A 56,653-nucleotide genomic window follows, 5' to 3' on the forward strand; every position below is an offset into this window, starting at 1 on the left:
AACCCGTCGCCGTCGCAGGCATCAGCAAAGACGACATGCGCACACAGGTCGGGGCCTGATCCTCCTCCCCGGCCGGGGTTTTCCCCGGCCTCGGGCGTGCCCCCTTTGTTACTTCCTTCGCAAAGGGGGCACGTTCTTCGGCAACGCTGCTTGTCATCAGATTCTGCGGACAAACGGTTTCGGTCGGTAGGGTCAGAGATTTGGTCTCGGCGGTGTACCACCGCTTTGGGCGCGTGAGTTACATCACGCCGAATTTCTCAAAGGCTTCGACAGTGCTCATGCCCTCTTTGATGGCAATGGCCACCTTGTTTTCGGTTGCCACTTTTTCCAGCGCCTTTTCGACCGCTTCCTGTTCCACTTCGGCAGGAATGACCAGAACGCCTTCGTCATCTGCAAAGATCAAATCGCCAGGGGCCACCACGGTTGCACCGATCTGCATCTTGACGCGATAGTCCAGAACTTTGCCGCGTACGCCCTGGTCTTGGGCAAAGCTGCCCCTTGAAAACACCGGAAATCCGCGCTCGAGTCTCAGCGTGCGGCCCGGCTCGGGATAGACAGCACGCTCGTGTCCCCACCCGAACCGCTGCGTGGCCAAAACGGCTGATCTCAGCCGAGTCCTATCTCTTTTAGCAGGGCGGCCCCATGTTCGTTGAGCAGGGGTGCCGCTTGCAAATCCGCCACCCGCGTTCCGCCAAACCGAACGGGCGATTGCATCATGCGCAGGTCCGTGCCGGACGACGTTTGAACCTGCTGGATCATGTCGGTGAAGCCGTCCGACGCCAGCGTTTCGGGCCAGTCCAGCACCCGCGCGCACCAGACGCCCTGTGGACCAAGATCCTGTTCCCATGCTTTTGCGCTGCGGGTGCGAAAGGCGCGTTGCAAGCGGGTGAATATCTCTTCTTTCCGTTGGAACAGATGGCCCGGATCGTCCTGATCCCCGCACAGATCGGGCAGGTCCATCAGCTTTGCCAAGGTTTCAATCGGTGTCATCGCCAGCGCCAGATGCCCTTCTGCGGTTTCATAGACACCGTAGGGCGCAGCCAGATAGCCATGGGCAGAGCCTTGCTTTAACCGTTGCGGCGGCCGTTCACCGTTGTTCAGATAGGTGGTGAGAAATTCAAATTGCAGGTCGAGCAGGGAGTCTAGAAGGCTGGTTTCGACCAATGCGCCTTCGCCAGTACGCGACCTATGAAACAAGGCCCCCAGCAGGCCTTGCGCCAGATTGGCTCCGGCGCTGATATCTGCAATGGGCAGGCCAACGGGAACAGGCCCTTGTTCGGCATTCCCGTTGAGCCACATGATCCCCGACCGGGCCTGCGCCAGCAGATCCTGACCCGGTAGATCGGCCCACTCTCCGCTGGGGCCATAGCCTGACACCGAGCCATAAATGATATCGGGCTTGATCTGTTGGACATCGCAATAACCAAGTCCCAAACGCTCCATGACACCGGGGCGGAAATTCTGAATAACGATGTCAGCGCGCCCGATCAGCCGCCGGGCCGCCTCAAGCCCTTGGGGCGATTTCAGGTCCAGCGCGATGCTTTCTTTCCCACGGTTGATGGAATGAAACAGGGTCGAGTCGTCTTCGATCCGGGTATCCGACAAGTAGATCTGTCGGCACAGATCGCCCTTGTCGGGGTTTTCAACCTTGATGACTCGCGCACCCATGTCGAGCAGTTTCAGCGAGGCATAGGGCCCGGCGAGAAACTGGCTGAAGTCGACAACCGTTATCCCTTTGAGCGGCGCGATCATGGATCAGCTTGTTTCAAATTCCAGCGCACCCAGCACGTCCTGTGAATCTGCCCCCAATTCGGGCGCACCTGCGGGGTTTTTCAGGGCTTTGCCATCAATCCTGATCGGACAGCGCGTTGTCTGTGCCTCTTGCCCCGACGCGGTGCGAATGGTCTGCACCGGATCAAGGGCCTTGAACCCGTCACTGGCGACAAAGCCGGGCCAGTCCAGAACCTCGGCGCACCAGATGCCAGCGGGTTCCAACAGGCCGACCCAATGCTGGGCGGGCTTTTGTTCGATGATCCCAGCAATCACCGCCTTGATCTCATTCAAACGCAAAAAGGCCTGATCCTGGCCGAACTCTGACAGCTCGGGCGCGTCAAGCAGATCGGCCACTTTCGCCAGAGGGGCCATCGCCAGCGCCATATATCCGTCTGACGTGCGATAAATACCGTAAGGAGCAGGCTGATAGGGGTTGGCGTTGCCGAATGCGTGGCGTTGCGGCTGGCGTTGGTCGTCGTTGAGGAAGCAGGTGAACTGTTCAAAGGTCATGTCGATGGCCGCCGACAACAAGTCCACCTCCACAAGCCCGCCTTTGCCGGTCGCGCCTCGGCGCACCAGACAAGCCAGAATACCCTGAACCAGATTGCCAGCGGTTGCCACATCCAGCATGGCAAAGCCGGTCGGAACGGGACCATCCTGGGCATTGCCGTTCAGCCAGGCGATGCCCGACAGCGATTGCACCAGAAGGTCTTGTCCGGGCTTGGCCACCCAGGGGCCGTCGGTCCCGTAGCCGGACACAGCCCCATAGACCATGCGCGGGTTCAGTGCCTTGACGGTGTCATAGCCCAGACCGATACGTTCCATCACGCCCGGGCGGAAATTGTGGATCATCACATCGCATTCAGTAATCAGCGCGCGGATCTTTTCCAGATCCGTGGACTGTTTCAGATCAGCGGTTACGCTTTTCTTGCCGCGATTGAAGGTATGAAACACAAGACTGTCATTGCCGACCTTCTGATCGTTCACCACCATTGACCGGCACAGATCACCGCCTTGAGGTCTTTCGATCTTGATGACCTCGGCCCCCAGATCGGCCAAGCGCAACGCGGCAACGGGACCTGCCAGAAACTGCGCAAAATCAAGCACGCGGAGCCCGTTCAGGGGGCGCATCTGCGGCGCTTCGGTCATGGGTATTCCTTTCAATTAAACAGTCAAAGCCGCCTCGAAGGGGCTGGAGCTTATCTGAAAGCCTAAGGACTTTGACAGCTCGGCCGCTGTGACACGGATTGTGGAAAGCGTCTCTGCTGCGGACGCGGTTTCCTTGGTCTGGGCAATGAAACCCGAAGTGATTGCAGCGGTGACACCCCGGCTGTCGAACACCGGTACACAGAGGTTACGAACGCCGCTGACCATCTTGCTTGGTGTATCCTCGAACCCGTCCATGCGAATACGCGCCAGGCGCTCTTTCGTTTTCTTCTGCGCTTTGGCGGGCAACCGGGCGATATAGCGCTTTTGAACATCATCTGCCGAAAAGGCCAGGATCACATGGCCTGAACTGGTCTGCTCGACCGGAAACAAGGCGCCGGTTCTGACAGCATAGCCTGCAGGCAGCGGACTTTGGACCGAAGCCAGAACAAGAATGTTCTCACGGTTCAGCACACCCAAATGGCACGATTGCATGCTGCGCGCGGAAATACGTTCCAGCATTGGCAGTGCGGCCTGGATCAGGCGTTCCGTTGGATCGTGGCGGTGGGACAGCTCAAACAGTTGGAGCGTCAGTGCATACCGGTTGGTTTCCTCGTCTTGCCGCAGATATCCACGATCAGCGAGATAGACCACGACACGGTAGATTTCGCCCATCGTACGTCCAAGCGCATCCACGATCTCATTCATCGTCAGCCCTGACGGGGAGTCGGCCAGAAGCTCCAGCACATCCAGTGCCTTTTCGACGGCCGGAACCATCGATTTTTCTTTCTTTGATGCAGTGGCTGCGATGTTGCCCGATTTTGTCATCCGCTTTCCCCTTTGTCTGAGGCGAGGAGTCTAGCCTGCTCGGCCTTTGCGAAACAGAGGGACATCAATTCATTTTCGTTGCGCAAGCCTTGTTCCGTGGTCAAATCCATTGCCCCGCGCACGGCGGCTTTGACAGCCTGAGTTGCAACGGTTGAGTGGGCGGCAATGTCCTGCGCAATCGCGCGTGCCTGGGTCAGTTCTTCTCCGGGCTCCACCAGGTACTCGACCATGCCGATCCTGTTGGCGTCTTCCGCCGAGAACCGTTGACCTGTCAGCAGGATCTTCATTGCCTGGCCATAACCACACATTCGGGTCAGATGTTGGGCTGCGCCGCCTGCTCCGTTCCAGCCCAGTTGTACTTCGGGGGCCGAAAACTGCGCTGAACGCGCAACCACGCGCAGATCACAGGCCAGAGCGATTTCAAGCCCACCGCCCAAGGCCCAGCCCTTGACTGCGGCAATGGCAGGTTTGCGCAGAGCAAGGATGGGCGGGATATAGTCGAGCCGGTTACGCCAGGCCCAGAAATCCTCATACCCTTCCAATGCCTTGATATCTGAACCGGCGCAAAACGCCTTTTCGCCAGCGCCGCGGAAAATCACCACATGCACGTCTTTGGCCTCATTCGCCTTGGTGCAGCAATCGGCCAATTGCCGGTACATTTCGGGGGTCAGCGCGTTGTGTTTCTCGGGGCGGTCCAGGACGATTTCGGCAGTGTTTTCTCGAAATTCGATTCGAACGCATCCGTTTTCGGTCTCGCTCATGGAGTCTCACTCAATTCTCTAACTCTTGGGCAAGAGCCTAGCACAACCTATTTCAAATACAAAAGTAATTTTTATACTTGCAATAACCTGCCAACTTGCGCCATGCTGTTTGCGTCAAAAGGGGCGTGGTGGATGAAGCTGAAGGGAATGACCTGGGATCACCCAAGAGGGTTCGAGCCGGTTGTGGCGGCCTCAAAGGCTTATGCCGCGCAGCAGGGTATCGAGCTGTCTTGGGGCAAGCGTTCGCTTCAGGCATTTGCGGATGCACCGATCGCGGGTCTGGCTGACACCCATGATTTCATCGTGCTTGACCACCCTCATGTTGGACAAATTGCCGAAACCGGGGCTTTGCTACCGTTGCCGGAACCCGAAGATGCAGATGCGTCTTTAGGGGGATCTGCGGAAAGCTATTTGTGGAATGGGCAATGCTGGGCTTATGCAATCGACGCGGCATGTCAGATGGCCGCGTGCCGACCGGATCTGGATGCGCCCCAGCCCGTCTATTGGGAAGACTTTCTCAGGTCTGAAGCGTCGCAGTACCGCGCGATCACCCCGCTTTTGCCTGTCGATGCGTTTGACATGTTCATGACCCTGGTCGCCGGGCGCGGGGGCGAGGTCATGCCGATCAGCCCTGATGAATTTGTTTCAGAAACCAATGGTCTCTATGCGCTTGGGATCCTGCGCGCGCTTTACAAACTGGGCCCGTCCGCGCAGACCGAAATGAACCCGATCAAGGTGCTTGAGACCCTCAGCACAACCGATGAATTCGCCGGTTCGCCCTGCCTGTTTGGTTATGTGAACTATGCGCGGCCGGGCTTCAGAGACCATAAGATTTCATATTTTGATCTACCGCTGTGCGAGGGTTACTCCCTACCTCGCGCAATCCTTGGGGGTGCTGGTATTGGAGTGTCCGCCAAGACCCAGCATCCCAACGAGGCGATTGCATTCGCGCAATGGATTACATCCGGCGCGGTGCAATCGGGTGTCTATCTTGACAACAACGGCCAGCCCGCGAACCGCCATACATGGCTGGCGCAGGCTGAAAACCCCTATCTTGCAGGGTTCTTCAAAGGCGCATTTCACACCATCGACAACGCCTGGACACGCCCGCGCGATATCTGGTTCCTGGGTTTCGTCGATGACGTCTGCGAGATCATGTCCGACTTTTTCCGCAAGGATATCCCGGCTGAGGATTTCCTGACGCAGATCAACTCTCTTTACCGTCACAATCTTCAGAAGGCTTGAATAATGTCTGTTGCTGTCATCACCGGAGGGAACAAGGGCCTGGGCCTGAGCCAATCGCGCCGTTTCCTGGAGGCGGGATACCAAGTCTATGTCGTCGCCCGCAGCCGGGCCGAGTTTGATTCTCTGGGTGACGGGGCGCATTTCATTCAATGTGACATCGCCAGCGACCGGTCGGCGGATTGGCTGGCCACGCTGCATTCCGAGGTCGGGCCCATTGCGGCGCTGGTCAACAACGCAGGGGTGCATCTGAAAAAGCCGATCTGGGATGTTGCGCCGGATGAACTGGACACGGTGCTGGATATCAACGTGCGGGCGATGTTTGCGATCTGCGGGCGTTATGTCGCGCTGCATCGCGAGGTTGGCGGCGCGATTGTCAACGTGGCGTCGATGGGCGGCATCATGGCTTTACCTTCGGCTGCGGCCTATGTGACCGCAAAGACCGCGGTGGTTGGATTGACGCGCTCGGTTGCGGTGGATGCAGCACCTTACGGCATTCGCTGCAATGCGGTCAGCCCTGGCTTTATCGACACCGACATGACCCGCGCGGTTCTGGCTCGTGATCCCGCGCGGCGCGACAAGATCGAAGGGCGCATTCCGACACATCGGTTTGGTCTGCCCGAGGATGTTGCGAACTCCATCTTCTACCTGGCGTCTGACCAGGCCGCTTATGTGAACGGCGTCAACCTGCCGGTCGACGGCGGATATGCAATCGGATTCTGAGAAAAGAGCATGACACTGATCGAAACGAAACTGACTGCCGCACGTGCCATCTCTTCTCAGGATCAGACGGTGGCATCTGAGATTCCCGATGGCCATGCGCGGTTGCGCCTTGCTGTGGGAAGCCTGTGCGGAACCGACATGCATTACTTCGCCGATTTCGCCAATGCCGGGTTCCAGCTGCGCAACTCAGTGACTTTGGGTCACGAGGCCTGCGCCTGGGTGACCGACCCCAATGGCTCGGACCTGAAGGCTGGTCAGTTGGTCGCACTGAACCCGATCATGAATTGCGGCGTTTGTGAGGCCTGCAAGCGCGGTGAGGTCAACCTGTGTACAGCCAAGAAGTTCCCAGGTTCCGCCACCACGGTCCCGCATCTTGACGGGTTTTTCCGAGAGGTGATTGATCATCCCGTGCGGTGCTGTCGTCCGGTTGCCGATCACGTCGACCCGCGCCATTTGACGTTTGCCGAACCTCTGGCCTGTGCGTTGCATTCGCTGAACAAAGGCGGGGTTTCCGCTGGTCAAAAAGTACTTGTGACGGGGTGCGGCCCAATGGGCCTTTTGGCGATTGCCGGTGCAGCGGCGCGCGGCGCCGAGGTGACGGCGCTGGATCTTCGGCCAAAGGCGGTTGTTGTGGCGCTGCGCGCGGGGGCTAAGACAGGTTTGGTTGTGGGCGAGTTCGATCCCGCGGACCTGACCAAGCAGTTCGACGTTGTGATTGAGGCCAGCGGCGCGCTGCCCGCTTTCAACACCGCGCTGGATGCGGCCCGGCAGAAGGGGCGGGTCTCGATCCTAAGCAATGTCCAGCTGCGCGCGGCCGAAGTGACGTTGAACCTGATCATGTTGAAAGAGCTCGAAGTGGTTGGCTCGTTTCAGTTCAACTCGGAATTCGAGCAGGCAGTGCAGTTGATCGAAGCCGGGTCGATTGATTTCGACGTGCTGACGGCGGGTTCTTTTCCATTGGAAGAGACGGCTAAGGCTTTGGAGCTGATGACCAGCGGTAAGGCCTACGGAAAGATCATCATCCTCGGTCAAGTGAACAAAGATCCCGGCGGGGCGACACAAACGCACCGGCCATGATGCTGGGGGAGCGGTGTGAGGACAAGGTCATAGGAATTTGTGAGGGCGGTTTCAGGAGTTGGTTAAGATTTAGTACGACGATAAAGTGGATCTTGAAAGCTATCTTGACAAAATGGGCAAGTTTCGGTCCTCTTTGAATAGTTTGGTCGTACCAAACATGAGAATGTAGAGTTGAGGGCATCAAGTGCCTGAACTGAGCGCACCCGCCCGGAGGAGGTCCGGGAGGAGGCAGCGTAAGGGGGAATAATATGGCAGAAACATTTGACCATATCGTCGTAGGAGGTGGATCGGCCGGATGTGTAGCCACGTCGCGCCTGGTTGAAAACGGCGCAAAAGTGCTGCTTCTCGAAGGGGGCCACCATCATCGCCACCCTCTGTTGGACATGCCGCCGGGTGTGTTCAAGCTGCTGAAAAACGACTCGAAGTTTTTCAAGAACCATATGTCGGTCCCGCAGCCGCATCTGAACGGGCGACAGTCGAAAATTCCGCAGGGCAATGTGCTGGGTGGTGGCTCGACCGTGAATGGTCAGGCCTATGTGCGCGGTCGGCCGAGTGATTACATCGAATGGAATGAGATACTGCGGGGCAATAACGACGCGGTAAGCTGGGATTGGGAAGACGTCCTGCCGCATTTCAAGCGGCTGGAAGGCAACAAGAAGTTTAACGACGATCTACACGGTTGTGACGGCAAGCTGGTGGTCTCGGACCCGGGCTATATCGACGACATGGCCCGTTGGTTTGTGCAGGCCATTCAGGCACAGGGCGAGCCGTTCAACCCCGATTTCAACGGGAAAACCCAACGTGGGGTTGGGTATTTCCAGTTCACCTATAATCAGGGTCAGCGGATCTCGGCGGCCTATGCCTTTATTGATCCGCTGAAGAACGACCCAAATCTCGACATCCGGTTGGAATCCCAGGTTCAACGTATTCTGATCGAAGGCAAGCGTGCGGTTGGTGTTGTCTACAAAGACAAATCCGGTGTCGAACACGAGGTCAGAACTGACGGCGAGGTTTTGTTGACCGCCGGTGCCCTTGTGACACCGAAGCTGCTGATGCTTTCTGGTCTGGGGCCAGCCGCGCATCTTCAAACCCACGGGATCGCGGTTGAAGAGGATCTGCCCGGTGTGGGCCAGAACCTCAAGGATCACCCGGATGTCTCGGTCGTCGCGCGCGCCAATGGGCCTTATGGCTATTGGGGTCAGGATCGTGGTTGGAACATGATCCGCAACGGGCTTGAATTCAAACTGTTCGGGCGCGGCAGGATCACCACTACCGGCTTGGAAGCGGCGTGTTTCCTGAACCCGACCGACCCCGAGGCGCCGCCGACCCATGAGGCCTATTGCATCCCGGTGATGTATCTGAACGACGAGCAGTTGAAAGACATCAAAGAGGATTACGGCGTTTCCATTCAGATGGTTCTGCTCAAGCCGCATTCGACCGGGGATGTTCAACTGGCCTCGGCTAATCCGGCGGATATGCCGCTGGTCAATCCGAACTTCCTGCAGGATCAGCGGGATATGGACGAAATGATCAAGGGGTTGCGGTATTTCCGGCAGACGATGGAGACCGAGCCCTTGGCCAGCAAGATCGACAAGGTTGTTGCGCCTTTGGATATGTCCGACAGCGGTCTGGCCGAGCATTGCAGGAAGGTCGTCAAAACCAACTTCCACCCGGCAGGCACAGCAAAGATGGGCGCCGATGGCGACAAGATGGCTGTACTTGATGCGCGGATGCGGGTTCGGGGCATTCAGGGTCTGCGGGTCTGTGACATGTCAGCTGTGCCCGAGATCCCTGCAGGCAACACAAACGCACCGGCCATGATGCTGGGCGACCGGTGTGCAGACATGGTTCTGGGGGTTTTGTGATGACGGTTTTGGGAGTCAACCAAAATTTTTTGTACGACAATAAGGTAAGCCTAGAAAGTCTTCTTGACAATACAAGTAAATTTGGGTCCTCTCAGAATAAGTTTGGTCGTACCAAAAAGTGCAAATGGAGGATTGGGGGGATCAAATGCCTGACCTAGGACGGCTTCTGCGAGAAAAGAACATCATCTTTGTGACTCTGGCTTTGTGCTTGTTGTTCTTTCTGATCAGCCCGCGCTTTATGAGCGTAGAAAACATGTCGGCGATCTCGCGCCAGATTGTCCCCATCGGCCTGATCGCTTTGGGTCAGTTCTTTGTCGTTGTTTCAGGCAATATTGATCTTTCGATGGGCATGGGCTCGGTCCTTTTTGCGATTCTTTTGGGCGTTTGTTTTGGCCTGACGGGTGGTGTCGCCGTCGGCATCGTGGCCGTTATCGTGGCGTCGTTGGCGCTTGGCTTTTTGAATGGCGTCTTGGTGGCAAAGCTCAAACTTCCGGCTTTTATCGTCACGCTCTCAATGCTGTTCATGGCACAGGGGCTTTCGGGTCTGATCATCCCTCGCGGGCAGCAGATCTTTTTGATGGGTGGGTTCTTTCGCTTTGTCGGATCCGAGAAATTCATGGGCTTTTACTGGTCCTTCCTGTTTCTCGTCGTGCTCTTTGTGCTGGCCTACATCGTCTATAATCACACGCGTTGGGGGTCCTACGTTGTCGCCATCGGCAACAGCGAAGAGAACGCCAAGCTGGCCGGTATCAATGTCGACCGGGTCAAGATCGGGATCTTCATGTTCTCGGGTCTGTGCAGTGGCTTTGCCGGAATCATGTTGTCGACCCGCATGGGGTTTGTGCAGCCCGGCTTGGACGGAAACGGGCTGCTGCTGGACGGTATCGCGGCCATTATCATCGGTGGAACATTGATCCTGGGCGGGCGCGGCACCATCGGTGGTGCGTTCTGGGGGCTCTTGTTCATCGGTGTCATCAACAACGCATTGAATTTGCTGAATGTCGAAGACGTTTGGCACCAGGTCTTCAAAGGCGCGGTCATTCTGGCAGCGCTGGGTGCGAACTGGGTGCTGTGGCAATCCCGCCAGGCCGAGGCGCACTGAAGAAGGAAGGCAAACTGTAAATCAGAAACCAACAGTCCGGGTCAACCGGATCACTAATCGGATTAATACGGAGGAAATAATCCAATGAAATTATCCAAAACCTTGGCGGCAACCACCGCCCTTGTTTCAGCCTTTGCCGCAAGTGCAGCATTGGCAGATGACACCCTGGACATTGTGTTCATCAATGATGGCCATGTCGCTCCTTACCACGTGGCGTGGCTGTCGGGCTTTGAAGACGCGATTGCAGCCTATGACGAGGCGTTCGACGATGTGAAGGTCACCGGGCGCTGGCTGTCTGCCGAAGGTTCGCTGGAAAAGATGATCCAGCAGGCTGAGGTTACGATCAACGAAAAGCCTGACATCATGTTCGTGAACGCGATCAACGTGGATGCGTTCGAGCCCTTGGTGGCCAAGGCTCAGGCCGAGGGTATCACCTGGATTGCCGTTCACTCGCCGATGGACAGCGCTGACTACAGCTTCACACTGGGTGATGTGGTCAACGGAACCAATCAAGGCATGGCCATGTGCGCCCTGTCGGGTGGTGAGCCCTATAAGGTCGGCATCATGCTGGGTCAGGCCGGTAACCCGTCGGGTGAAGCGCGCCGTGAAGGGATCCTGAAAGGTATCTCGACTTGTGACAATGTCGAAGTTGTGGCCGAACAGCCCGCCGACTGGGACACTGTCAAGGCACAATCCATTGCCGAAAACTGGCTGACCCAGTTCCCTGACCTGGACGCGATTTCCGGTGTGACCGATGGTTATATGTATCCGTCGATCGCAATCGCAGCGAACAGCGGTCGCGACGATCTGCACTTCTATGGCTATGATGGCGACATTCCGATCATGCAGCAGATGGAAGGCGGAAACGTCAAAGCTGACATTCTGCTGTCGGGTACGCGTGAAGGCTGGAACTTTGTGCAGATGGCTTATCGCATTCACAAAGGCGAGACGCCGGACAAAGTCTATGACTTCTTCACGCCGCTGGTTCTGAGCGAAGAGAACCACAAGATCGCGCTGGAGAACGGCTTCCCCGAAGATGTTCAGGTTTACTATGTCGACCAGGCGCTGGAAGTCGCGCAGAACGGGTACCTGGAATTTGGTCCTGACAGCGTGAAGTAAACGCTGCTTGCGTCGGCATCCTACAGGGTGCCGACGTGTCTCCGATTGGGAAATAAAAAAGATGACAAGTACAGCTATGGCTTCATCGGCACAAAACACCAAAAAGCTCGATGGTTTGACCCTTCGGTATCTGGTCCTGATCGGTTTGATCGTTATTGCTTCGGTCGGGTTCAGTTTCGCCAACGAGAACTTCTATTCCCTGACCAATATCGGCATCCTTCTGCGATCAATCGCGGTGCTCTTTCTGCTGTCAATGGGGATGACCTTTGTCATGTTGACCGGAGGCATTGATCTGAGCGTCGGATCGAACGTGGCCTTTTCCGGTGGTGTCGGGGTCATTGCACTGACGACAACCGGAAGCGCGTTCATTGGCTTTGCCGCTGCCATCTTTGCTGGCATGGCCATCGGAGCTGTAAACGGCTTTTTCATCGGGCGGTTGAAGCTGTCGGCCTTTATGGTGACGCTTGCCACCTTTGCGTTGGCCCGTGGCTTGGCTTTGGTGATTTACGATGCAGATTCGATCAATGTATCGAACCAGACTTTCTTGTGGCTGGGCGGTGTGAGCTGGGGCAACATGCCTGTGGTGATCCCGTTTGTCGCGCTGGTGTTCATCGCGCTGTCGATTGTGCTCTACAAAACCACCTTTGGCCGCGACGTCTATGCGGCGGGATCGAATTTTGCCACGGCCTTTGTGCTGGGACGTCGGCCTGAAAAAACACTTGTGTGGGTCTATGTTCTGTCCGGTGCGTTAGCTGGGCTGTCGGCCATCATCACGGTTGGGCGCGTCTCATCAGGGCAGCCCTGGGCCGGTCTCTATCTGGAATTTGACGCAATCACTGCGGTGATCCTTGGGGGCACGTCGCTGTTTGGCGGGCGAGGGATGCTGCTGGGAACAATCCTTGGTGTGCTGCTTTATGGCATCATCATCAACGGCCTCGTTCTGACCGGAACCAACCCGTACCTGCAAAGCCTGATCAAGGGCATGATCTTGTTGGGCGTCGTTCTGCTGGATACCTATACGCAGCGGGGGAAAACCGCATGAGCAACCGCATCGATATGAAGGGCATTGGCAAAAGCTTTTTTGCCACCCGCGCGCTGGACAATGTCGATTTTTCCTGTGTGTCCGGTGAGGTTCACGCTCTTGTCGGCCTGAATGGTGCGGGCAAGTCGACCTTGATGAAAGTGCTGGGCGGCGTCTATCAAAAAGACGAAGGAGTTATCGAACATAACGGCAAGCCCATCGAGATCACCGCGCCTGCCGATGCGGCCAAGGCCGGGATTTCCATGATCCACCAAGAGCTGTCTTTGATCAACGAGTTGACGGTGGCCGGGAATATTTTTCTGGGGCGCGAGCTGAAGCGAGGCGGAACCCCGTTCCTGGACAAGCGCGAGATGGCGCGTCAGGTCAAAATGCAGCTGGATCGTTTTGGATTGTCATTGGATCCCAACAAACCTGTGCGCGAGTTGAACTCGGGCGAGAAACAGATTGTCGAGATCATTCGGGCGCTGATGTCCGACAGTTGGCTGATTGTCATGGACGAACCCACTTCGGCCCTATCCGAAGAAGACAAGGATCGTCTGTTCGAATTCATCGCCCGGATGAAGGCCGAAGGCATCGCGATCATCTATATCTCGCATCACATGCCCGAGATCTTTTCAATCGCCGAGCAGGTCACCGTTATGCGGGACGGTGTAATCGTGCTGTCCGAGCGCACCTCGGACACAACCGAAGACGCCGTTATCCAGTCGATGACCGGCGAAGAGCTTGAGCATTTCGTCAAACCGCACAAAGAGATCGAGGGTGACCCTCTCTTGTCGGTGCAGGACCTGTGCAAAGCGGGCACCTATGATCAGGTGTCGCTTGAGGTTCGCCCCGGTGAGATCGTTGTAATGACCGGCCTGCGCGGCTGCGGTGCGCCTGAACTGGCCAAGGCCATTTTTGGCCTCGACGGCGACTATCAAGGCACGGTTCACTACAAAGGCCGCCCTCTCAAACCTGGCCGCGGGCCCTCGGTTTCAGTGCGCGACGGGATGGGGCTTGTTACCGAAAACCGGGACAAGAACGGTATTTTGCCGCCTCTGTCCGTCCGAGATAACATCGCCTTGCCGTTCCTTGAAAAGTCCGTGCGCGCCGGGCTGATCGACGGGGGCTATATCGACAAGGTGGTCGACAAAGCCATCCGGGATACATCGACCAAAACCTCGTCACCGGATCAGGAAATCCGGTTTCTGTCGGGCGGCAACAAGCAGAAAATCTGTTTCTCGCGCTGGCTGGACGAAGACCTTGAACTGTTGATCCTGCTTGAGCCCACGCGGGGCATCGATGTCCATGCCAAGGCCGATATTTATCGGATCATCGAAGACCTGGCCGAACGTGGCGTGGGGATCTTGATCCTATCCTATGAGATTGACGAAGTCATCATGTTGGCTGACCGGGTTTTGACCTTGTACCAAGGGCAAAGCGTTTCGGAATACGTGTACCCGAATTTCGAGAAAGATCAGATGCTTGCAGACATGGCAGGCGCGGGTCAGCCGCATTAATCGATTAAAGGAGAGAACACCTGTGTTCTACAAATGCTTCATTGACAATGAGTGGGTCGAAGCCAGCAACGGTGCCAGGATGGAGGTGCGCAATCCGGCAACCGGAGAGGTTTGGGCCGAAGTTCCCGCCTGTACCCAGGCCGAGGTCGACCGGGCGATAGAAAGCTCGGCGCGGGCACAGAAGGATTGGGCGCTGTTGCCACCTATTGAACGCGCCGGTTACATCTACAAGATCGCTGAAGGGATCGAGCGCGAACGCGCGCTGCTGGAGGAATTGCTGGTCAAAGAGCAGGGCAAAACCCTTGCAGAAGCGGCCGGTGAGGTAACTGATACCATCCGCTATATGACCTATTCCGCCGAGGCGGCGCGGCGTCTGCGCGGGGATATCTTCCCGTCTGATAGTCCGCGTGAACAGCTGTTCATCTACAAGGTGCCCTTTGGTGTGACGCTGGGCCTGTGTGCCTATAACTATCCACTTGCCCTGATTGGTCGCAAAGCCGGGCCTGCGCTGGTGACGGGCAACACGATGATCCTTAAACCGCATGAGGCGACGCCCGTTACCGCGTCAGTGTTCTGCCGCATTGTCGAAGAGGCCGGTCTGCCCCCAGGCGTCATCAACATGGTGACGGGCACGGGTGCCGAAGTTGGCGCGCCGCTGGTCGAAAGCCCGACCGTTCGCCTGATCACCCTGACCGGTTCGATCCGCGCGGGTCAGGCGGTGGCGCAGGCCTCGGCCAAGAATATCACCGCCCTGTCGCTGGAGTTGGGGGGCAGCGCGCCCTTTATCGTTCTGAAAGATGCCGATCTTGATGCCGCCGCCGAAGCCTGCGCGATTGCGCGATTTGCCAATGCCGGGCAGGTCTGCATCTGCTCGGAATCGGTGCTGGTCGAAGAGGCGGTAGCCGACGCGTTCACGGAGAAATTGCTGGCGCATGTGGCCAAGATCAAGGTCGGTGACCCGATGACCAACGGCGGCATGGGGCCGATCACGACCCCCGGCGCGTTGGAGCGGGTCGAACGGATCGTGGCGGATTCGGTGGCCGGTGGGGCTGCGATTGCAACCGGAGGGAAACGGCCCGAAGGTACTGAATATGCGGCAGGCAACTGGTACGAACCTACCGTCTTGGTCAACGCATCCGCCGACACAGCCGCAGTGCGCGAAGAGATCTTTGGCCCGGTCTTGCCTGTCGTTCGGGTGGCTGACTATGAAGAGGCGCTGTCGATTGCGAATGACCGCCCGGATGGGCTGTCCGCCTATCTGTGGACGCAAAACCCTTCGGTCTATATGGACGCCATCCAGCGTCTTGAAACCGGAACCATCTTTCTGAATTCCGGCATCATTGGATATATTCAAGGCTACCACAATGGCCACAAGCTGAGCGGTGTGGGCGGTGAAGACGGTGTCTACGGCATCGAAGGCTATCTGCAAAAGCGGACAGTGTATCAGAAATTCTGATCACATATTGCGGCGGGCACAGTTGAAAAAACACTGTGCCCGTCAACCTGTCAGGCCTCAGGAATGATCGCACCGGGATACTGGATCACCTGACTTGCCAGGTTGTGACCGGCCTTTGCGGCCTCAAGGTCGCTTTGACCTTGAATGATGGCGGCGATGTAGCCTGCGTTGAAACTGTCACCGGCGGCAGTGCTATCGACAACTTTGTCGACATGGGGCAACCCGCTGGGCGTATCCCCCGAGGCAAGGTCCAGCGGTCCTTCAGCGCCGCGTTTCAAGGTTCCCCGTGTCACGCCATTGGCGGTCAGGCGCTGCAAAACCTCATTTGGACCAGCGTCACCGAACATGGCCATTTCATCATCAACCGAGGGCAGCGCGATATCTGCCCGAGCCCACATGGCGGTATTGACCCGCTGAGCGACCTGGGTGCTTTCCCACAGGCGCGGGCGGTAGTTGCTGTCATAGACAACCGTGCCACCCGCTGCACGAAACCTGTCGATCCAAGCGATGATCTGATCGCGGATATGCTGGGGCAGAATGGCCATCGAAATGCCTGTCAGCAGAACAAGATCGAACTGGTTCAGGCTTTCCAATGTGAGCTCGCAAGGGGTCTGGAACAGGCTGCGAGCCGCTGAAGCGGACCGCCAATAATAGAAACTACGCTCACCCGCGTCGTCGGTTTCAATTGCGTAAAGGCCCGGCATCTGATCTGCGCGTCGCTCGACGCAATCGGTATTCAGCCCATGAGAGTGCATGGCCGCCAGAATACGGTCGGAATAGGGATCTGTGCCCAGAGCGGTGACATAAGAGACGGTGGCCTCGGTCCCGCGAAACTGCCGTGCAAGATAGACAGCGGTGTTGAACGTATCTCCTGCGATGCCAAGTGCCGCTTGGCCGTCCTTGCCGGCAATCAGCTCGATCATCACTTCTCCGATGCAGGCGATGCGACGGAGCGAGCGTTTCGGGTGGGTCATCTATAGATCCTTGAATGTCGAAGAAACCTGCGTCCAGGCGCCTTCAAGATGCGCGGACATTGCGGCCTCGGCGGCGTCTGGGTCGCGCATTAGAATGCCGTCCAAAATCGCCGTGTGCGCACGGAAATTGTTCCGGTTGCGATCAGGCAGGCGCGGCATCTGGGACCATTGCGGTTCGAGCCAGGCCACAAAAGCTTTGTGGATTGCCGGAAGAACAGGGTTGCGGGGGATTTCGTAGAGAACGCGGTGAAACGCCATGTCCGTCGCATAAAAGACCTGACTGTCTTCGATAGCCGCGCCATTTGCTTCCACGGCGGCCTTCAAGCTTGCCAAATCTTCTTTGTTTGCGATTTCCGCGGCCTGCCGTGCCAGGGACACTTCGATCATGGCGCGGCAGTCGAACAGGTTTTTGACTCCGTTTGGTTCGGTCAAAAGATGCGTCACGATCCCGCTCACTGCGTCGACGGCGGTGTCAAAACTGGGCTTGCGCACGACAGGACGATGGCGCGGTCTGGCCTCGATCAACCCGCGTGAGGACAAGACCCGAACCGCTTCGCGCACCACAGTTCGCGATATGCCGAACTCTTCCATAAGGTTGCGCTCGGGCGGCAGCGGATCACCATCTGCCAGATGGCCTGAATACACACGCTTTTCGATTTCCCGCACGACCTGATCGGCTGCCCTGCCTGATACGTCTTGTTCGGTCATCCTTGTTCCTTTAAGTAGGGCAAAGTCATCAAAGACTTGCGCCACATAGGCCCTGACTAGGCCGAATGAGATCAGTGCTTTTGTACGATAAAAAAATATATCTGCGCAATAAACTTGACAGAAAATTCGATAATTGATTAGTTTTTCTTGTATTTGGTCGTACCAAAAGAGAATTCTATGAACATCCCACTCACCGACCGTCAGATCGCCCGGGCGCAGGTAAAACTGTTCGAAGTACCGCTGGCCGAGGTCTTGACCGATGCCAAGCATGGCGATCACACGCATTTTGAACTTGTGTGTGTGACCATAACTTTGAATGACGGCTCAGAAGGGACCGGCTACACCTATACCGGCGGCAAAGGCGGACGCGCGATCGCGGCGATGATCGAACATGATCTTGTTCCCTTCCTGATCGGGAAGGACGCGACCGAGGTTGAAGCCCTGTATGAGGCGATGCAGTGGCATGTGCATTATGTTGCGCGCGGCGGCGTGGCCTCGTTTGCGATTTCGGCGGTTGATATCGCGCTTTGGGATCTGCGTGGCAAGCGCACGGGTCTGGCGTTGTGGCAAATGGCGGGCGGCCAGTCCGACCGGTGTCGTGCCTATGCGGGCGGGATCGATCTGAACTTTCCTTTGCCAAAGCTGCTGGACAGTATTCAATCGTACCTTGATCGTGGATTCAACGGAGTGAAAATCAAAGTGGGTCAGCCCACGCTGGCCGAAGATGTCGAACGAGTCAAAGCGGTCCGAGAGCTGATTGGTCCTGATGTCACCTTCATGGTGGATGCGAATTACTCGATGAGCGTTGATGAAGCCATCGCCGCCGCCAAAGCGTTCAAGCCGTTTGACATCACCTGGTTTGAAGAGCCGATCATCCCCGATGACTATAAAGGTTTTGGTCGCATAGCCGATGCGACGGGCATACCGCTGGCCATGGGTGAAAACCTGCATACCATTCACGAATTCGAGTATGCGTTCGAGGATGCCAAGTTGAGCTTTGTTCAACCCGACGCGTCAAATTGCGGGGGTATCACGGGTTGGTTGCAAGTTGCCAAGCTAAGCCAAACCCATGACATCCCCGTCTGTTCGCACGGTATGCAAGAACTGCATGTCAGTCTGGTCTCGGCGCAACCGAATCCGGGCTGGATCGAAGTCCATTCATTTCCGATTGATGAATACACCCATCGCCCGCTGGTGGTTGAGGATCACCTGGCCATTGCGCCTTCGGCTCCTGGGGTTGGCGTGAGTTTTGATTGGGACAAACTACAAGCTGCACATGAGGGCATGAACAGATGACTGCTGAACCTATCCGCTCTGCGTTTTATCGCGGTGACAAAACCTTCGCCGTCGAGCAGGCGACACCGGCAGAGCCGGGTCCGAACGAGGTTCGGATCCGCGTCGCCTATTGCGGCATTTGCGGGACCGATATGCATGTGTTCCACGGCAATATGGATGCCCGCGTCGGCAAGAATCGGGTTATCGGCCATGAGATGTCCGGGGTCGTCGAATCGGTTGGCGCAGAAGTTGATGCGTCCCTGCTGGGCCAGAAGGTTGTTGTGCGTCCGCTGGATCATTGTGGCGAATGCCCGGCCTGCAAGGCGGGTCACGAGCATATCTGTCACAACCTGAAATTCCTGGGCCTTGATACTGATGGCGCGATGCAAGAGCTGTGGGTGGTGCCCGCTCACACGATCCATAAACTGCCCGCTGATTTGCGTCTGGACTATGCGGCGCTGATCGAGCCGGTGGCCGTCGCCTGCCACGATGTGCGCCTGTCCGGCCTTGCGGCGGGCGAGGATGTGGTTGTGATTGGGGGCGGGCCGATTGGCATACTTGTGGCCATGACCGCGCGGGACGCGGGCGGGCGTGTTGTGATCTCGGAAGTAAACCCCAACCGCTTGGCGATTGCGCAGAAGCTGGGTTTTGACACGGTCAACCCGGTCGAGGTTGATCTGGCCGAGGACATCAATGCCCGAACCGGTGGCAAAGGCGCTGATGTCGTTTTCGAAGTGTCGGGCACGCAGCCGGGCGTTGACGCGATGACAGCGGTGGCGGCGACACGCGGGCGGATCGTCATGGTGGCGATACATGCGCAGAAGCCGCAGATCGACATGTTCCAGTTTTTCTGGCGAGAGCTCAAACTGATCGGCGCGCGGGTCTATGAGCCCGAAGACTATGAGAAAGCCATCTCGATCATCGCTTCGGGCGGGGTGGATGCAGAAACTGTCATCACTGATGTCGCACCTTTGAGTGAGATCCAGACCGCTTTTGAATCCCTTGATAGCAGCCCTACAGCCATGAAAAGCCTCATCAAAGTCGGAGAGATCGAATGAGCATACTGAACGCCTTTGAACTCACCGGCAAAACAGCCCTGGTCACCGGCTGCAAACGCGGCATCGGGCGGGGCATTGCCGAGGCGCTGGCCGAGGCTGGTGCTGACATCATTGGTGTCTCGGCCAGTCTTTCGCCCGACAGCGAGGTCGAACAGGCCGTACGCGCCCTTGGGCGAAAATTCACCAGCTATCAATGCGATTTTTCTGATCGCGCTGCGGTGCTTGCCTTTGCCGCGCAGGTGCAGGCCGATGGGCATCAACCCGATATTCTGGTCAACAACGCTGGCACGATCAAGCGAAAGCCTGCTGCGGAACACCCTGACGAGTGGTGGGACGAGGTGATCGAGGTCAACCTGTCAGCGCAATTCGTTCTGTCACGCGAGATTGGCAAGGGCATGGTCGCGCGCGGATCGGGCAAGATCATTTTCACCGCGTCGCTGCTGACCTTCCAGGGTGGGATCACGGTTCCTGGATATGCCGCCTCGAAAGGTGGGGTGGGCCAGCTGACCAAGGCTCTGGCAAATGAATGGGCGCCCAAAGGCGTGAACGTTAACGCCATAGCGCCGGGTTATATCGCGACGGATAACACGCAGGCCCTGCAAGACGATCCCGATCGCGCGCGGTCCATTCTGGATCGCATTCCACAAGGGCGTTGGGGAACTCCGCGTGATTTTGGCGGACCAGCGGTTTTCCTGGCGTCTTCTGCCTCGGACTATGTGAACGGGGAGATTCTCGTGGTGGATGGTGGTTGGATGGGGCGTTGATCGCCCAAAGCCGCCCATAACGTCTGCGCGCCCTATTTGACCGATCCCGTCAGCAATCATGACGGGATCAGATTACCGGCATGTTTAGTGAGGCACCGGATGTCTCAACTATTTCTGTGTCCCATTTCTCTGAAACAACGCGGTTTCAATGCCAGGGAATGACCCTGGCTTGTCCGTCAACTCTGCGTTTCGAGATAATTCAAAAATCATGATCGACTCGTCTTGACAGGCGGAGAACAAATTGAAATGTTCACGTGAACAATGCGCTGAGATGCGAGCTGGGGGCTACATGCCAAATGAATTGATTTCAGATGTCAACGCGCGGCGCGTTTGGGATAGCCGTGGCAATCCAACCGTCGAAGTTGTTGTAACAACCCAATCCGGTCGGGTCGGGCGTGCCATCGCTCCGGCGGGTGCTTCACGCGGTGCGCGTGAGGCGATCGACATGCGCGACGGCGGTTCTGCCTTGAACGGTATGGACGTGAAGCGCGCGGTCAAAAACGTGGAAACGCGGATAGCACCGGCCATCATTGGCAAAAATGTGCTGAATCAGGCTGAGGTCGATCAGGCGATCCTGGATCTGGACCCAAGCAAGCTCAAAAGTGAACTGGGCGGCAATGCAACAGTGGCAACTTCGCTGGCGGTCTTGCATGCAGCAGCTGCAGCAAAAGGCGTTCCCCTGTGGCGCCACTGCGCCGACCTGTCCGGAAATGAACCCAGCTTGCCTCTGCCCGAAATTCAGATCTTTGGTGGTGGGGCCCATGCCGGTCGTCGCGTCGATATTCAGGATTTCATGGTCATGGTTCCCGGAGCCGATACGTTTGATGAGGTGATGGAAGTGACCTCGGAAGTGTATCGCGCCGCGGGTGCGATCATGAAGCAGAAGGGGCGCCTGGCAGGTGTTGCGGATGAAGGCGGCTGGTGGCCTGTCTTTGACCACAACGAAGAAGCGCTGGAAACGCTGGTGCGCGCGATTGAGCTGGCTGGTGAAAAGCCCGGTGAACGTGTTGTCATCTCGCTGGACATTGCCGCGTCAGAGTTTGGGTCAAACGGGCGGTACCGCCTGGCATTGGAAGATCGAGAGCTTGGGCGCGATGAGATGATCGGCCTGTTGGGTCGCTGGTTGAATGACTACCCCATTTTGTCGATCGAAGACCCGCTTGCCGAGGATGATCCCGAAGGGATGCGTGCCTTTACGCAGGAATTTGGCAGCCGGGTTCAGATCATCGGTGATGACTATCTGGTGACAAATGCCGCGCTGCTACAAGAGGCGGTGCGTGACGGGGCCTGCAATGCGGTTCTGATCAAAGTGAATCAGGCGGGCACCGTGACCGAATCCATGGATTGTCTGGCGGCTGCGAAAGCCGCCGGGTACGGCACCATCGTTTCGGCCAGATCTGGCGAAACCGAAGATGTCTCGATCAGCCATATGTCCGTCGGATTTGGGGCGGGCCAGCTGAAGGTCGGGTCCATCACCCGGTCAGAGCGGATGGCCAAATGGAATGAATGCCTGCGCATCGCAGATGAGATGGGACAGGGGGCCTTTGTAAAGGGTGCACCGCTGGCCTCGACCGTCTGGGCACAAAAAGTCGGAGAAGAAGCCTGATATGAAACTTTCGCGCTATGGTGACCGTTATGGTCGCAAAATCCCCTGCATAATTGACGACGAAGGCGTTCCACGGGATGCATCTTCCATCGTCGAGGATTTTGGGCCTCGCACATTGTCGCCTGAACTGCTGGATCAACTGGCCGCCACGGATCCGAAATCACTGCCGATCGCCGATGTGGAAGGCAAGCGCCTGGCGCCACCCGTCGCGCAGCCGTTCAATATCTGGTGTGTTGGTCTGAACTATTCCGATCACGCGGCTGAAGCAGGCTTGCCCGTGCCGGAAGAGCCCATTTTGTTTAACAAATCCACGGTAACCTATTGCGGCCCAAACGATCAGATCCTGAAATCCCCGCAGATGACCAAGCTGGATTGGGAAGTCGAGCTTGGGATCATCATCGGCAAACCAGCGCTGAACATCACCAAAGATCAGGCGATGGATCACATTGCCGGGTTTGTTCTGGTCAACGACATCTCGGAACGCGCCTGGCAGATGGAACGGTCCGGCCAATGGGTCAAAGGAAAAAGCTTTCCCAATTTTTGCCCGACCGGTCCGTTTCTGGCTACCAAGGACGAGGTCTCGGACGTTCAGAATCTGAATATGTGGCTGGATGTGAACGGGAAGCGGATGCAGACCGGTTCGACCTCGACGATGATTTTCGATGTAACGACGATTGTCAGTTACATGTCCGAGTTCACGCGGCTTGAGGCCGGAGACCTGATTTGCACCGGCACCCCGCCGGGTGTGGGTGCGGGGATGAAGCCTCAGGTCTGGTTGAACGAAGGTGATGTCGTGCGGCTCGGCATCGACGAATTGGGCGAGCAATCCCAGACCGTTACAGCTTTTGGGGGCGTGTGATGAACAGCTATGATTTTTCCGGCAAAGTGGCCGCAATCACCGGTGGTGCAAACGGGATTGGCGCTGCTGTGGCCGACCGGCTTTTGCAATCGGGGGCACGTGTTGCGATTTGGGATCTGGATATCTCCGAGCCCGAAGACCGCCTGAAGGCTTATGCAAAGGACCAACTGCTTGCGGTGCAGACCGATGTAAGTGATCTGGCCAGTGTTGAGGCCGCTTTGGCGACCACCGAGGCCAGTTTTGGCAAGGTCGATGTCTTGGTCAACAGCGCCGGGATAGCGGGGCCAACGTCAACTTTGGCCGAATACCCTGCCGATGCCTGGCGCGCGGTGCAGGTGGTCAACGTCGACGGCACCTTCAACACTTGCCGGGCAGTTAGCAAGGGCATGATGGCCCGCAATTATGGGCGGATCGTCAACATCGCCTCGGTCGCCGGGAAAGAGGGCAATCCGAACGCATCGGCCTATTCAGCGTCAAAGGCGGCTGTGATTGCCTTGACCAAATCGCTTGGCAAAGAGCTGGCGGGTCACGACATCGCCGTCAACTGCGTCACGCCTGCGGCGGCAAAGACACGGATTTTCGATCAGGTCTCGGATGACTTTGTGCAATTCATGCTGTCCAAGATCCCGCGCGGTCGTTTTGTGACCGTCGATGAGATCGCCAACATGGTGGTCTGGATGGCGTCCGAGGAGAACTCATTCACCACAGGTGCGGTGTTTGATCTGTCCGGTGGGCGGGCAACCTATTGACGGGCTCCGTCCCCATATCACCTCGTTTGACGGGCATGACGGTCTGCGTCACCGCCGCAGGGCAGGGTATAGGGCGCGCGATTGCTGAACGCATGATTGCCGAAGGGGCCGAGGTTCACGCATCGGACCTTGACGTCGATCTGTTGCAAGGGCTTGAGGCCGCGTCACTAACGGCGGTGGATGCCACCGACCCAAAGCAGGTTGACCACTGGATTGGCGCCTTCGAGAGGATAGATGTGCTGGTCCATGCGGTGGGGTATGTGCATCACGGCACAATCGAGGAATGTTCGATTGATGATTGGCGCCGGACGCAGTCGATCTGCCTGGATAGCGCCTTTTATGCGATCAAATCGGCAGTTCCGAAAATGCGGGTCGGGGGTGGCAGCATTGTTCTGATCGCGTCGATTGCGTCATCCATCAAAGGCTATCCGAACCGTGCTGCATATGGGGCGGCAAAGGGCGGCGTCATTGGTTTGATGAAAGCCTGCGCTGCCGACTACCTGAAGGACGGAATCCGGGTGAACGCAATTTGCCCCGGTGTCGTGGATACACCGTCGTTGCGTCAGCGGATCGCCGATCTCGCTGACGAGGCAGGTGGGTTGGATCAGGCCGAAAAGCTGTTTCTGGATCGCCAACCTGCCGGAAGATTTGCCGCGCCCGAAGAAATCGCGGGAACCTGCGCCTGGCTAGCCTCAACAGATGGTGCGTTTGTGACGGGTCAGGCCGTACAGGTCGACGGGGGCATAACGATCTAAAACCAAGACTGGACAACTACATAATCTCAGAGGAGGAGAGAAAATGACGAAGTTTGGGAAACTATTGCTGGGAACAACCCTGGCGGCCACAACTACCTATGCGACGAGTGTAGTGGCCGAACCCAAGACCAACATGATGCACCAGTGGGCCCAAGGGTCCGAGGCTGCCGCGATTGCCAAGCTGGGTGAGATGTTTGAAGCTCAGGGCGGAACATGGAACCAGACAGCGATTTCGGGGCATACCTCGAACACTCTGGCCAAGTTGCGGTCGGATGTCGTTGCGGGCAATGCGCCTGCTGCGGTGCAGTTGAAAGGCCCGGAAATCGCCGAGTGGAACGCGACAGGCGCGACTGCAAATCTGGATGCCGTTGCTGCGGCCGAAGGGTGGGATGACGTTGTCGCGCCCGAACTTGTTTCGGTGATGAAGCCCACCGGCAACTGGGTTGCGGCCCCGATGAACATCCACCGCGTCAACTGGCTGTACAGCTCGCCGAAAATTCTGAACGAGCTTGGCCTTGACATGCCGAAAACCTGGGATGAGTTCAATTCTGCCTGCGACAAGATCATCGAGGCCGGATATGTCTGCATCGCCCATGGCGCGGCGGATTGGTCGGATACGACCACCTTTGACAGCGTTGTCTATGGCATGGATATCGACCTCTATCGCAAAGCCTTCCAGGAGGCGGATGTCGAAGCCATGCGCAGTCAGGGCATGATCGACGCCTTTGCACAGCTGCGCAAAATGGTCGGTTACATGGATGACGGCATCAATGGCCGCTCGTGGGAGCAGTCGATGACGATGACCATGACCGGTGAAGCCGCGTTCTTCCTGATGGGAGACTGGACGGTGGCCTCGGCCAATCTTGCCGGGTTCAAGGAAGGTGTCGACTATTTCTGCGACCAAACCCCTGTGAATTGGGGCGGAGACGGGTTTATCCTGAACGCGGACTCGGTGGTGTTCTTCAACCAGAAAGACGAGGATTATGTTGAGGGCCAAAAGCTGTTGGCCAGCATCATTATGTCGCCCGAGTTCCAGGTGACGTTCAACGTTGCCAAAGGGTCGATCCCGTCGCGTACCGATGTTGATCTGTCCGAAGGCGGCTTCACTCAGTGTCAGCAGAAGGGTCTGGAAGACCTGAAAGCTTCGGTCGAACAAGGCACACTGGTCCGTTCGATGGCCCACAACATGACCGTGCTGCAGAAATACCGCGGCGCCATGATGGAGGTGATCACTGAATTCGTCGCTGACGATTCGATCACGCCCGAAGAAGCGGCCAACCAATTGGCTGACGCTGTCGAGCTGCAAAGCTAAGCAGCGCAGCCTGATCCGTGCCGGCACCCTTCCAAGCCGGCACGGATCGATCACGCATGTGACCTCAAGGAACCGGAATGGCTAGATCCTCAAAACCGGCCGCACAGGGCCTGTTTCAGCGACTATCCGGGTGGACACCGCAATTGGTGCTTGTCCCGACTTTGCTGGCGGCTTTTGTCTATGTCGTTGTCTTCTCGCTTTGGACGCTGTGGATATCGATCTCGCAATCCACATTGCTGCCGAACATGGCCTATGGTGGCTTTGGCGAATATGCCGCGTTGTGGCAAAGCAAACGCTGGATCGTCGCCTATCAGAACCTGTTCCTATTCGGGACGCTTTATGTTCTGGGTTCGCTTATTGTCGGAACGCTGTTGGCGGTGCTGATCGATCAGCGCGTCAAGTTCGAGTCGGTCTGGCGCACCATTTTCCTTTATCCGCTGGCGATTTCGTTCATCGTAACCGGAACAGTCTGGCGCTGGATCTTCCACCCGCAAACCGGGGTAGAGCGCGCTTTGAACGATCTTGGATGGATCAGCGCTCAGTTTGATTGGATCACCGACCGCGATATGGCGCTGTATGTCGTCGTCTTTACCGGCATTTGGCACGCGTCAGGCTTTGCCATGGCGCTTGTGCTTGCGGGGCTGCGTTCGGTCGATAGCGACCTGATCAAAGCGGCGCAGATCGATGGAGCCTCAATGGCGCGCACCTATCGGCGCGTGGTCCTGCCAACGATCTGGCCGATCTTTGTCGCTGTCACTGTTGTTCTGCTGCAATTCGCCATCAAAACCTACGACCTTGTGGTGGCCCTGACCCAAGGGGGGCCGGGCGTGGCCACGACGGTTCCAGCAATCGTGGTCTATGACCTGATGTTCCAGCGCGGACAGATCGCACAGGGTGCCGCCGCTGCGGTGATGATCCTGGTCGCGTTGGCACTGGTCTTGGTGCCCTACCTGATCTGGTCGATCTGGAGAGACAAGCAGGGGAAAAGAACACATGGCTGAAGTATCGCACCAGGCGTATGACCCTCTTGCCACTGGCAGCAAGACGCAACAGGCGCGGTCGCGGGGGATCGTCTATGTCCTGTTGACCTTCTTTGCACTGCTCTACCTGTCGCCGCTGCTGATTATCTTCATGAACACTTTCCGTCCGTTGGATGAGATCGTGCGCGAGGGCTTCATCTCGGTCCCTGACTCACTGTCGCTGAAATACTGGGGTGAGGCCTGGGGGTCGTTCTGTATCGGCGGAACGTGTGAAGGCGTGTCGCGCTATTTCTCGAACACATTGCTGATGACAATCCCGGCCACGATCTTTTCGACCGCTTTGGGGTTGGTCAACGGATACGCGCTGTCGAAATGGCGGTTCAAAGGCGATGCCTGGGTTTTTGGGCTGATCACTTTGGGTGTGTTCCTGCCCGCTCAGATGACCTTGCTGCCCTGGGCTTTTGTGCTGGGTCAGATTGGTCTGTCCAATACGATCATGGGGTTGGTTCTGGTGCATACCGTGCAGGGCACCAGCTTTACCACACTGTTCTGCCGGAACTATTTCGTGGCTGTCCCCGATGATCTGATCAAAGCCGCGCGGATCGATGGGGCCGGGTTCTGGCGCATCTTCCGCCGTATCATGCTACCCCTCTCGCCACCGATCGTTATCGTCTGTGTGATCTGGCAGTTCACCGGGATCTGGAACGAGTTCCTGTTCGGCACCGTGTTCACCTCGGGTGAAAACCAGCCGATTACCGCCGCGATCGTTGCCTTCTCGGGCTCGGGCACGGGCGAACGTCACTATAATGTCGAGGCTGCATCGGTCATCTTTGCCGCTTTGCCACCATTGTTCATCTATGTCCTTGGTGGAAAATACTTTGTTCGGGGTCTGACCTCGGGCGCCGTGAAATAGAAAGGTCGGGCCATGTCTTCCTTGCTGATCAGAAATCTTCGCAAAAGCTATGGTGCTGTAGAAGTTCTGAAGAATATCAATCTCGAGGCTGAATCAGGCGAGTTCGTCGCGCTTGTGGGGCCCTCGGGCTGCGGGAAATCCACTCTGCTGTCTATCATCGCGGGACTGGAAAGCGTCACCTCCGGTGAGGTGCTGATCGAAGACCGGGTGGTGAATGACGAAGCGCCAAAGGATCGGGACATCGCCATGGTGTTCCAATCCTATGCGCTCTACCCGACCATGACGGTCCGGCAGAATATGACCTTTGGGATGGAGTGTCGGAATATCGACAAAGCCACCCAGGACAAGACGGTGCAGCGTGTCGCGGCGCTGTTGCAGATTGAACCTCTGCTTAATCGCAAACCCGCGCAGCTTTCGGGAGGTCAACGGCAACGGGTGGCGATGGGCCGTGCGCTGGTGCGCGATCCCAAGCTGTTCCTGTTTGATGAGCCGTTGTCCAATCTGGATGCCAAGCTGCGGGTCGAGATGCGAAGCGAGATCAAGAAACTGCATCAAAGTGTCGGGCGCACGACGGTATATGTCACCCATGACCAGATTGAGGCGATGACCCTGGCAACGCGCATTGCCGTGATGCATCAAGGGGTGCTTCAGCAATATGACACGCCCAAAGCGATCTATGAGACCCCGGCAAACATGTTTGTTGCGGGCTTCATGGGCTCACCCAATATGAACTTTTTGTCCGCCAAGATCGCGTCGACTGCGGATGGGCTCGGGGTCGTGGTCAATGGGGGTGATGGCACGGTACTTCCGGTACCCGCAGATCGTTATCAATCGTTGGAAAACGGCCAGGATGTGGTCTTTGGGGTGCGCCCCGAGCATTTCAGCCCGGCTCATGAACAACGGGCCGAGCGAAAAGGGCGCACAATAGTGTCCGTTCCGGTCACCGTCGACATGGACGAACCCACGGGATCCGAGACGATTCTCATGTCCAGAATCGCCGGGCAAGACGCTATACTTGTCTGCGAACCCGATGAAGCGCCAACGCCGGGAGAGACGATGGATTTTGCCATCGACATGAGCAAGATCAGTTTGTTCGATACAAAATCAGAGCTTCGCCTGTGACAACCGCAGATCTCTCGAGCGAAGACTTCAGCGGCAAACACGTCATCGTCACCGGTGGCGCAACCGGTATCGGGGCCAGTATCGTCACGGCGTTTGCTCGGCGAAAGGCCCAGGTCTCATTTCTGGACAATAATGTCTTGGCAGGTGAAAGACTGGCACAAAGCCTGGGCGATGACGTCCATTTTGCGGACGTTGACCTGAGTGATGTCGACCGTGCGCGCGATGCTATTGATCACCTATGTGAAACCGCAGGTCGCATAGACGTGTTGGTAAACAACGCAGCCAATGACACGCGCCATGCCACGCAGGATGTAACCCCGGAAAGCTGGCGCAACACTCTGGCGATCAATCTGGATCACAAGTTTTTCTGCAGCCAAACTGTGCTGCCAAAGATGCAGATGCAAGGTCACGGCGTGATCCTGAATTTCGGATCCATCGCCTGGCGTGTGGGCCTGGCCGATGCGGTTGGCTATGTCACCGCAAAAGCCGCAATAGAAGGTCTGACACGCGCTTTGGCGCAAGAGGGAGGCCCTTTTGGTGTGCGCGTAAACTGTTTGCTGCCGGGTTTTGTCAGAACCGAAAGGCAGGTGGAAAAGTGGCTGACACCTGAATCTTCCAAGCTGATCTTAGAACAGCAATGTCTGAAGCGCTTTATCGAGCCCGAAGAGATCGCGGACGTGGCCGTGTTTTTGTGTTCCGACGCCGCGCGCGCGATTACCAAACAGACCATTGTCGTGGATGCCGGTTGGTCTTAGAGAAAACTGTCCCGCAGCCGTGTAAGCAACTGGCTGATCCGATCTTCGGGAGATTCTATCAACCCAACAGCCACGGCGCGAACATGGCATCTGTTGTCGTCTGACAGGTATTCTACCGGCGACTTTCCTTCGATCCGCGCCAGCATCAACGCAGGCAGTAACCTTGTGATCCGACGCTCAATCTCTGATGGGTCGCCAAAGTCCAACGAGGGTACATAGGCCCCCCAGAAGCTTTCGATATTGGTCAAAAGCGTCTCGCGCGAGTCGGGTAGATGAAACGCCTTGAGCGCCAGATGGTTCAGGCAGAAAGCCGGATCAAAGCTTGAATCACCCATTGTCGCGCATTCAGCATCCAGAAAGATCGGATCAGATGCGCGGAACATAATGTTCTTGGGGCTGACATCGCCATGAACCAAGACCTGGTCGGCCTGATACAGCATCTCTGCTAGATCGTTTAAAGGCGCCTCTAGATCGGGATGCCGCCCCGCCGTAAAGGTCAGGTAAGGCTCGATCCGCAGCGCGCGGAAGTCGTCCCGATTGTTGAATGCGCTTCGGTCGAAATCGGGCATGGCAGAGGCCGCTTGCAGCATCCCCAAGAAACGTCCGACCTGAGCCGCCTCACCTTTGTCTGGCACCGAGGCAAGCAGGGCGGCTTTCCAAAGATAGACATCGGGGCCGTCGACGAATTCCATCGCAAAGCCGTGCTGCGTCTGCGACCGCCCGAACAGTTTGACGGCACCTTGCGGATAGGTCTCAGCGGCGAATTGCAGCCACGCATATTCGGCGGCGTTGCGGTGCAAAGGCGCGGTCCAGTCTTCGACGACCTTTAGTTTTTCGAGTGCAAATTTGGCGCAAAGCGTTTGTCCGTTCAGTTCAAACCGCGCGATATCAGAGGCGACCCCACCTGTCAGGGGAACCACATTGGTGACATCTTCGGGCTGACCAAGTTGCAAGTCTTGGACCAGGTTTTTGCATCTGTCATCAATGGTAAGCGTCACTTTGGTAGATTCCTGAGTTGTTCACGTGAACATTTCCGGTTATTACTGGAAAGTCAAGCTGGTCTTGTGATCTAAATCCGAACAACCCGGTCAGGAGAGTTCATGCCCAAGCGCGTTACGATCAAGTCAATTGCCGATGATCTCGGGATTTCTCATATGACCGTTTCACGCGCTTTGTCAGATAACCCAAACGTCCAGAAGGACACACGCGAAGCGGTCCAAAAGCGGGCGCAGGAATTGGGTTATGTCCGCAGTGCGGCTGCACGGGCGATCCGTGGTGACAACAGCCCCATCGTCGGCCTGTTGGTGCCAAATATCACCAATGACTTCTACGCGCGTTTTGCAAATACATTCGCCGAAGCCTGCGAAGACCATGGGCTTCAGTTGATCATTCATCTGACCAAAGACGACTACGCCGCCGAAAACGAAGCAATGCTGCGCCTGCGCGAGATACAGGCGCAGGCCGTGGTCACCGTTCCGGCACCAAAGACGGACATGTCTCTATTGGACGCGGGCAGCGGTTTGAAGAACATTCAACTGATCCGTCAGCGGACCGATGGCGACCCTGTTTCATCCGTTCTGGTCGATGATTCCGAGGCAATTATACACGCAGTCCAACATCTTCACGCTCTTGGCCACAGACATATTGCTTATCTAGGTGCCCCTGAAGCCCTGTCATCCGGGCGCCAAAGGCTGGCCGCTTTCCAGCAAGGGTTGAATTCTGTCCACCTCAGCGCCGAGAGCGCTGTGACATTGCTGGATGCCCCTTCACAACAGATGGGCAACAACTCGGCGCACCGGTTGTTGCAGGGCTCCGACGCGACAGCGATTGTGTGCGGCGGTTTCGAGATTTCGATTGGGGCGCTAAAGGCTCTTATCGAAACGAACACGCTGAACAGGGAAATGGCATTTGTCGGCTACGGAGATCCCGATTTCTATTCCTGGATCGACGGCGGCATCACTACAATACAGGTGCCCGTCGATGAGTTGGCAAGTTCGGCGTTGAAGATCATCACAGATGAAACTGATAAAAGCGGTATTGAACACCATAGCTTTGCAGCAAAGCTGGTTGTGAGAAACAGCAAGCAGATAGGATGACCCGCAGCAATCAGGTGATCACAGCGGGCCCTTTTTTACTTTTGAAAGCTTAAAAGCGCGCTTACTCCGCCGCTTCAAGGTCGGTTGCGGGGGCGGAACCCTTTGACGGAACCTGACCGTTTTCAGCCGTTGCCTGGCCCATTCCGATCACCGGACGCCGGGGGTTTTTGTTGTGCATCAGCGCCAGCGCATCTGGGCGGGCATAATGGCCGGCCGGGTCGGCTGCTGTCTTGGAATGCGAGATCAGGCCAAGGTCGATATCGGCGATGACCAGGCCTTCGGCATCATGTGCCAGGTTTTCGCCGAATTCAGCACCGTTGGGGCCAAATATGCGCGAATACCCGCCTCCAACTTCGACAAATTTCTCATGCATCTCGTTCTTGACCAACAGATCATAGATCGGCTGATCAATCACGGAACAAGAAGCCAGAACAAAACACTGACCTTCCACCGCATAGATCTGGTTGACGTTCACGCTGACTTCGGGGCTGAAGGCCTTGGACAATTTGGCGTAGAGGCTAAAGGCCGGCCAGGCCGCGCAGTGGATTTCCTCGTTCTGACTGAACATCGCGTATTTGCTGAGCGGCTGCAGGTTTTCCCAGCAACACAGCGCGCCCACATTGCCCAGCTCGGTCTGGTTCACGAACATGTCGCTGCCGTCGCCTTCGCCAAAGACCGAGCGTTCCACATGTGTCGGCTTTAGCTTGCGCCGACGCGAGATAACCTCACCTTCGGGGCCATAGTGCCATTGCGCCATATAAAGGCTGCCGCCCTCGCGTTCTGAGACGCCGACGACAACATGGATGTTGTTGCGCCGCGCTGCCGCGCGCAGTTTGAGATCCTGTTCGCTGCCGGCAACGATTGCGTTCTGGAAGTAGGGCGCTGCGAACTGCATATTGATCGCTGGTGGGTTGAACCAAATCCACCAAGGGTAACCAGGCAACCAGGTTTCGGGGAAGTTGATCAGCTCAACCCCCGCCTTGCCAGCTTCATCGATCAGACCAATGGCCTTTTCCACACCTGCGTCGAGGTCAAGTAAAACAGGCGCGGCCTGTACCGAAGCAACTTTTACAATTTTTCCAAGAGGTCCATGTCCGGACATGATAGTCTCCCTGTTCTTTTTTCTGACAGTGAGGCTGGCAGGAATCTTGAGGTTCTTCTTAGCTGCATGGGCCAAAAAACTTGTGAATTTGGGACAATGTTGGCCCGAAATTACAAGTTCTTTGCAATTATTACGTTTTGAAACTATCTTCGTTTTATCCAAACGCGGGGGCGGGATGCCGTCAGAGACGCATATCTACAGTACGGAAAGCATCCGGCCGGATCAGCGTTTTGATTTCTGGCGCGATGTTATCTGTGATGCCTATTTGCCGATCACTTGCACGACCCCAAACCGTTCAGAGTTTCATGGCCAGATCAGTTTGACGCGGTTGCCGCGTCTGAACCTGTCGCGGGTGTCGGGCAGCCCGCAGCATGTTAGGCGGAGCAGATCCGAGATTGGACGTGATCGTGGCGCCTATTTCATGATCAGCCTGCAGCTGTCCGGAACTGGGGCGGTGGTGCAAGCTGGGCGCGAGGCGGTTTTGGCAGCGGGCGATTTTGCGGCCTATTCGACCATTGAACCTTATGAAATCCGCTGTGAAACACCGGTTGATCAGCTGATCCTGCAAGTTCCGCGTTCTGCCATGCTCGCCCGGTTGCCACAGGCAGATCTGCTGACTGCGCGACGTATTCAGTCCACCGACGGGTTGGGCGGTATGCTGTCGTCGCAAATACGCCAAAGCGCCGATCTTGTGGCCGAACAATCGGAGCTCGTGCAACAGCACATGCGGGATTTGATGATAGATTACGTGGCCACTGGCCTGTCATCCCTGGCACCGTCGTCTCTCGAACTCAGTCGGCCCGAGCATCTATTGCTGAACCGCGCTAAGGCCTTTGTGAAGGCAAATTTGCGCGACCACGATCTGAGCCGGGATAGCCTAGCCCGTGCCATGGGCATGTCGGCTCGCAACCTGTCGCGCGTGTTTGCCCGCGAGGGTCAGTCGATCGCCGGTTTCATCCGGGCGGCGCGGCTCGAGGCCATTGCACTGGACCTGGCTGATCCAAGACTTCTCCGCATGTCGGTCACGGAAATCGCACTCAGATGGGGCATGTCCAACGCGCAGCATTTGTCCCGTCTGTTCAAGGAAACCTACGGGGTGTCGCCACGCGCCTACCGGGTTGAACAGCAGAAGATGCAGTGAGTCACAGATCGATTTCGATTACCCCGTCAGCCTCGGCTGCGCGGCTCTGACACAGAATGATCGACCCCTCTCGCTGCGCTTTGGACAGCACGAAATCGCGATGCTCGACCTCGCCTGACACCAGGCCGCATTTGCAGACACCGCAGATACCGTCGCTGCATTTCACGTCGATGGGGATGCCGGCCTCAACCAGAACATCGGTGGCTGTCTTGTCGGCTGGTATGTGGAATTCTTTGCCACTGCGGGCCAGCTTGAGCGTAAAGTCGTGATTGACGTAATCGGGCGCTTCGGGGACCGAGAAATATTCCAGATGCCGCGCCTCTTCCGGGAAGCCCGCGCGTTCAGCTGCCTCCAGCACGCTGGTCATATAGCGGTCAGCCCCGCAGGTATAGACATGCCAGCCGGGCTGGTACCCGGCCATGATCCGATCCAGATCGGCCCGCGTGCCTTCATCACTGACATGCAGCTTGACCCGGTCGCGCCATTCAAAGCCTTCGATATCCTCAAGCAGACCCATGGTCTCACGAGAGCGGCCTGAGTAATGCAGCTCGAAATCACCACCTTTGGCATAAAGCTCATGCGCCATCGCGATCATCGGGGTGATGCCGATCCCGCCCCCCATCAGGATCGATTTGGTGGCCGTAGGTTCCAGCGGGAAATGGTTGATCGGGTGTGAGATAAAGACCCGGCGACCCTCGGTGAAGATGCGGTGCATCAGCTTCGAGCCCCCGCGCCCCTCATCCTCGCGCAGCACCGCGATCTGGTATTTCGTCCGGTCAGCAGGATCACCCGACATCGAATACTGGCGCAGGAATTCGGGCGCGACCACGATGTCCAGATGCGCACCGGCCTGCCATTCGGGCAGCACTCCGCCATCGACCGGGGTGAATTCGTATTTCATCACCCCATCTGCCGTGGCCTCGGCCTTGGTGATGATCGCTGGGATCACCGGGCTTTCACCATCGGCGGTGTATTTGTGAATGACACTGTCATCCCCCTGGGCGCGGCGGTCCTTGTATTCCTGAACCGAGACCATGGCCTTATAGGCCTCGATTCCCGCCTCGCGGTCCATGTTGAACGGATAGGGGTGGGGATGCGGTGCCAGAGGTGCGGGATAAACCGCAAGCGTCTGATCTTCGAATTTCAGATCCAGATCTTTTTGCAGTGCGCGTTGGTTGGTGGGCTCTTTGGTGGGGCGGTAACCGCCATCCTCCTGAATCTCCAGATCCCACCACCATTTCTTGACGGGATTAAGCGTACCGTTGTCGACATAGTCATCCAGCTTGGCCAGCGCCGGTGCCAGTTTTGGCACATTCATTGCCGCCCAGCGGAAGGGGCGTTCCTTGAAGATGCCCTCAAGGTTCCACGGGCAGGTCTTCATGCAACGCCCGCACATGGCGCCACCTGGCGTGGTGACGCGATAGGTGGCGCATTTCTGGCTGTCGGATTTCCAGATCTCATAGCCGTTGAACATGGTCTTGGGCCCGGCCGTGATCGCGCCCGAGGGGCATTCGCGCGCGCATTTGTTGCAGCTTTCGCAGAAGGTTTGCAGCCCAAAATCAATCGGCTTGTCATGGGCCATTGGCAGCGTCGTGGTCACCGTGCCTGATTTCAGCCGGGGGCCCAGATAGGGGTTCAGGATAACCTCACCAATACGGCTGACCTCACCCAGCCCGGACAGCAGTAACAGTGGCGGCTGCAACACCTCGCCATCCATCACCGTATGGGCCTTGGCCTCATATCCCAGGTTGCGGATCTGCTTGGCAATGACACCACCAAGTAGCGAAAACCGCAGATAGGCGCGCATGGATTGAGCCACCGCGATCCAGTCATCGCCGGAGGAGCCTTCCATCGTCTCATAGCCCTGATCGATGATCATGTTGATCGATTGATCATGGGGCGGGTTCAGCACCTCGCCGCGCGCGTCATGGCTGTACCAGGCCCAATCGGGACAGCGTGAAATGCCAACCGCGTCGATGCCCAGCCAATAGCTGGTCGCCTTGACCAGATCCGCAGCCTCTTGCGGATCGAGCGTGACCTTTTCCGGCGCAGGTTCCCCGTCTTGCAACAGAACAAACGCTCCCAGGGCTCGGCGTTGCGCCATTGAAGGCGCGGCTTTGCGCACATAAAGCCCGCCGGTGGCAGCCTCTTGCACCTTTTTGCCCATATCGCCGAACTGCGCGCGGGCGAACATGTCGGCACGTTTGGGCACGCGGGCTACGTTTTCTTCGTCGATATAGGTGGTGGGTTCGTCGACCCGTTTGAGATTTTCAAACGGGTGCGCTCCGTCGACAAAACGCCGTTTGGCAAAAGGAACAGCGTTCATCGCGTTTTTCGCCGATGCAGTGCCAAATTTCCAGGCGGTGCCAAAGGCGGATGCGGGCTGTTCCGAGCGCGGGGCCAGCGGGGCGTCAGGCGCAAATTCGAACGTGGTGGTGACGGCTGCAAGGCCAAAGCGTGTTCCTACGTAAGGGTGCATAAGAACGCCATCTTCGACTGTTGCCAGACCGGCCATAACCGCCAGCTTGTTCAGATCGACGTCCGAGCTGGACACCGTATGGCCACGCGCGTCAAAGCCCAGAAGACGCAGGTAATTGGCCAGCACAACGGCGGTTTCAGCCGCCAAAAGCCCCGCCCGATGGGCCTGCGCATCCTTGATCCAGCCAGTGCCGACCTCATCCTGGTCAGGGTCGCGCGGGTTTTCATAGAGAAACACCAGACAGTGGGTGTGGCCGTCGATACTGGTCGGCGGAGCCTCCATCGACTCTTTCAGATCGGCCATGATCATGTCGATGCCTGCGGCCAGAGTTTTGGTCTGGCGCGTTTTCAGGTCATGGGCCAGCCGCGCGACATCTGGATTCTGATGGGGGTGTTTCAGGATCGCCTCGGAGGGCAAAAGGCAAGTGCCGACCACAGCGGCATCCGCGAAATAGCCAAAGGATTTCAAATGATCCGCGCGCTCTTGCAGATCACTTGGGGTCTCGGCCACCGCCTTGTTGATCAGCCCGTCGCGGATCGCGTCCAGCATCGCCTGATGTTCGCGCATCGCGTTCACGATCGACCTTGGATCAGACGGACGCGCATAAGATAGATGCTGCGCCTCCGGTACAGACCCCAGATCCGGGGCGCCGGTGGCCCGCGCCAGCAACTCGGTCGGGTAAGGACCCATGTGAACCGGGCGGTGTTTGTCTGAGAAAAAGCGCAAAGTCATTGGCTATGGGCCTTAGTTGAACATTGTATTGGGCAGCATCAGCGCGATATCGGGCACTGCCAGGATTACGACAATTGCCATAAGCATTGCGAACCAAAACGGCCAGATGCCACGGAAAATTGTTGCCATCGGAACGTCGCGGGCAATTCCCTTTACGATAAAGACATTCACCCCGACTGGCGGTGAGATCAGACCCATCTCAAGCGCGATAACAGCCAGAACGCCAAACAGGATCATATCCACACCCAGCGGCTCAAGGATAGGTTGAACCACCGGAATTGACAGCACCAGCATGGCAAACCCCTCCAGGAACATGCCCAGGATGATGAACATGACCAGAAAGGCAATCACGACCTGAAGCCCGGTGAAGCCCTGCGCCTCGACCCAGGAGGACAGGACAAAGGTGATGGACGTGAAACCGACAAAGGTCTTGAAGATGAAGGCCCCGAACAGGATCAGGTAGACCGATCCTGTTGCCCGCAGGGTCGAGCTGAAGACCTCGTTCATCGCTTGCAAGGTGCATTTCCCGCGCAGGGCCGTGACAACAAGGGTCAGCGCAGCGCCGATCCCTGCGGCTTCGACTGCTGAGAACGCTCCGCCATAGATGCCGCCAACGGTCAGCAGGATGATCCCGACCATGACACTGGCGCGTCCAAGCGAGACCCATTTTTCCCGGCGGTCCACATCTTCGGAAAGTGACGGCGCTTTCGACGGGTCCATACGGACGACGATCCAGATGGCGATGATGAAAAACAGGGTCAGCATCAGCCCGGGCAAGACACCGGCCATGAACAACCGACCAATGCTTTCTTCGGTCAGGATTGCATAGACGACAAAACCGGCAGAGGGCGGGATGAGAATCCCCAAAGTACCGCCTGCAGCGATCGAACCGGTGGCCAGCCCGTCATGATAGCCAAACCGGCGCATTTCAGGCAGGGACACGCGGCCCATGGACATGGCAGAGGCCAGGCTTGAGCCAGAGAGTGCCGAAAACCCCGCGCAGCCGACCACCGCAGCCGATGCCAGCCCGCCACGGAACCTGCCCAACCAATTGTGGGCGGCGGTATAGAGATCCCGGCTGAGGCCAGAGACCCCTGCCAGATTGCCCATCAGCACAAAGAGCGGGATGATCGTGAGGGGATAGCTGGTGGCCTCGCTGAAAATCTCGCGCGCCAGCGAGGGCAGGGCGGCTTGGGGGCGGATCAGCCAGATGCCCGCTGTGCCCACCACCATCATGGCGATGCCCACCGGGGTTCTGATGTAGAGCAAAAGCAGAAGGGTGATGAACCCAAGTGCGGCAATCGTCGTCAGGTCCATTATTCTGCAACCTCATTTGGGTCTTCACCGGCCCAATGGACCAGCCCGCTTGCGATCTGAACCAGCAGCGTCAGAGCAAAGAACCCCAATGCGATGGCCAGCGCGTAATAGAACGGAGCGTGCGGGATCGTCAGGTTGCCCGTGACATTGCCGCAGGCCAGTCCGCAGTTTCCCTTTTTTATCAGCGCGCTGGCCGCCAGGATCAGGATGACAACTCCGACCCCGCGCGCGATCAGATCGGTCCAACGCCGAACCTTGCGGCCGAAATGCTTAGGCATGATGTTGACGGTGATATGGCTGTTCTGGGTGGCCCCAAAGGCGACTGCCGCAGCAGCCACAATCGCCGCCGTCATGGATGACAGATCCTGAAGCCCAAAGATCGGATCAACCAAAATGTAGCGCCAGATGACCCCAACAACAGTCAGGGTCATCAAAAGCAGCACTCCGACCGAGCCGATCAGGACAAACACATAAGAAAGCCGGTCCAGCCAACGCTGGGCCGAAGTGTGAAAGCTATGTAATCGGCCCTGCATCGGATCAGTCCTGGACCATCAATGTCATGATGTCGCCCACGGTCTTGTCCCCGGCAGGCTGAGCCAACAGCTCGGGCAGAACCGCGTCGATCACGGCTTGCATCTTGGCGCGTTCTTCATCGCCGATGTCGATGATCTCAAGACCCGACTCTTCAGCAAGCGCCATACCCTTGTCGGAGATTTTGGCATAGGTTGCACCGGCCTGGGCCGAAAGCTCTGAGGTCGCGACCTTTTCTACCGCGGCCTTTTCCGAGTCGCTCAACCCGTCGAAAACTGCCGCAGACATGGCCACCGCAAATGAAGATGCGCCACCCGGGATGTCGGTGGTGACGTAATTTCCTGCTTCGTGCAGCTTGAACGAGCCGATCCCCGCTGGGTCGATCATGACGCCGTCAACCACTCCGTTGGCCAGCGCCTGGTTGATCTCGCTGACCGGCAACGCAACCGGAGAAGCGCCGAGAGCTTCCAGAAACGGCGTGCTGGTCGGGTCGACCACCCGAATGGTCATCCCTTTCAGGTCATCAACCGTGCGAACGGGCTTGTCCCGTGTTATCAGCACCGGTGGTGAGTTGGCCCACAATCCGATAATTTTGGCGTTGTATTCCGTTTCAAGCTCGGGGCGGGCCTTGTTGATTGCCGTGGTGCAGCTGATCGCGTCCACACAGATACCGGGCAACCCGATCACGGCGGTCTTGGGGAACAGCTTGTTGGTAAAACTGGGCAGCAAGAACGCCATATCGGCGGTTCCGTCCAGCAACAAGGAATACTGCTTTGGCGGGCTCTGGTTCAGCGCGCCACCGGGAAATTGTCTGACCGTCAGTTCCCCATTGCTCACCTCTTCCAGCATTTCGCCCATGGGCGTGAAATAGCCTGCGTTCATCGGGTGTTTTGGCCCCATGAAATAGGCAAGAGACAGTTCACTTGCGGCAGCCGTTACAGGAACCAATGCTGCAAATGCCATCGCCAATAGTGGATGCTTCATGATCTTCTCCCAGCTGTAAATTGCTGATAGTCATAGTTACCAACGTAAACTATTAAATCAAGAAAATATTTGCACTAAGCTTTTTGGGCCCGTATCATGGGTGTGTTTCTGGGCGACAATGAAATTGAAAAATGGCGAAAGACTATAAATTACAAGAACGTCTGGGGTTTCGGCTTAGTCGGCTATCGAAGATGATGCAGACAAGGCTCGAGTTCAGTTTGCGAGAGCATGGGGTCACCAGGCTTGAATGGTGTATCCTGTCCGGCGTTGCGTTGGAGGGGTATGATTCACCTTCAGAACTGGCCGATCACATTGGCATAACGCGGCCGGCTGTCTCGCGTCTTCTCAAGGGGCTTACCGAGCGTCGTTTGATCGAACGCGCTTTGATAAATTCGGACGGACGGTCCCGGAAGCTCACAGTCACCAAACAAGGAATGGACAGCGTTACGAAGTGTTTGCCGCTTGTCGAAAGCACGCAGGATCATTTCACCAAAAAGCTTACGGCCGCGCAGCAGTCTGCACTGAGTGAGACGTTGGATTTGATGCTGTCCGGTGAGGATACGTCTTTTGAAGACTTGTAGGGTTGGGGTTTAGATCCTTGGGTGCGTCGGGTGGCTGACTTTTCGAAACAAGAGCTACCGCCATTTTATATTTCTACCGATTGAAATAAAATATTGACTCAAAAAGCGCCGCCTGTATTTTTGTATCGAACGTTATACAAATAGCGACCGGAAGATCTGGTGGTTTTGGACTGCCTGGGTCGCGTCAAAACGATGGCCGTCTCGAGGAATAGAACGGTCCAATCAGTAAGGAAGCCCGGCATGTCACCTGATTCACCGCAAGCAAAAGAAGTGCGCAAAACTATCGAGCAGCTAATCGAAGGTGCCAGCTCCAACGATTCCTCGGTCCTTGATCGCATTTATCACGACGACATGGATATTTTCATGCTGGCGCCCGGAGGTGAAGTTCAACGCGCGAACAAAGATCAGTTCAAGGCGCAAGTGATCGCAAAAACGAATGAAGCGGCGAAACCTCAGACCTGGGCAAAATACCATGTAGTCGAGGCCGACGAAGAGCGCGGGCATGTCGTGATCAGCCGAAAGGTAAATCTGACGGACGAAACACAGATCATCACGCTGTCGATTGATCTGGTGCTGGAAGACGGACGTTGGCAGATCATCCGCGAGGTCATTTCGCTGTCCTGACGGCGAATTGGGAAACCGTTCTGCATTCCACTGATTGCACATCCAGACGGGGCAGGGGCGACATGAAAGACTGGTCGCTGTGCCCGAAATCAACACGACTTGAAAGGAATTCACCATGAATCATGCGTCGCTCAACCGTCGCCAGACTCTGGCCGGGCTCACGGCTTCGGCAGCCATGCTTGCTGCTGGTCGGGTACAAGCGTTTTCCGATGTGGCGATCGGCAACGCGACGCTGACTGCGTTGTCGGATGGCTCGCTGACGGTCCCTCCTGTGCTTTTTACAGGACTGGCCGAGGCTGATGCGGTTGCATTGGGTGAGACCGTTCAGCTTGCGGCCAATACCTATGCCTATCGGAGTGGAGACCGCGTGTTCTTGTTCGATGCGGGTTCGGGAAGCGATCACTATATCTCGCAGCAATTCCCGACCGTTGGACAATTACCCGCTGATCTCAAGGCAGCGGGAATTGCAGCCGACGAGGTCACGGATATTGTAATCAGCCACATGCATATCGACCATATCGGAGGGTTGGTCGCAGGCGGAACTCCTGTCTTTTCTAATGCCTCGGTCCACTTGTCCGAGGTGGATTGGAACTTCTGGAACAACGAAGACCTGCCCACCTCAGTGCCTGATCAGATAAAACCGATGGTCAACGCCGCACAACTGGTCAGTTCGATCGTGAAAGAGAATGTTGTGACCCACAAGGCCGAGGCCGATCTGGGCGAAGGCGTTGTTCTTTTGCCGACGCCAGGCCACACCCCGGGACACAGTGCTGTTATGCTGACCTCGGGGTCGGAACAGATCATGTTGATCGGTGACGCGATTGTGTCGGACAAGGTGCATTTCGCAAATCCCGACGTAGGCTGGGCGCTTGAGTTTGACAAGGCTGTCGCCGCTCAGACCCGCAAATCCATACTGGATCAGGCTGCCACGGATAAGATCAGAATAGCGGGAAGCCATCTGTCGACACCCGGTATCGGCTTTGTCGAAAAGGACGCAAGTGCCTACAGTTTTGTTCCGACCAGCTAAGGCTATCAAAGAAACACCCAGAACATGGGTGTTTCTTTCCTCTCCGGCGGAAGTCGTTCCGTAATAACGAACAGTCCTTAGAGGAGGGGCCATGTTTCGGAGGCGATCCAACTGCCCACAATAAGCTTCAGGGAGAACCAACGATGACGTCAGACCAAACAGGATTTGACCTTGCCGAAAGCGTAATGACCTTGGCCAAGGCGCGCCATCTGCGCGACACGCTGGGTGCGCGGGCGCTGTACGACAAGGTTCTAAAGACGGCACGTGCGGCTGAGGGTAACGCGGTGATTGCCACCTCGGATGCAGCAGCATTGCAGGCCCAAGGGCCGCTGGCGGGGATCCCGTTTGGGGTCAAAGACAATATCGACTGTCTGCCGTTTCCGACAACCGGTGGCTCGCCCGGTTTGTTGGAAAACCTTCCTGAGGCCGATGCGCCCCCGGTCGCGCGGCTGAAAGCAGCAGGAGCTTATGTTCCCTTCAAGCTGAACCTGCACGAGCTGGCCTTTGGCATCACGTCGAACAATGCGCATTTCGGCGCGGTCTCGACGCCGTTTGATCCCATGCGCGTGGCGGGCGGGTCCTCGGGGGGCAGTGCGGCTGCGGTGGCGCGGGGGCTGATCCCCTTTGCGCTTGGGACCGATACCGGTGGATCAACCCGTATTCCGGCTGCGTTCTGTGGTGTGGTCGGCTTCCGGCCCAGCGTCGGGCGATATCCTGACGGCGGTGTCCTGACGCTCAGCACCACGCGGGATACCGTTGGCCCGATTGCGTCCTGTGTGGCTGACCTGCAGGAAGTCGATGGCCTGATCGTCCCGGATGATAGTGACACACCGGGCATCGACCGTCCTTTACGGATCGGGCTGATCTACCGGCACGCAGGGCTGTCGAACGCAGTAGACGCGCGGTTCGAACAGGCGGTCACCGCGCTTGAAGATGCCGGGCTGGCCGAGTTTGTCGCCCTAAGCGACGCCTTGTTCGACGGGCTTGAACAACAGATGGGGCAAGCCATTGTGGTAAACGAAGCCCATCGGGTCTGGACTGATTTCTGTCAGAACCGGTTGGGTAAATCCCTGACCGAATTTGCGGAAACGATTGGCAGCCCCGACGTGCGCGGCGTGTTTTCCGCGCTTCCCGATCTGTTAGAGCCCACGGCCGAGCCCTTTGCAGCGGCGCATGCTGGTGGGGGGCTAGCGCGGCTAAGGTCTGCCTATGCCGATCTGTTTGATCGCGAAAGCCTGGACCTGATTGCCATGCCCACGGTGCCGGTTCAGCCTCCGCTGATTGGCGAAGATGAGACAATCGAAACCGATCAAGGTCCGCAGCCAACCTTTCCGACTGTTATTCGCAACACCTCGCTGGCCAGTCTGACGGGGGCGCCGTCGCTGTCACTGCCAGCAGGGCTGGATCGCGACGGCTTGCCGGTGGGTTTCATGGTCGAGGCCCGCGCCGGCCACGACCGCTTCTTGCTGGCGGCGGTCGCGCGGTTAGAGACGGTCCTGAACAGCTGAACCCAATGCCTGATGCTTAGATTTTGCCCAACCGAGCTGCGATGCCTGCAAGCGTGTCGCGCCAATATTTGTGGCGCGATGACGTTTGGTTGCGCGCATGCCAGAACATCGCGATGTCCAACCCCTCTTGCAGCCAGGGTGGATCTACTCGGTTCAGGCCTTGCGTCGCCAACTGGCGCGGCAGGGTGGCGATGATCGGAGTACCGCGGATCATGTCCAGCGCGCTGTCGAAATCCGAGACCTGTATCGCAACATGCCGAGACCGATGCATCTTGGCCAAGCGGCGATCGACCCCGAAACCGGCATCCGGGCCAAAGGCAACGCGGGCCTGAGGCCGTTCGCAGAAAGCGTCAAGATTACCCTGTTCCAACGGGTGGTCGGGATCGAAGTAAACCGCATCCGTAAGCGTAAAAAGCTTGCGTAGCAAAATGCCATCACCGCTTTCGGCAGCCACTGGCATGATAACGATATCGACCGAGTTCTGTCGCAGCCGTTCCGACATCTGAAACGCCGAGCCGATGGAATAGATCTCGACCGAAAGCCTTGGTGCCACTTCAAGCGCGTGGTGCAGAAGGCTGTTGTAGAACAGGCCGCGTTCGACAGTGGTGCCGGTCAGGCGCAGAACGCCCTGATCCTGCGCTGGGTCGTAGTCTTGCGGCTCAAACATTTCTTGCAGATGGCGCAGAGAGGCCTCGACGGCTGGAAACAGTTCCTGTGCGCGCATGGTCGGTTCAACCCCGTTGCCGCTGCGCACAAATAGGGGGTCACCGATCCGTTTGCGCATCTGATCCAGCCAATAACTGACCGTTGACTGGTTCATATCCAGCATTTTGGCCGCGCCCGATAACGACCCCGCCTGCCGAATGGTCAGCAGGATACGCAACTGACGACCATCAATCTCAAGGTAATCAGATTTTTCCATAATTCCTATCTATATCATCCGATTACCTGCGGGCCAGGGTTTTGCTATCTCATGTCGCATCGTTTCGAAACTCATCTCACAGGGACCGCATCATGAAACTCTATGGACACCCGCTTTCGGGAAACACGCACCGGGCAAAGGCTTTGATCGAACTGCTGGGCGTAGACTATGAATTCGAGCTTGTTGACCTGAAAACCGGGGCTCACAAAGCGCCCGAGTTTCTGGCGCTGAACCCGTTGGGGCAGGTGCCTGTGTTGACCGAAGGTGAACTGGTTCTGCGCGACTCCACCGCGATCATGACCTATATCGGCGAAAAATATGACACCGAAGGCCGCTGGTTCCCCAAGGATCCGACTAAGCGCGCGCAAGTGCAGGAATGGCTGTCGGTGGCCGTGAATGAAGTGCAGAATGGCCCGTTCATGGTCCGTGCAATTAAGCTGTTCGGCGTGCCGGCGGACGCAGACACCGCTGCCGCAAGAACAACCGCGCTGTACAGCACCTTGTTCGAGCCGCATCTGACCGGCCGCGATTGGTTGGTCGGCGACACGCCGACGGCTGCTGATCTGGCCTGCTATGCCTATGTCGCGCGGGTCACCGAGGGCGGGTTTGACCTGTCCGCATACCCTGCGATCAACGCGTGGATTCAGCGGGTTGAGGCCATCGAAGGCCTGTCGCCGATGGTCCGTATCGAAGAACTGATGGCCGCTGGCTAACAGCTAAACGCTGGAACCGGGCATGCTGGTTCCGGCGCTTCAAAACAGGGGCAGTTGCAATGGCACTTTCTGGTTGGGACAAAGAGGTTTCGCCCTATCACCCCGGTGAGGTTGAGCTGCACACCCGGTTGGGCCGCCAGGAAAAGCAAGAGAAGATGGGGCGCTTCATCCACCGCCCCTATATGCCGGATCAGCACCGCGAATTCTTTGCGCAGCTTCCCTTTTTCATTGCCGGCAGCGTCGATTCAAAGGGTTGGCCCTGGGCTTCGATCCTGTTTGGGAACCCCGGATTTGTCTCATCTCCCGATGACCGAACGCTGTCAATTTCGGGTTCTGCCGTTCAGGGCGATCCCTATGGTCAGAATGCAGTGGCCGGATCTCCGGTCAGTTATGTCGGGATCGAGTTGCCGACCCGCAGGCGCAATCGTGTCAACGGGGTGGTACGCCATCAAGAAGACGGGCGCACGGAGGTGGAGGTGGTCCAGTCTTATGGCAATTGTCCGCAATATATTCACACGCGCAAGCCGCACTTTACCCGTGATCCACTGATTTCGACGACGGTAGAAAAACAAGCCTTCACCGATCTGGATGATCACGCGCGCGCCGTGATCACCAAAGCCACGACGTTTTTCGTCGCCAGCCACAATCCACGCGATGATCAGCGCATCAATGGTGGTGTTGACGTCAACCATCGCGGCGGAAATCCGGGCTTTGTCAAAGTCGAAGGCAATACGCTGACGATACCCGATTTTATCGGGAACTTTGCCTTCAACACTTTGGGCAACTTTCTGGTCAACCCCAAGGCAGGCCTTCTATTCATCGATTTCGACAGTGGCGATCTGATCCAGCTGACCGGCAAGGCCGAGCTGCTTTGGGACAAGACCCAAGAGGTCGAGGCCTTCAAGGGGGCCGAGCGCGCGTGGCGCTTTCATCTGGATCACGGGCATCGTCTGGTTGCGGCTTCTCCGCTTCGGTTCGACGCGGGCGAAGCTTCACCCAATACAAGGCTCACCGGCGATTGGGTTCAAGCCCAGGCAACGCAAGAGGCCGAGGCCGCGCGCAAGGCGTGGCGCCCCTTTCGAGTGACACGCATTGTAGATGAAAGCAGCGTGATCCGTTCGTTCTATCTTGAACCTGCCGATGACAAAGGGCTTTTGACCCCCAAGCCCGGGCAGTATCTGACGATCCGATCCCGCCTCGAAGGCTGGACGCGTGACGTAATCCGAACTTATACCCTGTCTTCCTCCCCCTCGGACAGGTACTATCGGATCTCGGTCAAGCGCGAGGATGCCAAAACCGATGCCCCCTCGGGCGCGATGTCGACGTACCTCCATGAGACGCTCAAGCCGGGCGACACGATTGACACGCGCGCGCCGAATGGTCGGTTCTGCATCGATACCGCCGAAACGCGTCCGGCGGTGTTGATCGGGGCGGGTGTGGGGATTACGCCGTTGATTTCCATGGCCCGACAGGTTGTCTCAGACGGGTTCAGCCGCCGCCATTTGCGCCCGTTGACGGTGTTTCACGCGGCGCGCACGACGGCCGAGCGAGCGTTTGTCAAAGACTTCACCCAGTTGCAGGACGATACGCGTAGCGCGTTGCGCTATGTCTCGGTGATCTCGCGTCCGGCGCCGGACGAAAAGGCCGGCCGCGACTTTCACTTCGAGGGCCGACTGACACCGGAAATCCTGCAATCCCTTTTGCCATTGGCCGACTATGATTTCTTCTTGTGTGGACCACCGGCCTTTATGCAGACCACCTACGACATGCTGCTTGCTCTGGGTGTGCAGGACGCGCGTATTCAGGCCGAGGCCTTTGGTCCGGCTGCGATCCAGAGGCAACGGGCGGAACCGTCACAGCGCGAGGTTTTTATACCCCCGCCAAGTGCGGTGGTCCGGTTTGCGAAGTCGAAGATCAACGCCGAGTGGACACCCAAATCAGGCAGCTTGCTGGACTTGGCCCAAGCGCAGGGCCTGACCCCGAACTATGGCTGCAAAAGCGGCAATTGCGGCAGCTGTGCCACAAGGCTGCTCAGCGGTTCAGTGGGCTATCCAACACAACCTGAGTTTCCCCTGGAAAAGGGTGAAGCGCTGATCTGCTGTGCGGTTCCGGCGGATGAGACAGAGGTTTTGCAGCTTGACCTGTAAACAACTCGCTTAGTGGCTGAGGATCATCTTTACCCGGTGGTCCAAATCACGCAGCAGATCTTCGGCTTTCCAGCCCGCGCGTCCTCGGAACATATATCCCTGTCGGATGTCGTACAGCAGCGCGGCCCGTTCAAGAGACGGGAAATCCGGTGGCAGAGTGCCCTTTTCCTTTTCCCGATCAAACCGTTGCGCCAGCCGTTCATCGGTATCCTGTATGGCAGCCTGCACCCGCTCGTCTACGCCTTCGACCTGACCGATATTGGTCGATACCGAGGATGCGAGAAAGCACCCTTTGGCACCATATCCGCTGTCGGTGGCATAGTGGATCACTTCTTCAAGAAAACCACGCACCGCTTTTTCGATATCTTCTTCAGCCTCGAAATCGACCACAGGTTTGCAGCCATCGACGTTGGCATATTGATCAATTGTCTTGAGAAACAGCTCTCGCTTGTCACCGAAGGCGGCATACATGCTCGGGCCGGTAATGCCCATGGCTTTGGTCAGATCCCTGAGTGATGCACCGTCGTACCCTTTGGACCAGAACACCGACATGGCGTTCAGCAAAGCCTCTTCATAGTCGAATTTACGCGGTCGCCCGACTTTTTTTGTATCGCTCAATATATATTCCTTGACACCTGTTGTTTGTGGGTATTTATATATCGACCAATAAATAAATCAAGGATCAAGATCGATGTCATCCAAACTTGAAGCTGGACAACCCTTTCCGGCCGTCACAGTGCCGCTGCTGAATGGTGGTGAGGCGGATCTTTCCAAGCCAGCCGACGGGCATGATTGGAAAATGATTGTCGTCTATCGCGGCAAGCATTGCCCGCTTTGCACCAACTATCTGGCCGAGCTTGAGAGCCTGCGGGACGGGTTTTCGAAAATCGGCATTGATGTCGCTGCCGTGTCCACCGACAGCGAAGAGCGGGCCAGCGATCAGATGGCGCAGGTCAAACCAAGCTATCCGGTCGGTTATGGCCTGAGCTTGGAAAAGGCCAGAGAGTTGGGCCTTTATATCTCGGGTGTTCAGAACGGTATGAATGTTGAAGCCCCCTTCGCCGAGCCGGGCCTGTTTATCGTTAACGAAGAGGGCAATCTGCAATTGGTGGACACCTCGAACGTGCCCTTTGCGCGCCCAAGCCTTGAATCCGTGCTCAGAGGCATGACCTGGCTGCGCGGGCAATCCATGAAATTCCCGGTGAACGGCTCGCATCAATAAGGAACTGAAATGTCAGTAGAAGCAATTAAGGCTGCGGTTGATGAGCTGATCGCGGCGGGGACGTCTTTTGACGTTCAGGCGTTGGATCGGATCTATCACGATGACATGCGTGTGGTGATGATCGACATGGATGGCAATGTGAACGAGGCCAACAAGGCCGCTTTCAAGGGCCTGTTTGAGGCAAAGAAAGCCGAAGGGGCCGCGCCTCTGAACACCTGGGCGCAGTACAATTCGGTGACGGCCGAGGACGAAGTTGGCCATGTCATGATCACCCGCAAAGTCAACCTGATGGGGCAGGATCAGATCCTGATCCTCAGCATCGACCTCGTCTTTGAGGACGGGCGTTGGCAGGTCACGCGTGAGGTCATCTTTGCACGCGACGAAAACGAAGGCTGAACCATGGAACAGAGCAAGCTGAGACTTTTGTTGGTGCTGGGGCTTCTGACCTGTCTGGGTCCGCTGGCCATCGATATGTACCTGCCCGCCTTGCCAGCGATCTCGGACGATCTGGGCGCGGACACGGGCGCGGTGCAGATGACATTGACCGCCTATTTCCTTGGGTTTGGGCTGTCTCAGCTGATCTATGGGCCTTTGGGGGATCAATATGGGCGCAAATGGCCGATGTTTGCCGGTGTCACGATCTTTGGTCTGGGATCGGTCTTGTCGGTCGTTGCGCCGTCGATCGAGGTTCTGACCCTCGCGCGGTTGGTACAAGGTATCGGCGGGGCGGCTTTGATGGTCATCCCGCGGGCTGTTGTGCGAGACAGATTCACCGGTACGGACGGGGCGCAGCTGATGGGGTTCATGATGATGATCGTCAGCGTCTCACCAATGCTGGCACCCTTGGCGGGCAGCGGTGTGCTGGCTTTTTCCGGGTGGCGGGGCATCTTCGTTCTGCTGGCCGTTATGGCTGCGGTGGGATTGTTGATCATCACCTTTCTGTACCGCGAAACCCTGCCACAGGAAAATCGCGTTGTGTTCAACCGGCAGAGCTTTGTCGAGGGTACCGGACGCCTGTTCCGCGATGGTGAATACCTAAGCCTGACCTTTATTGGCGGCTTCGCCATGGCCAGCTTCTTTGTGTTCATCGCCTCCGCCTCATTCGTCTATACCGGAGAGTTCGGTCTGACACCTGCCGGGTTCGGGTTGGCCTTTGCTGTAAATGGCGTTGGGTTCTTTATTGCGACGATGGTTTCAGGAAAGGCCGGGGCGACTTTGGGCATGCATCGTCTGGTCCGTATCGCGATCACGTGCTTCTTTGTCATCACCCTGAGCCTGGTGGCACTGACGCTGGCCGATCTTGTCACGCTTTACCTGCTGATCACCCTCTTGGTCATGGGGTTCTTTTGCCTTGGCCTAACCATTCCTACGGTGATGGTTCTGTCGCTTGAGAACCACGGCGACATTGCGGGCCTTGCCTCGTCGTTGGGTGGCACGCTTCAGATGTTCACCGGGGCCGGAATGATTGCCATCGGCAGCCCGGTTTTCGACGGCACAACTCTTCCCATGGTCAGCGCCATTGCAGCCTGCGGAGCAGCGGCATTTGCCCTGACCCGCACAAGCTTTCTGCGCCAACCCAATCTGCAAAACTCCTGAGAGAAGGAAAGAATATGAGATTTTTGACCACCTTGGCTGCAATCGCGCTTAGCGCGACGGCGGCACTTGCCGATATCAAGAAAGAGGCAGAAGAAAGCCTGATCGCTCTGAACGATCAGTTCAACCAATATGTGATCGACAAGAATGTTGACGGCCTTGTCGGTCTTTACGCCGAAGATGCGCTGTGGATCGAACAGGGCAAACCCGTGGCGCAGGGTCACGAGGCGATCCGTCCGGTTTTCGCCTTCATGGCCGAAAACGACGGGGTGAATGATCACTCGATCGACCGTCTTGAGATCGCCGAAGATGGCTCTCTCGCAGTTATGGTGGGAACCGCGATTGTAAAGGTTGCGGCCTTCAATCTGGATACGACCGGCACCTTTCTGTTCGTGCTGAAACCCGAGGGCGACAGCTGGAAGATCGTCACCGATATGTGGCACCAACACCCGCCCGCCGAATAATCCGTGATGCAAGGAAGAACCATGCGTAAACTATTGACTTTGGGGGCGTTTGCCCTGACCGCCACAGCTGCTTTTGCGGATGATCCTGTCGCTGAACTCAATGCTGTGAACGATGCGTTTAACGCGGGCATTGCCGAACAGGACGTTCAGGGGCTTTTGGGTCTTTACCGGGAAAACACAATGTGGATCGAACCGGGAAAGCCAATGACCGAAGGCTTGGATGAAGCTCGGAAACTGTTTGAGTTTGTGACGTCGAAAAACGGTGACGTCACCCATTCAATCAACCACCTGTTTGTGTCCGATGACGCCTCGCTGGCTGTCATGATCGGTGATGTGAACGTCAAAATCGAGTCCGCCGGAATCGACGGGCACGGGACGTATCTGTATGTTCTTGATCAGGTCGATGACGAATGGAAGATCATCGGCGACATGTGGAATCAGGTGGCAGAGTAAAGCCGTAACCTGAAAGCCATTATTCCCCACGCCGCTTGTGTTCCAAGGGTGTGGGGTTATGGTCTTTGTTTTATGAACACTGCCTTAAGCGCCAATGAAGACCAGCGCTTAGCCCTTACAGAGTTCAAAGGCCTCGCGTAGAACCTTCGTGTCGCCAATATGGTTGGACAGAACCAATATCAGCTTGGCATTCAACGCTTCGCTTTCGTCGTCTGTCAGCCCTTCGTGCAGCTTGATCAGATCAGAATAGAACGCATCGGGCGTTTCAATGTTCGGTTTGGTGATCAGTTGGCCCATATCTGTCTTATCCTTTTCCGCAGGCGGTACGAAGTGCCTGGCGCAACGCATCGCTGTCAAAGCGGTCCCACCGGGCGGTGACATGCTGATCAGGTCGGATCAGGTAGACGGCGGATTTTGCATCGCCCAGATATCTTTCGGACAGGACGCCCGTCGGATCGTCTGACGCCGACAAGGCAAGCCGCGACACTGTGATACCGTCATCCTCAAAGCTGTCGGGTGCATCGGTGTCGATGGTCAGCAAGATAAACCCGTCCCCCATTTGGTCCAGCAGGAACCCTTCGCTTAGCGGCGCATCAGGGCAAGGGCTTCCGACCCGAGTACGAGACGGGCCTCCAGTCAACGCGTCTTCACCGTTCAGCGACAGCCCGTCATAGGTGCAGGGCAGGGACAGCCTGCCAGAGTTCACCAGCGGCCGCGCGAATTCCTGCGTTTTGGCCAGATCCAGAACCGCATTGCGGAAGGTATGGCTAATCTTGGATTTGGGCGTGATGAAATCGGTCGAACGGGTCGAGTTCAGAATATTCTCATCCGCGCCATAGGCCCGTTCTTCGTTATAGCTGTCGATCAGGCTTTCAGGCGCTTTGCCAGCAAGCACAAGGCCCAGTTTCCAGCCCAGATTGTCGACATCCTGCATCCCAGAATTCGCGCCACGCGCGCCAAAGGGGGATACCTGATGCGCTGCGTCTCCGGCAAAGATCACACGGCCTTTGCGGAAGTTCTCCATGCGGCGGCATTGGAACGTATAGATCGAAGACCACACGATGTCATATTCCACATCCTTACCCAGCATCGCATCCAGACGGGCGCGGATGTTTTCCTCTTTCATTTCTTCCTTGCGGTCGACATCCCAACCGATCTGGAAATCGACCCGCCACACGTCATCGGGTTGCTTGTGCAGCAAAGTCGAGGCACCCGATTTGAAATAGGGCTCAAACCAGAACCACCTTTCGGTGGGAAACTCGGTCGATTTCATTTTGATATCGGCAATCAGGAAACTGTCCTGGAACACCCGACCTTCAAAATCCAGCCCCAGCATATTGCGCAGGGGTGAGCTGGCGCCGTCGCAGCCGATGACCCAATCGGCCTCAAGCTGATAGGGGCCGTCGGGCGTCATCACATCCAGCACCACATGGTCGTCTTGCGCATCTACCGCATCGACGCGGTTTTTGCCCCGGATCTGAATCGGCGCGCCCTTTTCCTGCTCGGCGCAGATCTGTTCGAACAGGAATTTTTCAAAATAGGGCTGCTGAAGATTGATGAAGGCCGGATTGCGGTGACCTTCCTCGGGTAGCAGGTTGAACTCATAGACTTGTTCCGCGTCTTGGAACACCTTGCCCAGGTTCCACACCACGCCCTTGTCCCGCATCGGTGCACCACAGCCGTAGCGATCCGCAATCTCCAGCGTGCGTTTGGCGAAACAGATGGCGCGGCTGCCCATGCCAATGCCTTCGTGGTCGTCCAGGACAACAACGGGGATCCCCTGCCGTCCCAGATCAAGCGCTGTGGCCAACCCAATTGGCCCGCCACCAACAACCACCACAGGATGGCGCACGGCTGAATCCACGTCCTGATCCGCAGATCGGGCGTAGGGATAGAGTTTGAATGCAAGTGTATAACGATCGTCGAACACTGGAATTCCTTTCTGACCAAGTGGGGTTGGCGGCTGAGTGGATCAGCCCTGAAGCTGTTCCCACATCTCGATATCGCGCTTGTCGGTCCAGATACGTGGCGTGTCGATTCCGCGGGCTTCGTCATAGGCGCGGGCGACGTTGAACGGCAGGCAGTGTTCGTAAATCGCGTAATCGGCGAATTTCGGGTCACATTCTGCGCGCACGGCGTCCCAGGCCTCTTTCAGGCTGCCACCACGCGCAGCGACCTTGGCGGCCGGGCGATAGGTGCTTTCGACAAAATCGCGGGTGTTTTCGATGGCGGCGTTGACCATGTCAGGCCCCACCAGCGCGTCGCCGCGTCCCGGGGCGATGGCGTCCACATCATAGGCTTTGATATTGTCCAGGGTCTGGCCCCAGTCACCAAAGTGACCATCGCCGCAATAGCAGGCCGAGTGGTATTCGACGATGTCACCGGTGAACATCACGTTCTGATCGGGTACATGGATCACCGCATCTCCGGCGGTATGGGCCCGGCCAAGATGTTTGATATCGACCCGGCGATTGCCCAGATAGACGGTCATGCTATCGCTGAAGGTGGTCGTGGGCCAGGTCAGGCCGGGGATGCTTTCATGGCCTTCAAAGAGGCGCGGGAAGCGTTGGAATTCGCTGTCCCAATCCTCTTGTCCGCGCTCCACAACCATGGATCGCGCCTTGTCAGACATGATGATCTGATCCGCCCCAAAGGCCGAAGCGCCCAGAACGCGCACCGCGTGGTAATGCGTCAGCACCACATGGCTGATCGGCTTGTCGGTGACTTCGCGGACCTTCTCGATCACCTTGCCGGCCAGGCGCGGTGTCGCCTGCGCTTCGACAATCATCACGCTGTCATCGCCGATGATCACGCCCGAGTTTGGGTCGCCCTCGGCAGTAAAGGCATAAAGCCCTTCGCCGATCTCATCGAAGGTGATTTTCTTTTCGGTCAGGTCGCCTTGCGAGGCAAATGCTTTGGCCATGGGTTTTATCCTTTGAATGGGTCGTCGAGTGCTGGCAGCACCGTGCCGGTGCAGGTGCCAAATCCGATCTGATAACCGTCGCCTTTTGCGGCGCCGTGCAATGTCAGCGTGTCGTTGTCTTCGATAAAGCTGCGGGTAGTGCCATCCGCCAGCGTCATGGGCTCCTTGCCGCCCCAGCTGAGTTCCAGCAGAGACCCGCGATTGTGTTTTTCCGGCCCCGAGATGGTGCCCGATCCCAGCAGATCACCCACCCGCATCGGGCAGCCCGAGGTAGTGTGATGCGCCAGTTGCTGAGCGGCAGAGTAATACATCTCGTTATAGTTGGTCTTGGCAATGACGCTGGTATCGCCCCCTTCGGGGGTCAGTGTTACCTGCAAGTCGATATCGAACAGCATTGGCGTGGTGTCGCGCAGATGCGGCAAAAGCTCTTTCTCGCGTGCGGGGGTTTCGCAGCGGAAGGGTGCCAGCGCGGCAGCGGTGACGATCCAGGGGCTGATCGAGGTGGCGGTCGCCTTGGCTTGGAACGGGCCCAGCGGCTGGTATTCCCAGGCCTGAATGTCGCGCGCCGACCAGTCGTTCAGCAGCACATAGCCAAAGATATTGGCATCCGCCTGATCCACCGTGATCGGCCCGTTCGAGGGCTGACCGACGATTGCGCCCATCTCAAGCTCGATGTCAAAGCGCTGCGATGGGCCCCAGCGCGGCGCGTCATCATTGGGGCCTTTCAGCTGGCCCCACGGGCGACGGATGTCGGTGCCCGAGACCACAACGGATGAGGCGCGTCCGTTATAGCCAATGGGGATATGCAGCCAGTTGGGGGGCAGCGCGTTTTCCGGGCCACGGAACATGGTGCCCACATTGAAGGCGTGGTTCTTGCCTGCGTAAAAATCCGTGTATTCCGATACGGCGATGGGCATATGCAATGTCGCACTTGCCTGCGCCACCAGCATCGGACTCAGCTTGTCCTGGTCGGCGCTGCCCTCGGCCAACAGCGAGGTTAGCGTTGCGCGCAAGCGGGCCCAGGCCTCGGACCCCAGCGTCATAAAGGCGTTCCAGGTCGCAGCAGTCAAAGCGCCACCGAAATCGACCAGACCGGCCTCTTCCAGCGCGCGCATGTCGAGGATCTGATCCCCAATGGCCACGCCGCATCTGGATGACAAAGTGGCAGTCGAGAAGACGCCATAGGGCAGGTTGTTGAGGGGGAAGGGTGTGTCAGCGCTGTTGGCGCTGTCCACCCAGGAGTTCATCAGTTGTGTCATTAGGAACCTATCGCGTCAGGTTGTTGATCAGGATGGGCGGCAGCAATTTCCGGCAGGCCGAGGCAGGCCTGTTCGACCCGGGTGATCTTTGGGAACGGGCTCAGATCCACGCCCCATCGGTGCGCATTGTACACCTGCGCCACCAGGCACAGATCGGCCAGATCCGGGGCCTCGCCAAAGCTGAATGTACTGGTGTCGGACAGCTGCGGCTCAAGCGCGTTGAACCCTTCGGTCATCCAGTGATCCATCCAGTCGCGCGCCTGTTCGGGCGTCGCGCCGAAGCGCGATTTGAGTTGCCCAATCAGGCGCAGATTGTTCACCGGATGGATGTCCAGCGCCACGGTATGCGCCGCCGCAAGAACCCGCGCGCGCTGCGCAGGCTCTTCGGGGATCAGGCGCGGCGAGGGGAAAACCGCGTCCAGATGGTCGATGATCGCCAGCGACTGAGTCAGAACGGTACCATCATCCAGAACCAGCGTCGGAACACCTTTACCCGGGTTCAGCCGCACATAGTCCTCGGCCTGCTGTGCGCCTGCGGTCAGATCCACGGGGATCGTCTCATAGGCCAGCCCCTTGAGATTCAGGGCTGCGCGCACGCGGTAGGATGTTGTTGAACGCCAGTAACTGTAGAGTTTCATTTCAGACCCGGCGTGCCGTCGAACTTCTTCTCGATATCCGCCCAGCAATCGATGTAGTCATCCTGCAGCGGTGCTTCTTCACCGGCGAAGCGGGTCAGATGCTGTGGAAAGCGGGTTTCGAACATGAAGGACATGGTGTTGTCCAGCTTGTCAGGGCCCAGATTGGAGTTGGAGGCTTTTTCAAAGGCCTCCTTATCCGGCCCGTGCGGCAGCATCATGTTGTGAAGGCTCATGCCACCTGGAACAAATCCCTGCGGCTTGGCGTCATATTCGCCATAGATATTGCCCATCAGTTCCGACATGACGTTCTTGTGGTACCAGGGCGGGCGGAACGTGTCTTCCATCACCATCCAGCGTTCGCGGAACAGCACAAAGTCGATGTTGGCCGTGCCGGGCTGCCCCGAGGGCGCGGTCAGCACGGTAAAGATCGACGGGTCGGGGTGGTCGAACAGTATCGATCCAATCGGGCAATAGTCGCGCAGATCATATTTCACCGGCGCATAGTTGCCATGCCAGGCCACCACATCCAGCGGGCTGTGGCCAATCTTGGTTTCGTGGAACTGACCGCACCATTTGATTGTCACGGTCGAGGGTGCCTCGCGGTCTTCATAGGCGGCGACGGGGGTCTTGAAGTCGCGCCGGTTGGCCATGCAGTTGGCCCCGATCGGGCCCCGGCCCGGCAGTTCGAACTTCTGGCCGTAATTCTCGCAGACAAAGCCGCGCGCAGGGCCGTC

General features: G+C 57.3%; 55 protein-coding genes (1 of these 55 cut by a window edge). 34 read left to right on the forward strand and 21 right to left on the reverse strand.

All coding sequences use genetic code 11. From position 1 onward, the window contains the following. Positions 1-238: 238 nt before the first annotated feature. From GOV38_RS17045 to GOV38_RS17065, 5 genes are read right to left on the reverse strand one after another with little or no spacing between them, the layout of a single operon-like run. Positions 239-595: a hypothetical protein gene (locus GOV38_RS17045; protein WP_217352097.1), complete on the reverse strand. Its 357-nt coding sequence runs from the start codon at positions 593-595 to the stop codon at positions 239-241. Between the two features lie 11 nt (positions 596-606). Next, a complete protein-coding gene (locus GOV38_RS17050; RefSeq protein ID WP_171207948.1) occupies positions 607-1,752 on the reverse strand; it encodes a CaiB/BaiF CoA-transferase family protein in 1,146 nt (381 codons plus the stop codon). A gap of 3 nt (positions 1,753-1,755) precedes the next feature. Next, on the reverse strand, positions 1,756-2,922 hold the full coding sequence (locus GOV38_RS17055; RefSeq protein ID WP_217352098.1) for a CaiB/BaiF CoA-transferase family protein: 1,167 nt from the start codon (positions 2,920-2,922) through the stop codon (positions 1,756-1,758). Between the two features lie 15 nt (positions 2,923-2,937). After that, on the reverse strand, positions 2,938-3,747 hold the full coding sequence (locus tag GOV38_RS17060) for an IclR family transcriptional regulator (protein ID WP_171207949.1): 810 nt from the start codon (positions 3,745-3,747) through the stop codon (positions 2,938-2,940). Further along, positions 3,744-4,508 (reverse strand): enoyl-CoA hydratase/isomerase family protein, encoded by a 765-nt coding sequence (locus GOV38_RS17065; RefSeq protein WP_171207950.1) that lies wholly within the window; start codon positions 4,506-4,508, stop codon positions 3,744-3,746. The genes GOV38_RS17060 and GOV38_RS17065 overlap by 4 nt, the downstream gene beginning before the upstream one ends. 132 nt (positions 4,509-4,640) lie before the next feature. Between GOV38_RS17065 and GOV38_RS17070 the strand changes: the two genes are divergently transcribed. The 9 genes from GOV38_RS17070 to GOV38_RS17110 all read left to right on the forward strand — a co-directional run bounded on the left by GOV38_RS17070 (position 4,641) and on the right by GOV38_RS17110 (position 15,633). Then, the gene (locus tag GOV38_RS17070; RefSeq protein WP_171207951.1) at positions 4,641-5,753 is read left to right on the forward strand and encodes an extracellular solute-binding protein; all 1,113 of its coding nucleotides are present in this window, start codon (positions 4,641-4,643) and stop codon (positions 5,751-5,753) included. Positions 5,754-5,756: 3 nt separating this feature from the next. Then, positions 5,757-6,473 carry an SDR family NAD(P)-dependent oxidoreductase gene (locus tag GOV38_RS17075; protein ID WP_171207952.1) on the forward strand — a complete coding sequence of 239 codons (717 nt, stop codon included), beginning with the start codon at positions 5,757-5,759 and terminating at the stop codon, positions 6,471-6,473. 9 nt (positions 6,474-6,482) lie between these two features. Beyond that, complete coding sequence (locus GOV38_RS17080) at positions 6,483-7,550, forward strand: zinc-binding dehydrogenase (protein WP_171207953.1); 1,068 nt, start codon at positions 6,483-6,485, stop codon at positions 7,548-7,550. A gap of 248 nt (positions 7,551-7,798) precedes the next feature. Next, entirely contained in the window at positions 7,799-9,415 is a 1,617-nt protein-coding gene (locus tag GOV38_RS17085; RefSeq protein ID WP_171207954.1) for a GMC family oxidoreductase, read from the forward strand. A 145-nt stretch (positions 9,416-9,560) separates the two neighbouring features. Then, entirely contained in the window at positions 9,561-10,517 is a 957-nt protein-coding gene (locus tag GOV38_RS17090) for an ABC transporter permease (protein ID WP_171133460.1), read from the forward strand. Between the two features lie 84 nt (positions 10,518-10,601). Next, entirely contained in the window at positions 10,602-11,636 is a 1,035-nt protein-coding gene (locus GOV38_RS17095; protein ID WP_171207955.1) for a sugar ABC transporter substrate-binding protein, read from the forward strand. Between the two features lie 61 nt (positions 11,637-11,697). After that, complete coding sequence (locus GOV38_RS17100) at positions 11,698-12,678, forward strand: ABC transporter permease (protein WP_171102073.1); 981 nt, start codon at positions 11,698-11,700, stop codon at positions 12,676-12,678. Next, the gene (locus GOV38_RS17105; protein ID WP_171102072.1) at positions 12,675-14,177 is read left to right on the forward strand and encodes a sugar ABC transporter ATP-binding protein; all 1,503 of its coding nucleotides are present in this window, start codon (positions 12,675-12,677) and stop codon (positions 14,175-14,177) included. Before GOV38_RS17100 ends, GOV38_RS17105 begins: the two co-directional genes overlap by 4 nt. A gap of 22 nt (positions 14,178-14,199) precedes the next feature. After that, the gene (locus GOV38_RS17110; protein ID WP_217352099.1) at positions 14,200-15,633 is read left to right on the forward strand and encodes an aldehyde dehydrogenase family protein; all 1,434 of its coding nucleotides are present in this window, start codon (positions 14,200-14,202) and stop codon (positions 15,631-15,633) included. A 50-nt stretch (positions 15,634-15,683) separates the two neighbouring features. Here the strand turns inward: GOV38_RS17110 and GOV38_RS17115 are convergent, their stop codons facing one another. Beyond that, a complete protein-coding gene (locus GOV38_RS17115) occupies positions 15,684-16,607 on the reverse strand; it encodes a sugar kinase (RefSeq protein ID WP_171207956.1) in 924 nt (307 codons plus the stop codon). Continuing rightward, positions 16,608-17,315 carry an FCD domain-containing protein gene (locus GOV38_RS17120; RefSeq protein ID WP_171102069.1) on the reverse strand — a complete coding sequence of 236 codons (708 nt, stop codon included), beginning with the start codon at positions 17,313-17,315 and terminating at the stop codon, positions 16,608-16,610. A 177-nt stretch (positions 17,316-17,492) separates the two neighbouring features. Here GOV38_RS17120 and GOV38_RS17125 point away from each other — a divergent pair, with 177 nt between their 5' ends. The 12 genes from GOV38_RS17125 (at position 17,493) to GOV38_RS17180 (ending at position 29,463) form a co-directional block, all read left to right on the forward strand. Then, a complete protein-coding gene (locus tag GOV38_RS17125) occupies positions 17,493-18,611 on the forward strand; it encodes a mandelate racemase/muconate lactonizing enzyme family protein (RefSeq protein WP_171207957.1) in 1,119 nt (372 codons plus the stop codon). After that, positions 18,608-19,648 (forward strand): zinc-binding dehydrogenase, encoded by a 1,041-nt coding sequence (locus GOV38_RS17130; RefSeq protein WP_171207958.1) that lies wholly within the window; start codon positions 18,608-18,610, stop codon positions 19,646-19,648. Before GOV38_RS17125 ends, GOV38_RS17130 begins: the two co-directional genes overlap by 4 nt. 2 nt (positions 19,649-19,650) lie before the next feature. Beyond that, a complete protein-coding gene (locus tag GOV38_RS17135) occupies positions 19,651-20,412 on the forward strand; it encodes an SDR family oxidoreductase (RefSeq protein WP_171102107.1) in 762 nt (253 codons plus the stop codon). 289 nt (positions 20,413-20,701) lie between these two features. Continuing rightward, positions 20,702-22,018, forward strand: coding sequence for a phosphopyruvate hydratase (eno, locus tag GOV38_RS17140; protein WP_171207959.1), 1,317 nt, complete (start codon positions 20,702-20,704; stop codon positions 22,016-22,018). Between the two features lies 1 nt (position 22,019). Continuing rightward, on the forward strand, positions 22,020-22,877 hold the full coding sequence (locus GOV38_RS17145; protein ID WP_171207960.1) for a fumarylacetoacetate hydrolase family protein: 858 nt from the start codon (positions 22,020-22,022) through the stop codon (positions 22,875-22,877). Continuing rightward, complete coding sequence (locus tag GOV38_RS17150; protein ID WP_171207961.1) at positions 22,877-23,626, forward strand: SDR family NAD(P)-dependent oxidoreductase; 750 nt, start codon at positions 22,877-22,879, stop codon at positions 23,624-23,626. The genes GOV38_RS17145 and GOV38_RS17150 overlap by 1 nt, the downstream gene beginning before the upstream one ends. A 35-nt stretch (positions 23,627-23,661) precedes the next feature. Beyond that, positions 23,662-24,381 (forward strand): SDR family oxidoreductase, encoded by a 720-nt coding sequence (locus GOV38_RS17155; protein ID WP_171207962.1) that lies wholly within the window; start codon positions 23,662-23,664, stop codon positions 24,379-24,381. A gap of 43 nt (positions 24,382-24,424) precedes the next feature. Further along, positions 24,425-25,693 (forward strand): ABC transporter substrate-binding protein, encoded by a 1,269-nt coding sequence (locus GOV38_RS17160; RefSeq protein ID WP_171207963.1) that lies wholly within the window; start codon positions 24,425-24,427, stop codon positions 25,691-25,693. A gap of 77 nt (positions 25,694-25,770) precedes the next feature. Further along, on the forward strand, positions 25,771-26,694 hold the full coding sequence (locus GOV38_RS17165; protein ID WP_171102062.1) for a carbohydrate ABC transporter permease: 924 nt from the start codon (positions 25,771-25,773) through the stop codon (positions 26,692-26,694). Further along, the gene (locus GOV38_RS17170; protein ID WP_171102061.1) at positions 26,687-27,586 is read left to right on the forward strand and encodes a carbohydrate ABC transporter permease; all 900 of its coding nucleotides are present in this window, start codon (positions 26,687-26,689) and stop codon (positions 27,584-27,586) included. Before GOV38_RS17165 ends, GOV38_RS17170 begins: the two co-directional genes overlap by 8 nt. 12 nt (positions 27,587-27,598) lie before the next feature. After that, entirely contained in the window at positions 27,599-28,708 is a 1,110-nt protein-coding gene (locus GOV38_RS17175) for an ABC transporter ATP-binding protein (RefSeq protein ID WP_171207964.1), read from the forward strand. Next, positions 28,705-29,463: an SDR family NAD(P)-dependent oxidoreductase gene (locus GOV38_RS17180; RefSeq protein ID WP_171207965.1), complete on the forward strand. Its 759-nt coding sequence runs from the start codon at positions 28,705-28,707 to the stop codon at positions 29,461-29,463. The genes GOV38_RS17175 and GOV38_RS17180 overlap by 4 nt, the downstream gene beginning before the upstream one ends. Here the strand turns inward: GOV38_RS17180 and GOV38_RS17185 are convergent. Next, positions 29,460-30,461 (reverse strand): aminoglycoside phosphotransferase family protein, encoded by a 1,002-nt coding sequence (locus GOV38_RS17185; protein WP_171207966.1) that lies wholly within the window; start codon positions 30,459-30,461, stop codon positions 29,460-29,462. The two genes, GOV38_RS17180 and GOV38_RS17185, sit on opposite strands and share 4 nt — an antisense overlap. 102 nt (positions 30,462-30,563) lie before the next feature. Here GOV38_RS17185 and GOV38_RS17190 point away from each other — a divergent pair, with 102 nt between their 5' ends. Further along, positions 30,564-31,559 (forward strand): LacI family DNA-binding transcriptional regulator, encoded by a 996-nt coding sequence (locus GOV38_RS17190; protein WP_171207967.1) that lies wholly within the window; start codon positions 30,564-30,566, stop codon positions 31,557-31,559. 61 nt (positions 31,560-31,620) lie between these two features. On the opposite strand, the gene GOV38_RS17195 is transcribed toward GOV38_RS17190, so the two are convergent. Then, positions 31,621-32,661, reverse strand: coding sequence for a carbon-nitrogen hydrolase family protein (locus GOV38_RS17195; protein WP_171207968.1), 1,041 nt, complete (start codon positions 32,659-32,661; stop codon positions 31,621-31,623). 175 nt (positions 32,662-32,836) lie between these two features. Between GOV38_RS17195 and GOV38_RS17200 the strand changes: the two genes are divergently transcribed. Continuing rightward, positions 32,837-33,802, forward strand: coding sequence for a helix-turn-helix domain-containing protein (locus GOV38_RS17200; RefSeq protein WP_171207969.1), 966 nt, complete (start codon positions 32,837-32,839; stop codon positions 33,800-33,802). Position 33,803: 1 nt separating this feature from the next. Here the strand turns inward: GOV38_RS17200 and GOV38_RS17205 are convergent, their stop codons facing one another. From GOV38_RS17205 to GOV38_RS17220, 4 genes are read right to left on the reverse strand one after another with little or no spacing between them, the layout of a single operon-like run. Beyond that, positions 33,804-37,013 carry a 2Fe-2S iron-sulfur cluster-binding protein gene (locus GOV38_RS17205; RefSeq protein ID WP_171207970.1) on the reverse strand — a complete coding sequence of 1,070 codons (3,210 nt, stop codon included), beginning with the start codon at positions 37,011-37,013 and terminating at the stop codon, positions 33,804-33,806. A gap of 12 nt (positions 37,014-37,025) precedes the next feature. Then, positions 37,026-38,330: a TRAP transporter large permease gene (locus tag GOV38_RS17210; protein ID WP_171207971.1), complete on the reverse strand. Its 1,305-nt coding sequence runs from the start codon at positions 38,328-38,330 to the stop codon at positions 37,026-37,028. Continuing rightward, positions 38,330-38,863 (reverse strand): TRAP transporter small permease, encoded by a 534-nt coding sequence (locus GOV38_RS17215; RefSeq protein ID WP_171207972.1) that lies wholly within the window; start codon positions 38,861-38,863, stop codon positions 38,330-38,332. The genes GOV38_RS17210 and GOV38_RS17215 overlap by 1 nt, the downstream gene beginning before the upstream one ends. 4 nt (positions 38,864-38,867) lie before the next feature. Next, positions 38,868-39,845, reverse strand: a complete 978-nt coding sequence (locus tag GOV38_RS17220) for a TRAP transporter substrate-binding protein (RefSeq protein ID WP_171102051.1) — start codon at positions 39,843-39,845, stop codon at positions 38,868-38,870. A 131-nt stretch (positions 39,846-39,976) separates the two neighbouring features. Here GOV38_RS17220 and GOV38_RS17225 point away from each other — a divergent pair, with 131 nt between their 5' ends. The 4 genes from GOV38_RS17225 (at position 39,977) to GOV38_RS17240 (ending at position 43,585) form a co-directional block, all read left to right on the forward strand. Continuing rightward, positions 39,977-40,426 (forward strand): MarR family winged helix-turn-helix transcriptional regulator, encoded by a 450-nt coding sequence (locus GOV38_RS17225; RefSeq protein WP_171102050.1) that lies wholly within the window; start codon positions 39,977-39,979, stop codon positions 40,424-40,426. A 240-nt stretch (positions 40,427-40,666) separates the two neighbouring features. Beyond that, on the forward strand, positions 40,667-41,050 hold the full coding sequence (locus GOV38_RS17230; RefSeq protein WP_171207973.1) for a nuclear transport factor 2 family protein: 384 nt from the start codon (positions 40,667-40,669) through the stop codon (positions 41,048-41,050). A gap of 115 nt (positions 41,051-41,165) precedes the next feature. Next, positions 41,166-42,077, forward strand: a complete 912-nt coding sequence (locus tag GOV38_RS17235; RefSeq protein ID WP_171207974.1) for an MBL fold metallo-hydrolase — start codon at positions 41,166-41,168, stop codon at positions 42,075-42,077. Between the two features lie 143 nt (positions 42,078-42,220). After that, complete coding sequence (locus GOV38_RS17240) at positions 42,221-43,585, forward strand: amidase family protein (protein WP_171207975.1); 1,365 nt, start codon at positions 42,221-42,223, stop codon at positions 43,583-43,585. 16 nt (positions 43,586-43,601) lie between these two features. On the opposite strand, the gene GOV38_RS17245 is transcribed toward GOV38_RS17240, so the two are convergent. After that, positions 43,602-44,507, reverse strand: coding sequence for a LysR family transcriptional regulator (locus GOV38_RS17245; protein ID WP_171207976.1), 906 nt, complete (start codon positions 44,505-44,507; stop codon positions 43,602-43,604). A gap of 92 nt (positions 44,508-44,599) precedes the next feature. Between GOV38_RS17245 and GOV38_RS17250 the strand changes: the two genes are divergently transcribed. Both GOV38_RS17250 and GOV38_RS17255 read left to right on the forward strand, forming a co-directional pair. Next, on the forward strand, positions 44,600-45,220 hold the full coding sequence (locus GOV38_RS17250; RefSeq protein WP_171207977.1) for a glutathione S-transferase family protein: 621 nt from the start codon (positions 44,600-44,602) through the stop codon (positions 45,218-45,220). 59 nt (positions 45,221-45,279) lie between these two features. Further along, positions 45,280-47,367 carry a pyridoxamine 5'-phosphate oxidase family protein gene (locus tag GOV38_RS17255; RefSeq protein WP_171207978.1) on the forward strand — a complete coding sequence of 696 codons (2,088 nt, stop codon included), beginning with the start codon at positions 45,280-45,282 and terminating at the stop codon, positions 47,365-47,367. A gap of 9 nt (positions 47,368-47,376) precedes the next feature. Here GOV38_RS17255 and GOV38_RS17260 read toward each other — a convergent pair whose 3' ends face one another. Beyond that, entirely contained in the window at positions 47,377-47,985 is a 609-nt protein-coding gene (locus GOV38_RS17260) for a TetR/AcrR family transcriptional regulator (protein ID WP_217352100.1), read from the reverse strand. Between the two features lie 73 nt (positions 47,986-48,058). Between GOV38_RS17260 and GOV38_RS17265 the strand changes: the two genes are divergently transcribed. Genes GOV38_RS17265 through GOV38_RS17285 form a run of 5 tightly spaced genes read left to right on the forward strand, consistent with a single transcriptional unit; the run spans position 48,059 to position 51,099 of the window. Then, entirely contained in the window at positions 48,059-48,589 is a 531-nt protein-coding gene (locus GOV38_RS17265) for a redoxin domain-containing protein (protein ID WP_171207979.1), read from the forward strand. 9 nt (positions 48,590-48,598) lie between these two features. After that, entirely contained in the window at positions 48,599-48,985 is a 387-nt protein-coding gene (locus GOV38_RS17270) for a nuclear transport factor 2 family protein (protein WP_171207980.1), read from the forward strand. Positions 48,986-48,988: 3 nt separating this feature from the next. Then, positions 48,989-50,185, forward strand: coding sequence for a multidrug effflux MFS transporter (locus GOV38_RS17275; protein WP_171207981.1), 1,197 nt, complete (start codon positions 48,989-48,991; stop codon positions 50,183-50,185). A gap of 14 nt (positions 50,186-50,199) precedes the next feature. Then, on the forward strand, positions 50,200-50,646 hold the full coding sequence (locus tag GOV38_RS17280; RefSeq protein WP_171207982.1) for a DUF4440 domain-containing protein: 447 nt from the start codon (positions 50,200-50,202) through the stop codon (positions 50,644-50,646). A gap of 21 nt (positions 50,647-50,667) precedes the next feature. After that, positions 50,668-51,099 carry a nuclear transport factor 2 family protein gene (locus GOV38_RS17285; RefSeq protein ID WP_171207983.1) on the forward strand — a complete coding sequence of 144 codons (432 nt, stop codon included), beginning with the start codon at positions 50,668-50,670 and terminating at the stop codon, positions 51,097-51,099. A gap of 108 nt (positions 51,100-51,207) precedes the next feature. On the opposite strand, the gene GOV38_RS17290 is transcribed toward GOV38_RS17285, so the two are convergent. The 6 genes in view from GOV38_RS17290 to hmgA are tightly spaced (at most 42 nt apart) and all read right to left on the reverse strand, a layout consistent with a single transcriptional unit that may run on beyond the window. Continuing rightward, on the reverse strand, positions 51,208-51,396 hold the full coding sequence (locus GOV38_RS17290; protein ID WP_171207984.1) for a DUF2783 domain-containing protein: 189 nt from the start codon (positions 51,394-51,396) through the stop codon (positions 51,208-51,210). Between the two features lie 7 nt (positions 51,397-51,403). Further along, a complete protein-coding gene (locus GOV38_RS17295; protein ID WP_171207985.1) occupies positions 51,404-53,029 on the reverse strand; it encodes an FAD-dependent oxidoreductase in 1,626 nt (541 codons plus the stop codon). 42 nt (positions 53,030-53,071) lie between these two features. After that, positions 53,072-54,022 carry an MBL fold metallo-hydrolase gene (locus GOV38_RS17300; protein WP_171207986.1) on the reverse strand — a complete coding sequence of 317 codons (951 nt, stop codon included), beginning with the start codon at positions 54,020-54,022 and terminating at the stop codon, positions 53,072-53,074. Between the two features lie 5 nt (positions 54,023-54,027). Beyond that, entirely contained in the window at positions 54,028-55,281 is a 1,254-nt protein-coding gene (gene fahA, locus GOV38_RS17305) for a fumarylacetoacetase (protein ID WP_171207987.1), read from the reverse strand. Continuing rightward, positions 55,281-55,919, reverse strand: a complete 639-nt coding sequence (gene maiA / locus GOV38_RS17310; RefSeq protein ID WP_171207988.1) for a maleylacetoacetate isomerase — start codon at positions 55,917-55,919, stop codon at positions 55,281-55,283. The genes fahA and maiA overlap by 1 nt, the downstream gene beginning before the upstream one ends. Continuing rightward, positions 55,916-56,653 carry the 3' portion of a homogentisate 1,2-dioxygenase gene (gene hmgA, locus GOV38_RS17315; RefSeq protein ID WP_171102033.1) on the reverse strand. The gene runs 621 nt beyond the window's last position, so 738 of the gene's 1,359 nt are visible here — the last part of the coding sequence; its start codon lies beyond the right edge, outside the window — the gene reads right to left on this strand; its stop codon occupies positions 55,916-55,918. Before hmgA ends, maiA begins: the two co-directional genes overlap by 4 nt.

Origin of the sequence: Ruegeria sp. HKCCA5839, assembly GCF_013035585.1 — a bacterium.
Classification (GTDB): Bacteria; Pseudomonadota; Alphaproteobacteria; order Rhodobacterales; family Rhodobacteraceae; genus Ruegeria.

Bases quoted from the DNA above. Each gene is read 5' to 3' on its own strand.
- GOV38_RS17050 (WP_171207948.1), bottom strand. From the start codon at position 1,752: ATGATCGCGCCGCTCAAAGGGATAACGGTTGTCGACTTCAGCCAGTTT.
- GOV38_RS17055 (WP_217352098.1), bottom strand. From the start codon at position 2,922: ATGACCGAAGCGCCGCAGATGCGCCCCCTGAACGGGCTCCGCGTGCTT.
- GOV38_RS17060 (WP_171207949.1), bottom strand. From the start codon at position 3,747: ATGACAAAATCGGGCAACATCGCAGCCACTGCATCAAAGAAAGAAAAA.
- GOV38_RS17065 (WP_171207950.1), bottom strand. From the start codon at position 4,508: ATGAGCGAGACCGAAAACGGATGCGTTCGAATCGAATTTCGAGAAAAC.
- GOV38_RS17070 (WP_171207951.1), top strand. From the start codon at position 4,641: ATGAAGCTGAAGGGAATGACCTGGGATCACCCAAGAGGGTTCGAGCCG.
- GOV38_RS17075 (WP_171207952.1), top strand. From the start codon at position 5,757: ATGTCTGTTGCTGTCATCACCGGAGGGAACAAGGGCCTGGGCCTGAGC.
- GOV38_RS17080 (WP_171207953.1), top strand. From the start codon at position 6,483: ATGACACTGATCGAAACGAAACTGACTGCCGCACGTGCCATCTCTTCT.
- GOV38_RS17085 (WP_171207954.1), top strand. From the start codon at position 7,799: ATGGCAGAAACATTTGACCATATCGTCGTAGGAGGTGGATCGGCCGGA.
- GOV38_RS17090 (WP_171133460.1), top strand. From the start codon at position 9,561: ATGCCTGACCTAGGACGGCTTCTGCGAGAAAAGAACATCATCTTTGTG.
- GOV38_RS17095 (WP_171207955.1), top strand. From the start codon at position 10,602: ATGAAATTATCCAAAACCTTGGCGGCAACCACCGCCCTTGTTTCAGCC.
- GOV38_RS17100 (WP_171102073.1), top strand. From the start codon at position 11,698: ATGACAAGTACAGCTATGGCTTCATCGGCACAAAACACCAAAAAGCTC.
- GOV38_RS17105 (WP_171102072.1), top strand. From the start codon at position 12,675: ATGAGCAACCGCATCGATATGAAGGGCATTGGCAAAAGCTTTTTTGCC.
- GOV38_RS17115 (WP_171207956.1), bottom strand. From the start codon at position 16,607: ATGACCCACCCGAAACGCTCGCTCCGTCGCATCGCCTGCATCGGAGAA.
- GOV38_RS17120 (WP_171102069.1), bottom strand. From the start codon at position 17,315: ATGACCGAACAAGACGTATCAGGCAGGGCAGCCGATCAGGTCGTGCGG.
- GOV38_RS17125 (WP_171207957.1), top strand. From the start codon at position 17,493: ATGAACATCCCACTCACCGACCGTCAGATCGCCCGGGCGCAGGTAAAA.
- GOV38_RS17130 (WP_171207958.1), top strand. From the start codon at position 18,608: ATGACTGCTGAACCTATCCGCTCTGCGTTTTATCGCGGTGACAAAACC.
- eno (WP_171207959.1), top strand. From the start codon at position 20,702: ATGCCAAATGAATTGATTTCAGATGTCAACGCGCGGCGCGTTTGGGAT.
- GOV38_RS17145 (WP_171207960.1), top strand. From the start codon at position 22,020: ATGAAACTTTCGCGCTATGGTGACCGTTATGGTCGCAAAATCCCCTGC.
- GOV38_RS17150 (WP_171207961.1), top strand. From the start codon at position 22,877: ATGAACAGCTATGATTTTTCCGGCAAAGTGGCCGCAATCACCGGTGGT.
- GOV38_RS17155 (WP_171207962.1), top strand. From the start codon at position 23,662: ATGACGGTCTGCGTCACCGCCGCAGGGCAGGGTATAGGGCGCGCGATT.
- GOV38_RS17160 (WP_171207963.1), top strand. From the start codon at position 24,425: ATGACGAAGTTTGGGAAACTATTGCTGGGAACAACCCTGGCGGCCACA.
- GOV38_RS17165 (WP_171102062.1), top strand. From the start codon at position 25,771: ATGGCTAGATCCTCAAAACCGGCCGCACAGGGCCTGTTTCAGCGACTA.
- GOV38_RS17170 (WP_171102061.1), top strand. From the start codon at position 26,687: ATGGCTGAAGTATCGCACCAGGCGTATGACCCTCTTGCCACTGGCAGC.
- GOV38_RS17175 (WP_171207964.1), top strand. From the start codon at position 27,599: ATGTCTTCCTTGCTGATCAGAAATCTTCGCAAAAGCTATGGTGCTGTA.
- GOV38_RS17190 (WP_171207967.1), top strand. From the start codon at position 30,564: ATGCCCAAGCGCGTTACGATCAAGTCAATTGCCGATGATCTCGGGATT.
- GOV38_RS17195 (WP_171207968.1), bottom strand. From the start codon at position 32,661: ATGTCCGGACATGGACCTCTTGGAAAAATTGTAAAAGTTGCTTCGGTA.
- GOV38_RS17200 (WP_171207969.1), top strand. From the start codon at position 32,837: ATGCCGTCAGAGACGCATATCTACAGTACGGAAAGCATCCGGCCGGAT.
- GOV38_RS17205 (WP_171207970.1), bottom strand. From the start codon at position 37,013: ATGACTTTGCGCTTTTTCTCAGACAAACACCGCCCGGTTCACATGGGT.
- GOV38_RS17210 (WP_171207971.1), bottom strand. From the start codon at position 38,330: ATGGACCTGACGACGATTGCCGCACTTGGGTTCATCACCCTTCTGCTT.
- GOV38_RS17215 (WP_171207972.1), bottom strand. From the start codon at position 38,863: ATGCAGGGCCGATTACATAGCTTTCACACTTCGGCCCAGCGTTGGCTG.
- GOV38_RS17220 (WP_171102051.1), bottom strand. From the start codon at position 39,845: ATGAAGCATCCACTATTGGCGATGGCATTTGCAGCATTGGTTCCTGTA.
- GOV38_RS17225 (WP_171102050.1), top strand. From the start codon at position 39,977: ATGGCGAAAGACTATAAATTACAAGAACGTCTGGGGTTTCGGCTTAGT.
- GOV38_RS17230 (WP_171207973.1), top strand. From the start codon at position 40,667: ATGTCACCTGATTCACCGCAAGCAAAAGAAGTGCGCAAAACTATCGAG.
- GOV38_RS17235 (WP_171207974.1), top strand. From the start codon at position 41,166: ATGAATCATGCGTCGCTCAACCGTCGCCAGACTCTGGCCGGGCTCACG.
- GOV38_RS17240 (WP_171207975.1), top strand. From the start codon at position 42,221: ATGACGTCAGACCAAACAGGATTTGACCTTGCCGAAAGCGTAATGACC.
- GOV38_RS17245 (WP_171207976.1), bottom strand. From the start codon at position 44,507: ATGGAAAAATCTGATTACCTTGAGATTGATGGTCGTCAGTTGCGTATC.
- GOV38_RS17250 (WP_171207977.1), top strand. From the start codon at position 44,600: ATGAAACTCTATGGACACCCGCTTTCGGGAAACACGCACCGGGCAAAG.
- GOV38_RS17255 (WP_171207978.1), top strand. From the start codon at position 45,280: ATGGCACTTTCTGGTTGGGACAAAGAGGTTTCGCCCTATCACCCCGGT.
- GOV38_RS17265 (WP_171207979.1), top strand. From the start codon at position 48,059: ATGTCATCCAAACTTGAAGCTGGACAACCCTTTCCGGCCGTCACAGTG.
- GOV38_RS17270 (WP_171207980.1), top strand. From the start codon at position 48,599: ATGTCAGTAGAAGCAATTAAGGCTGCGGTTGATGAGCTGATCGCGGCG.
- GOV38_RS17275 (WP_171207981.1), top strand. From the start codon at position 48,989: ATGGAACAGAGCAAGCTGAGACTTTTGTTGGTGCTGGGGCTTCTGACC.
- GOV38_RS17280 (WP_171207982.1), top strand. From the start codon at position 50,200: ATGAGATTTTTGACCACCTTGGCTGCAATCGCGCTTAGCGCGACGGCG.
- GOV38_RS17285 (WP_171207983.1), top strand. From the start codon at position 50,668: ATGCGTAAACTATTGACTTTGGGGGCGTTTGCCCTGACCGCCACAGCT.
- GOV38_RS17290 (WP_171207984.1), bottom strand. From the start codon at position 51,396: ATGGGCCAACTGATCACCAAACCGAACATTGAAACGCCCGATGCGTTC.
- GOV38_RS17300 (WP_171207986.1), bottom strand. From the start codon at position 54,022: ATGGCCAAAGCATTTGCCTCGCAAGGCGACCTGACCGAAAAGAAAATC.
- fahA (WP_171207987.1), bottom strand. From the start codon at position 55,281: ATGACACAACTGATGAACTCCTGGGTGGACAGCGCCAACAGCGCTGAC.
- maiA (WP_171207988.1), bottom strand. From the start codon at position 55,919: ATGAAACTCTACAGTTACTGGCGTTCAACAACATCCTACCGCGTGCGC.